Raw genomic sequence first — 56107 nt, forward strand, 5'->3', positions numbered from 1 at the left:
TCGTCGGTCTCGAACGGCACGTCGATGAACTTCGCGCCGAGCGATTCGATCTGCTCGCGCACGGCCGGACGCACGTCCGACGCTTCAATGACCGCACCCAGACGCTTGGCCGTCGCGATGGCCTGCAAGCCCGCAACGCCAGCGCCCAGTACGACGAGACGTGCAGCCTTCACGGTACCGGCAGCCGTCATGAGCATCGGCATGAAGCGTTGATAGAGGTTCGCGGCGAGCATCACGGCCTTGTAACCGGCAATGTTGGCCTGCGAGGAGAGCACGTCCATGCTCTGCGCACGCGTGGTGCGCGGCGCGGCTTCGAGCGCGAAGGCGGTCACGCCGGCGGCGGCCATGCGTGCGTTGTTCTCGGCATCGAACGGATTGAGCATGCCCACGACGACACTGCCGCGCGGAATCTGGGCGAGTTCTTCGGGGGAAGGGGCGCGAACCTTGAGGACGAGTTCTGCACCCAGCGCGTCGGCAGCGCTGCCGAGCGTGGCGCCGGCGGCTTCGAAGGCGGCGTCGGGCACGCTGGCGGCGTCTCCGGCGCCACGGCCGATCACGATCTGGTGTCCTGACGCGACCAGCTTCTTCACCGTCTCGGGCGTGGCCGCGACACGGGATTCGCCGGCAAGCGTTTCGGCGGGAATGCCGATTTTCATTGCGTATCTCCTTGGGTTTGTGAACTGATCTCATCAGAGGCCGAACCCATGCGCCCAAAACCGTGGGCCAAGGAGCCGCAGCGTCTGCGCTGCCGGGGCAGACGCACTACCTGTTTCGCCGCTGATGACATTAGTCCTGCACAAACCACTGCATTCGAACTACTGCACAAACCGGTGATGCGGTACTGCAACTGCACATTGCACTTTGCTGGTGCTGGAAGCTTACCCGAAGATTACAAACGCGCCTATTGCACGAAATGACATATGAATATGAACAATCGGTCATGAATGAGCCCCGATCGTCGGTCATCGACGCCGACCGACCGGTCGGTCGTGAAAGTTGTCCGTCTTCAGCGCCAAACCCCGTCAGACGGTAAAATGTCGCTTTTATCGGGGTCACCTCCCCCGCGTCCCGCAAGGATGAGCCATGAATGCACGCTGGAAGCCCAACGTGACGGTTGCAGCGGTCGTCGAACGTGACGGCCGTTTTCTGTTTGTCGAAGAGCAAAAGCGCGCAGGTCTGCTGATCAACCAACCGGCCGGTCATCTGGAGCCGGGCGAGTCGATCGTCGACGCCGTACGCCGCGAAGTGCTTGAAGAGACGGCACACACGTTCGAGCCGCAGCATCTGCTTGGCATCTATCTCGCCCCGGGACCGGAAGACATCGTTTATCTGCGCTTCACCTTCACCGGTGCGCTGGGCGAGTTCGACGCTTCGCGCACGCTCGACGAGGGCATCGTCGGCACCCTCTGGCTCACGCCGGATGAGGTCCGTGCACAGCGAACGCGGCACCGCTCGCCCATTCTCGAGCGCTGCATGGACGATTACCTGCGAGGGGTGCGGTACGACCTCGACATTCTTCAGACCCACCCGGCGCTGACCGGCGGGCAAGGCAACACATGAGTCAAAAACGCGTAGTGGTGGGCATGTCGGGCGGCGTGGATTCGTCGGTCACGGCATGGCTGCTCAAACAACAAGGCTACGACGTCGTCGGTCTGTTCATGAAGAACTGGGAAGACGATGACGACAGCGAATACTGTTCGACCCGGCAGGACTGGATCGACGTTGTGTCGGTCGCCGATCTGATCGGCATCGACGTCGAAGCGGTGAACTTCGCCGCCGAGTACAAGGACCGTGTCTTTGCGGAGTTCCTGCGCGAATACTCGGCCGGACGCACGCCGAACCCGGACGTGCTCTGCAACGCCGAGATCAAGTTCAAGGCGTTCCTCGATCACGCGGTGGCGCTTGGCGGCGAGACCATCGCCACCGGTCACTACGCCCGCGTGCGTGAGCGCGACGGGCGCTTCGAGTTGCTCAAGGCGTTCGATCACACGAAGGATCAGAGCTACTTCCTGCATCGACTCAATCAGCAGCAGCTCTCGCGCACGATGTTCCCGCTCGGCGAAATGCCGAAGACGAAGGTCCGTGAAATTGCGGCGCAAATCGGTCTGCCCAATGCGAAGAAGAAGGATTCGACCGGGATCTGCTTCATCGGCGAACGACCGTTCCGCGACTTCCTCAACCGCTATCTGCCGACCAAACCGGGCCCCATGAAGACGCCGGACGGCGCGATCGTGGGCGAGCACGTCGGACTGGCTTTCTACACGCTGGGTCAGCGCAAGGGTATCGGTCTGGGGGGCAGTCGCGACGGCTCCGGCGAGCCGTGGTTCGTTGCCCGCAAGGACATGGCCAGCAACACGCTCTACGTTGTTCAAGGACACGACCACCCGTGGCTGCTCTCGGGCACGCTCGACGCCGAAGACCTTTCGTGGGTCGCGGGCGAGCCGCCGGCCGAGGGGACGCGTTGCGGCGCGAAAACCCGTTACCGTCAGGCCGACGCCGCCTGCGAAGTCGTGCATGCGAATGCCGATGGCCTCACGCTGTCGTTCTCGGACGCCCAGTGGGCCGTCACGCCAGGCCAGTCGGCCGTGCTGTACGACGGTGAGGTCTGTCTGGGCGGCGGCATCATCGCGTCCACGACGCCCGCCGTCGCGGGTGCGAGCGGTGCCGCTGGCGCCACCGACACGCAAGCCGCTGCCAAGGCGGCTGCCTCGAAACACATCATCCTCAATACGCATTGAAGCCGCCGGCGCTCGCCGGGGGGACACCCGGCAGCGTGCCGGCGAGTGTCCCCCCCGCAAAAGCCTAGGAGGTTTCATGTTTTCGCGCCGATTTCTGGCTCTCTGGATCGCCGTGGCGTTGCTCGTCGCAACGCTTGTGCTGGTACTGGTCGACGGATGGAATCCGCTTTGGCCGATACCGTTCGCTGCGTTGGTCGTCCTCGGGGTCTGGGACGTCGTGCAGCAGCGTCACGCCGTGCTGCGCAACTACCCGCTGTGGGGGCACTTCCGCTTCCTGTTCGAGTTCATCCGCCCGGAAATCCGCCAGTATTTCGTCGAGGACGATACCTCCGAGACACCGTTCTCCCGCGCGCAGCGCAGCATCGTCTATCAGCGGGCCAAGGGTGACGTGGACAGCCGTCCGTTCGGCACCGAGCTGGACGTCAAGGCCACCGGCTACGAATGGATCGCCCATTCGCTCGCGCCCACCGTGCTGAAGGACCACGACTTCCGGATCACCATCGGACCGGATCGTGCGCAGCCGTATTCGGCATCGATCTTCAACATCTCTGCCATGAGCTTCGGCGCGTTGTCGGCCAACGCGATTCGCTCGCTCAATCGCGGGGCCAAACTCGGCAACTTCATCCACGACACCGGCGAAGGCTCGATCTCGCCGCATCACCGCGAACAGGGCGGGGATCTGATCTGGGAGGTGGCGTCGGGTTACTTCGGCTGTCGCAACGACGACGGTACGTTCAATGCGGAGAAGTTCGCCGCACAGGCCACCACGCCGCAAGTGAAGATGATCGAGGTGAAGCTCTCGCAGGGGGCGAAGCCGGGGCACGGCGGCGTGCTGCCCGCCGCGAAGATCACGCCGGAAATCTCCGCGACACGCGGGGTGCCGATGGGGCAGGACTGCATTTCGCCCTCCCGTCACAGCGAGTTCTCGACGCCGTTGGGACTGCTGCAATTCGTCGACAGACTGCGTACGCTCTCCGGTGGCAAGCCGACCGGCTTCAAGCTGTGCATCGGGCATCCGTGGGAATTCTTCGGCATCGTGAAGGCGATGCTCGACAGCGGCATCCTGCCCGACTTCATCGTGGTGGACGGCTCGGAAGGCGGCACCGGTGCCGCGCCGCTGGAGTTCACCGATCACGTGGGGGCGCCGTTGCAGGAAGGACTGCTGCTGGTACACAACACGCTCGTGGGGGCGGGGTTGCGCGACAAGATCCGCATCGGGGCGTCCGGCAAGATCGTCACGGCATTCGATATCGCGCGCACGCTCGCCATTGGCGCAGACTGGTGCAATTCGGCGCGCGGCTTCATGTTCGCGATCGGGTGCATTCAGTCGCAGAAGTGCCACACGGATCGGTGCCCGACAGGGGTAGCAACGCAAGACACGTTGCGTCAGCGCGCACTGGTCGTGCCGGACAAGGCGCAGCGCGTGCATCAGTTCCACTCCCATACGTTGCACGCGTTGCAAGAGCTGATTCAGGCGGCAGGGTTGTCGCATCCGTCGGATCTGCGGGCGCATCACATCGTCAAGCGGGTGTCTTCCAACGAGATTCGCCTCATGTCCGAGTCGCTCAAATACCTTGAGCCGGGCGATCTGCTGCGTGGACAGTTCCGTTACCAGTTGTACGAAAAGTACTGGCCGATGGCGCGCGCCGACAGTTTCTCTCCGGCCGCCGTCGCCTGATCGGAAGACGGTTTCACGACCGGGCTTTCGTCTGAATGTAAAACCCGACGCGATGTGGCGTCGGGTTTTTTTATATTTCCCGATAGTTTTCTTCCCAAATACCAAAAGAGCGGGCCGTGGCGACTCACATTAAGGTCTCCACCGGATGATGCTCGCGCGCGTACTCGCCTATCGTGTGGGCTTCGACTTTGTCATCCCGCCGACGGATTGTCGTCAGAGGAGGAGCCTATGAGTACGGTGCGATTTCTGATCAGCCGCCACGACGTCAAACTCAGTGTGAACGGTCTAGTGCATACGTTGCCTGCGGGCAGCATGACCGCGACCAGTTCTGACGCGACGATGGACGCCCCAGGGCCCGTGGTGTCTCACGATTTTCATGCCTGCGATTTGCAGGCGCTGTATCCGGACGTCGTCGATCTGCTCGATCGTCGTCCGCTGGGTGTCTTCCACCGTCAGGCGGCCCGTACGCTGGTTCTCGAACCCACGATGGTGGATGTGGCCATGACATTGCAGAACGTCGATCGCATGGCGATGCTGCGTTTCTTCTACGTCTACTGCCTGTGTCGCGACCAGCGCTACTTCTCGGCGATGTTGCGTCAGACGATTGCGGGCAGTCATTCGCTGTTCGATTTCGTCGAGGCGAATTTCCATCGGCCGTGGCCCGTCGGGCGGCTGGCCGAAGAGTTCGGCATGCCGCTACGCAAGTTTCGCTATCTCTTTCAGCAGACGTACGGCATGCCCGCCAAGCAGTGGCTGCTGGAGCGGCGGTTGCGGTTGGCGCGTGACTTGCTGCTGTCCACCCGTCACAAGGTGCTGGACATCGCGCTCGAATGTGGCTTTACCAATCACGCTCACTTCACCGACACCTTTCGCAAGCGCTTCGATTGCGCGCCGACGGAGATTCGTCTGGGCACGCCGCCGCAGCGTGGCGGGCGACGCGTTGCGATGCCGCGTGCGGATGCCTACGCCGCCATGCGCGCCGATCTCGTGGCCGGGCATGGTGCGATCACCGATGCGGGGGTGGTATGAACGTCGAGGAGATTCATCGGAGCATGGGCGAGGGCGTGCGCCGCATGTCGGACGAAGCGACGCAGGCCGTGCGCACGAAGAAGACGAACGATGCCAGGGACATGCTCGACGTGCAGTTCAAGTTGCAGCAGTTCTCGACGGCCATCGGTTTGCACAGTGCGACCATCAAGCTCATCAAGGATACGGTGATGGGCATCATCGCCAAGATCGCGTGATGGCCATGTCCTCGACGCCGTCGAATCCACCCGTTTCGTCGACTGCCAGCCGGCCGGAAGCGCCCCCGATGCCGTGGCTCGTCAACGCGGTTCGCCAGCAAATCGTGGAGCTGGCGCTTGCGGGTGCGCAGCACGGTATGGAAGCGGAAGCGAGAGCGATTCTCGCGGCGCTTCCGTCACTGGTGCCGCAGGACGACGCGCGTCAGTGTCTTCATGCAGCGCTTCTCATTGCACTTGGCGACACAGTGGCGGCGCGGTCGTGTCTTCAGGATCTCGTCGCACGTGGGCAGGCTGACGTTCCGACAGCCAATGTCTTGCGCCAGTGGCTTGACGCGACCGACGCGGGGCGGTCGCGGCGTCATGAGGTGGCATCTGCTGCGTCGCCCGTGTCGTCGGCCCCGTGGAACCCATTGCACCCTTCGAACGCATCAGTCTCAGTGCTCCCGTCGACTTCATCGGACCTATCGTCCGTATCACCCGCACCGCCCGCATCGTCTTCCTCTTCACCGTCCTCCCTCATTCCTTCGTCATGACGACTCCGCTCATTTCATCGACAGTCACGCACGCCGTGGCTGCGGCCCTCCCGTCAAAGATTCCGGCGCCTGCATGGAACGTGAATGGCGCGGATGCCGCCCGCTTCGAGCAGGCATTGGCGAGTGCGCCGTCGCTGCCCGAACATCACTTGGTCAGCGCTGCAAGCAAGCTGGCGGGCAATACGGAGCATCTCGTGCAACGGGTCGCACTGGATGAGCGGACGCTCGACGATCCCACGCACATGGTTGCCGCCCAGCGCGAAATTACCGAGCGAGTGCTGGCCCTTGAGTTTGTCGCCAAGACGGCCGGTGCCGTGACACAAGGGGTGAACAAGCTGGTCCATATGCAATGACGCGTCGGGGCCATATTGGAAATTGCATCGTGAACTGCCTTCGGGGACGCACGGGTGCCCGGGGCTGGCTCGTCTGCGTATTTCTGCTCGTACTCACGGGATGCAAGGTCGAATTGCATCGCGCCTTAAGCGAGACCGAAGCGAATCAGATGCTTGCGCTGCTGCTGGTCTCGGGGCTTCAGGCGGACAAGCGTGCCGACACCGCTGGCATCACCGTTCGCATCGAGCGGGGCGATTTCGTCCGTGGTGTGGAGGTGCTTCGTCAGCATGGACTGCCGCGTCAGAAGCGTGCGTCGGTCGAAGACGTCTTCCCGCCGGGGCAACTCGTCAGTTCGCCCGTGCAGGAGCAGGCGAAACTCATCTTCCTCAAGGAGCAGCGGCTCGAACGCATGCTGGCGGCGCTGGATGGTGTGATGGTCGCGGAGGTGTCGATTGCGCAGGTGCCCACGGACTCTGCTGGCCGCGCGACATTGCCTCCCGGAGTCGCTGTCTTCGTCAAATACAGTCCCGAAATCAATATGTCGCAGCGCATGACAGACATACGCAGCCTGGTGCACGACAGTGTGCCGGGCGTGTCACCCGAACGCATCAGCATCGTGTTGCAGCCTGCCGATTACCGGCTGCCGCGTGCGGCCATCGAAGCGGTCGACGGGGCATCGACGGATGGCGCGACAGTGGGCGTGATCACGAAAGCCAGGACGGGAGCCGGAACGGAAGCGATTCCGCAGGCAACGGATGCCCGGCGGTGGTATCCGGTCGCGGCATGGGCGGTGTTGGCCGTGGCCGTGGTTGCGCTCGGTACGGCTGCGGTGGTGAGCTGGCGGCGTCGGGAGGTCTGGGTGAGCTACCTTCGGCGACGCAGCGTGAGGGCATCGTGACCGGAGGCGCACTACGCGCACTCATGGCGCGACTGGTCTGGCAGCCCGGTGAGCAGATGGACGACGGGTGGTGGGATGTGCTGGGACTTTCGACGTGGAAAGTGCTTTATCGGCGCTATCCCGCTTGTCGACGGCAGGTCGACCGCCTCATCGTTGCGCGGCGCGGGTGGCCTGTGGCCCATCACGCTGTGCGCTGTGTGCCCCCGGAAAGCGATGCCACAAATGCCATGCTGCCCATCTTGCGCCTCGTGCCGAACCTGCGTCGTGTCGCACTCGCCTATGGGTTGCGTCGGCTAGGGTGTCCGGACTATTTGCTGCTGGGCACCTATCGCCGTGCGTTGTCGCCCTGGCTCGACGCATGGCAATGCGATCGCCTGTTGTTGATGCGACGCGACTGGCCGTCGAGCCCCGAGTTTTCGCCTGAGACGATTGCCACGGCAGCACTGGCTGTCACCGGTGCTTGTCTCGATGCCGTGTCCATCGTCACGATGTCGTCCAGCGATGAGGCTTTCACGGAGCAAGTGACGCATGCTGCATACCCGACACAGACGGCGGAAGCAACGCAGGCGGCATCAATGATGCTGGCAGCGGGGGCGGCGCAGACGACACAAGCGACGCAGCCGACACAGCCGACACAGCCGACACAAGCGGCGCAGACCACGTGGGTGACATGCTCGGTGCGGGAGGCATCAACGGCATCAACGGTATCGACCGCATCTGCGGCACACAGGGCTGCCCGAATTTTGCTGCCACCGCCGACCATTGTGTCGGCGTCGACGTCCGAAGCAGTTGCGGTAGACGACATCTGGCCGCGTCTTGCGGCGCTGGAGAGGATGCTATGTATGTCATCGACTACGCATTGACCCCCATCGAAACCATTGACGGTCCCGCGCCTGCGGGACTTGTGGTTTCCGGCGAGACACTGACGCAACTGCGCGAGCAGGCGAGTCAACGTGTTCGCTGGATGGAGGAGGCGCGCGCGGAGCGTGATGCCGCACGGGCATCGCTGGATCAGGCACGGCGCGACATCGATGAGCAACGCCTTGCGTGGCAGGAAGCGGCAAAGGCGCAGGCGCAAGCTCAGGCGGACACCCTGGTCGAAGCGGCACGGCAAGCGGCCGTGGCACAGGCGGTGGAGTGGCTCGTGGATGAGGCAACGATGGAGCGCGAGATCGTGCGTTCGCTGGAGCGTCGCGTTGCGGACGCGGTGACCGTCGCACTGTCGAACTTTGTCGACAAGCTCGATGCCGGGGAACGCTTCGCGCATCGCGTTGGCCAGACGTTACCCGGGCTGGTGCGCGAAGGGGCACTGGTCATGCGTGTGCCTCCGGCGCATCACAGCGCCATCGCCAATGCACTGCGAGACGCCGATATCGTGCTGCCTTGCTCCCCGGATGCGACATTGACCGGCCATCAGGCGCGTATCGAGAGCGAGTGGGTCACCGTCTGTCTCGATCTTGATGCGGATCTTGAAGCGGTCATCGACCGTTTGCGTGTCGGCCCGAGTCTGGAGGTGGCATATGGTTGAGCGACTGCCGTCGTCCATCGATTCGCGCGCGACGACACCTAGGGAGAATCCGGCGCTCGAACGTATTCTGGCCGACGAGTGGCAAGCGCTCGAAGCCGACGGTCAGTCGTCGAGAGCGGCATTCACCGATGTCCCCGGCCATGTCGCCCTGATCGAAGCCACCATCGCACAGAACGAGGAAGCGGCATTCGCGGAGTCGCAGGAGAACCTTAGCTTTGCGCTGGGCGTGCGCTTTCGCAGGACTGGCGAGCGCGACGTGCGCGATGACAGGCACCGTGCGCGGGCGCTGTTCGAGCAACAGATGCACCGGTTCGCGCGCGTGAACGGTGCGCAGTTCGAGCGGCTGCGCAGCCAACTGCGAGACTTGCCGTTCGTTCCCGATCCTCAGCAACTCATTCGACAGGCGCAGATGTCTGCCGGCCATGCCGCGCTGATCGTCGCCGCTTGGCTGGCCGACGGCGGACTGGACGCAGGAACGCGGGCGCGGTTACGGCGAACGCTCGACGAACTGACGACGTCGGAAGCGTGGAGTATCGAAGCGTTTGCGGCGCTTGAATGTGGCGATGGAAAAACACCGCCAATGGGGCTGATGCAGCAACTTAAGTCGCTCTTTCGTCAGTCACAGGGGGCGCAGAAAACGCTCACACAATGGTTCGACGAGTGCCGACGTCTGCCGCAACGTCATGCCAGATTGCGTGCGTTAATGCAGGCGCTCGGGTTGGAGCTGGGCGGGCAACCGATGGAGGGTGGCGTCGACACGCAACGTTTGTCCGCAGTCGTCGACGATTTGCGCCGGGTGGTGTTGTTTCTCACGCTGGAGTCCATCTGCGAGCAATCGGCCCATGCGGTACGCAATGCCGGAGTTCGTGCGTTCGAGACGGACACCATGATCTCGGAAACGTTGATGCTGCTGGATCAGCCGTGGGTCGGTGCCGATTGGCTGGCGCAACGTGCGGCGTATCTCGGGATCGTGACGGTCGACGCGCGGTACGCACTTGCACACGCCCTCACGCAACTGATCAAGTCCGCGCATGAGGGGTGTTTTCGCGATGAGACGCAACGAGAAACGCTGGACGAGGCGCTCGACGCCTGGCGCACCGGCATCGCGCAGGAAGGTGATGCAATGGACGATTGAGCGGGCGTGCTTAGCCGCATCGGGGCGGAATGCATTGGCGCATGAGGCATGCACCTTGAGATGACCTGTCGACGGGGCGACAACTGACGACTGTCGTCACCGCTATCCCATCGACCTGCAATCACATTCAGGTGCGTAAGTGCTCTCGACAGAGCTTGATACGGTCGTAGAAGTCGGTGAGCGCCTGTGCAAAAGGTTCGGCCTCGGCGGCAGCATCTTCCTTGACTTGCGCGTGAAGGATCAAGCGATTATCGCGTTCACGCAATTGGACATGTCCGGTGACCGCCCACTCTGCGGGCTCGATCAAAAACTGAAGCAACCGTTCGCTGTTGGCTCTGTGGAGTCGTGCAGCTTCGTCGGTCGCCACTACCGCGTGAATGCTGCACACCTGATTGTCCAGCGTCTCCACGATGATGCTCGGTGAGGCGTTGAATGTCAGTTCGATGGGCGAGTGATTGTCGACGGCGTCGATCTTGCTGGGGTCGCAGCCGATCAGTTTCAGGGCTTCGACGAGGGTTTGCGCTAGATCGTAACTGGGCATGATGAGCGTGGAGAGTGGAAGAGGTCGATGACGCGCCCCAGGCAGGCGTCAAAGGGCAAGGCAGAATGCGAGCCACGCGAGCGGGGGACGATGAAGAAGGGTCCCACGATCAGTCGGCCGGGACTTTGGTGGTGCGTACCGCGTTGTCGCTTCCGGGCACCTGCGCACCATGATGTCGGCTGCGTTCGGCGTGATGGCATGCATCGCGCTTTTGACGCGATTTCGAATCGGCGATTTCTTACGGCGCTTTTCCATACGATGTGCTGTAGCGGCGCGCGATGCTTTCAAGAATCGCCCCCGCTGCCATGACAGCTTGCTTTAAAGCGTTGGCCTGTGCATGTTGCGCAGGGGGAAGCGGTGCGCCAAGCACGGTTTCCAGTGCCTTGATGGCCGCGTCGAGTTGTGCGCCGACATCGCGCGATACGGTGCTGGGTGAGGCGGCAAGGGCGTCTTCAAGCCGGGTCAGATGCATCGTCATGTTGGGTCTCCGGTGTGAGTGGCAGATAGAAGAGACGGTCGTGTGCACCGATCGACACACCATCCGGATGGATCGCGACAACACGCGTGCCACCCGGCAATCGGACGCCTTGCGCGAGCCGAGTCCCGTCTTCGAGGGTGATCTGCGGCGCGCCGGGCGAGCCGCCGATGCTGACCAGCGGGGCGGAAAAGCCGGTCTCGCCCAATGTTGGGATGGAAGGCGGTAGCGGTTCGATGCGTAAAGGCATCGTGTTTCCCGCCAGATTCCATGCGTCGGCAATGCCCTTCAGCGCAGCCTGACGTCCAGCAGACAGCGCACCGGTGATTCGCCATCCGTTGCGGTCGCGCGAGATATCGACGCCACGTAACTGCCCGGCGTCTCGTAGCGTTTTCACCAGTCGCTCGAAACTACCGGCCGTTCCGTCAGCCACTCGCCAGCCGTGGGGCAAGGCGAGCGCATCCAGGGCATCGGAGGCCGCTCGCCATCGTGCGTCGGCGACGAGCGGGCCTCCCACGAGCAGTGCGCCGTCGGGGGCCACGTTCACCTGCGTCTGAGTGAAACCGTGCAATCGCAGCAGCGTCTCCACGGTCTGCACGGCGCTGGTGGGGCACCACGTCTCGTCGCTCAGTGCTTTGCCTAGCCACCGTGCTTCGGCGCGTAACCGGGCACGCGTGTTGTCGTCCAGGCATCCGCCCGACAGTCTCACCGCGTCTCCCGCCGTGTTCAGCACGACGCCGGGCGCAATGCGCGCGGCGAGTGTCCTGAGCGCATCCGGTCGCGGCGGTTGGGAAATGACGTTGGCTGTGCCGGTTCGCCACATCGCAATACCGGTCCCGGCGATGAGTAGCGACAGCCCGGAGATGGCCAGCCATGCCGCAGGCGCACGACGCCGGTGGCGTTCGCCAGATCGGCCTGTCGATGAATGACGCGCGGCGGCGTCCGTAGATGCTCCTTGCGCGGAATGTCTTGCCGGTCGCTTAGGGAGTGGCGCGGGCAGTTCGCGACTGCCGTCGCTCAACCAGATGCCGAGACCCGCCAGATCGATGACGCGATGCAGAGGAAGCTGAAGCGAGAGGGCGGGCAGGGGATGAGCTGCATTTTCCGTATCGATGGGTACGGCGTCGCCGGTGTCATCTGCGACGGTATCGGCATCGTCGGACCAGAGCGGTAGCCCATCCGCCCAGACGGGCATTCGTGTGACCAGTCGAACGCGGGTGTCGTCCACACTCAGTGTGACCTGCCCGTCGTGGTCGAGCGTCATCGCGATGTCGGCATCGTCGCTGCCGAGCGTGAGTGTGCCCGCGGGAAGCGGCATGGGACGCCCGGCGAGCGGGCCATCGAGGAGCGTCAGGGTCAGCATTTCAGGCGCTCGGCAATGCGGCCGCTGGCTCGGCCTTGATCAGGAACAGACGCATGACGCTATCGTTACGATTGCTGGTGGAACTGAATAAGCGCCCGATGAGCGGCAGATCGCCGAGCAACGGAATCTTGCGCTCGTGCTCGTGTTGCGCGTCCTGCACGAAGCCGCCGAGCAGCAGCGATTGCCCGGCCTGCAATGTGGCGTGCGTCGAGATCGAAGAATTGCGGATCGTTGGGACTTCGTTACGGACATTGCGGTCGCTGCGGACCTCGCCGCCGTCCTCGATGTTCAGCGTAAGCATCACTTGCTCGTGGCTGTCGTCCCGGCCCTCGTTGTTCTCGTTCGGCACGAGCCGTGGCGTGACCCGCAGCAAAGAGCCTGACGTCACACTTTCGAGCTTCGCGACTTTTTCCCCAGAGACTTTCGTATAGAACGTCACGCTGCGATCAAGCACAGCCTGCATATTGTCGAGCGTGACGATGGACGGCCGCGATAGCACGCGCGCTTTCGAGTTGCGTTCGAGTGCGCTCAGATTGAGCATGAATTTGTTGGTGTCACCCACTAGCGTGGTGAAGGTGCCGGGGTCGCCGTCGCCCGACTGGCTCGCCTGCCCGTTTAACGAGACCGCGCCGAAGCCGCCGAGCCGCGCGCTCCCCGACATGTCGATGCCCAGTTCCGCGACATCGCTGGCGTTCACATCAATGATTGCCACCGAGATATCGACCAGACGGGGACGCACGTCGAGTTGGGCGATGAGATCGCCATAGATCGGCAGATTGCGACGTCGCTCGCGCACGATGACGGCGTTGCGGCGAGGATCGGCAGAAAAACGGGGCGTGCCGTTTTGCGGAACGTTGGCGACGGCGATTTCGGCGGTGGTACCGCCGAGCGAACCCTGAGCGCTTACGCTCGACGAGGTGGCAACGAGCGGTCCCGCGCCAAGAATCAGATCTTTAAGTACGCTGACTACGCCCGGAACGACGACTTCCTGACCGCGATAAAAGTACCTCGTGTCGTCTGCTGTGGCGAATTTCAGGGGAAATATCTTGATGGTCTCTTCGCTCTCCTGGCGATCGCGGGCGTCGCGCTCGACGTATTCGGCCAGCATCGAGACGGTTTCGATGCAGGCGGGAACGCCAGCGATCTCGAGTGCGTGTGTCGCCGGAATCGCCCGCGCCACGCAGTGTCTCGGGTGAAGCACCCCGGCGTCGCGCAAATGCCCGAGCAGGTCGCCGGGGGAGGCATAACGCAGGGGCATCACTCGGCGCGTCGCCTCGCTTGCTTTATAGATGTTTAACGTCTGCCCGTTGAAGTACCACGAAAGCCGATAACGTTCCGAAAGTGCGTCCAGCGTAGTTTGCGCCGCACCGGCGGGCAGCGTACCGATGAATCGGTCGTTCACATGTGCGCTGACGACCGTCGGAATGCCGTGATGGGCACCGAAGTCGCGCAAGAGCTCCGCAAGCGGCGTGCCCGCACTCTGGAAAACGAACGGACCGCCACGCCAGACTGGCGTGGTGTGTGAATTGAGCCCGATTGCCGGGGCGGGTAACGCGGCAACCGCCTTCGTCGACACCCACGCGATCGCTATCAAGACAATGAGGGCGAAAGTCATCGTTGCCATGACGTTGCCCCTAATGCGTAATGGGCGACGAGTGAGGTCGTTATGCGAATGACCCATGATCAACCGCGTCGCAATGCGTGAAGGCGCCGGGCGGAGCCCGCTGCGCCGCTGGCGATGCCGATACCGTTCGAGGAGGGCGCTGCGGGCGCGTCGCTCGACCTGCCTCGCGCTTGCACGTCCTGTGACGACAGCATCTCGCAGGCGAGCAGTTGACGACGAAGCTGCGCCTCCACCTGCGCGGCCGGGATGTCGGTGTCGAATCGATGAATCCACCAGACGGTCTCGTTCGCGATGCACAAGCTGTCATCGCGCAACTCAGCCTGTCCGGCAATCACGAGCGAGATGCGTGTGAGCCACCGCAAGCGCGACGCCTCTTGTGGGGCATCGGTTGCTGTGGCCGCGAGCAGCGGTTGCGATGACGACGAATACCGGCTGGAAAGACTCACCGCAGTTGCCACGCAGTAGCCACCTGCGGCCGGGCATGTCCAGCCAGGGCTGCCGTCGAGGTCGAGCAGGGTGCGCGCACCTTGTACGTCGCATGGGGCAATCCAGTCGAGAGCGGCAAGCGCAAATGGCAAACGCATAGGTATCTGTCGGAGGTGGCGCACGAGGTCGCGGACCGTCTGGCAGCGCGAACAGGGACCGTCATTATCAAGCGCTGTGTCGTGGACACCATCCGGCGCAGACCTGAAGTCGCAGCCGAATCTTCAGAATTGCGGTGTTTTCCTATGTTGCGTATCAGGCGAAGGCACAAGATTCGCCCCGGCTTGCCCAAAGTCGAAAGAGAGTGAACAAAAATCCGCATGAATGCTAACGATTAACTGAACTGTCGAGGAGCTGCGAATGACGGGGTGTACGGGTGTCATCGTTGTCGAGGACCACGAATTACTGGCCGACGGACTTTGCCGTTTGATTGAAGACGACCTTGGGTGGAGTGTGCTGGCGAGGATCGCCAACGGGCTTGACGTTTATCGGGCCTGTGTCATGCACAGACCCACACTGATCGTGCTGGATCTGGGCCTGCCGGGCATGGACGGCATCGACGTGATCCGTCAGTGCCTTCAACGTTGGCCCGCATTGCGTATCGTCGTGCATTCCGCCAGCGACGACGGTGAGCGGGCACGGCAGTCGCTCGAGGCGGGCGCCGGCGCGTTCGTACTCAAAAGCAGTTCGCGCGACACGTTGATCAACGCGATGAGCGTGGTCATGCGAGGCGAACGCTTCGTCGATCCGGCAGTATTCGGCATCGTGCACGACCCGACGGGGACGCCGCCGACGCTGGACCCCGGCGCAGTCGAAGTGCCGGAAAAATTGCTGACATTGCGTGAGCGTCAGGTGTTGAAGCTCGTCGCGGAAGGGCAACGCAATCGTGACATCGCGCAACTGTTGTCGATCAGCGTGAAGACCGTCGAGACGCATCGCCTGAACATGATGCGAAAGCTCGACGCTCATAACGTCGCGGACATCGTGAGATGGGCGCATCGGTTGCGAATGATGATCTGATTCGCGTGGGTCGAGCACGCCGTCACCGTAGGCATCGGGCGAATTTCAGGTCTGCGCCGGATGGCGGACGCCGAGGCGAATGGGAGACCATCATCGCTTCTATTTTCCAAAAGCTCGTCGTATTTTGCGTATCGCAGAGGGGCATTTCTTGTGAAGCGCTGTTGCCACGCTTGCGACGAGTCCCGACGCCTGACCAACGATGGACACCCAAACCCAGCGCAAGCTCGAACATCTCTTCGAACTGCTGGCGTTACCGCCGCAGCGCGTGACGCCGCGTATGCGTGTGTCGCTCGCACCTTGCGTGCTGATGACCGAAGCGGATGCGCGTGGTGTGACGCTTGCGGTGGCGCTGATACGGCGCGTAGCCCGAGCGCATCGCTGGTTGCCTCTGTTGCTGCATACCTGCGCACCCGAGTGGAGTGGGGGAATTCCGGTGCGCGCCTGCGTAGCGCAAGGGCGTCCGATGTTGATCGCCACGCCGCCGATGAGCGCCAATTCGCAGGCCGTCGAGTGGGTCTCGTGCCTCACACGTATGCGACGTCTGCTTGAACGCATCGATGCGCAGGCGCAGCGGGAGGCACGTTCGTGACGTACTTGCTGACATGGCTGCGTGCTGCGGCAGGACGTCAGGACATTGTCCTTGCCGCGCTGCTGCTGGTGACGGTACTGATGATCATCATCCCGATGCCGCCATCGGTGATGGATCTGCTCATCGCTCTCAATCTCGGCGTATCGCTGCTGCTCCTGATGGTGGCGCTGTACATCAACGAGCCGCTCGATTTATCAGCCTTTCCTTCCGTTCTGCTGATGACCACGCTGTTCCGGCTCGGGCTCACGATCAGCACGAGCCGGTTGATTCTGCTCCATGCCGATGCGGGTGACATCGTCTACACCTTCGGCGATTTCGCGGCGGGCGGGAACATCGTTGTCGGCATGATCGTGTTTCTGATCATCACCATCGTCAATTTCATCGTCATTACAAAGGGCTCGGAACGCGTGGCCGAAGTGGGAGCGCGCTTCTCGCTCGACGGCATGCCGGGCAAGCAGATGAGCATCGACGGCGACCTGCGCGCGGGCACCATCGACGCTGCCGAGGCCAAACGCTTGCGCCGCATCGTGCAGAAAGAGAGTCAGTTCTACGGCGCGATGGATGGTGCGATGAAATTCGTGAAAGGGGATGCCATTGCAGGTCTGGTCATCATCGTGGTGAACCTGCTCGGCGGGATCGGAGTCGGCGTGTTCATGCGCGGGATGAGTGCGGGTGACGCTGCGGCGATCTACGCCATTCTGTCCATCGGCGACGGACTGGTGTCGCAGATCCCCGCGCTGCTGATCTCCGTGACGGCGGGGATCATCGTCACCCGTGTGCCGGGCGAGCAGCGTCGAAATCTCGCACGCGAACTCACCGATCAACTGGCGGCCCAGCCGCGCTCGCTCACGCTGGCGGCGGTCGTGCTCGTGCTGTTCGGTCTGATTCCCGGTTTCCCGATGCACTACTTCTTCTTGCTAGGGATGCTGGCAGGTGGCGCGGCGTGGTGGGTCAAGCGGATCTCGGGAGAGGGCGAAAGCACGAAAAATGCCGGTGAATCCGGGGCGGGGCACGCAAAAGCCGGACGTCCGGGGGCGCAGCCCTTACTGGTGAGCGTCGGCGCGGGGTTGGCGGAAGCGACCGGCGGCATCTCGGTAGTGAAGGAGCGGATCGACGCGTTACGGAATCAGAAATTCGAGCAGTTCGGTGTACCCATGCCGGAGGTGCAGGTCGTCATCGACGCTACGTTGCCAGCAGCCACCCTGGACGTTCAGTTGTATCACGAGAGTGTATTGACGATCGACGTCGCGCCGGATGCTGCATTGGCACATCACGACGCGACGCATCCGGTGCCGACGCTGCGGGGGCTTGCGGCCGGCTCACCTCGCGAGACACCGTTGACGTTTGGCGGGCATCCGCTGTTCTGGCTCGACGATGTGCAGCGTTCCGAGTGGTCGGCTCTCGGTGGCAAGGTGCTGGACGGCGCGGATCGGATCGCGCATTGCGTATCGCTCGTCATCGATGCTCACGCGGCGGATTTTCTCGGTGTTCAGGAAGCGCGATTCCTCATGGATGCGATGGAGGATCGCTACGGGGAACTCGTTAAGGAGTTGCAGCGGCAGTTGCCTATCAGTCGCACTGCGGAAGTCCTGCAGCGTCTGGTTGCCGAGGGGGTATCCATCCGTGACTTGCGCCGCGTGTTCGAAGCGCTGATCGAGTGGGCGCCGCGTGAGCGCGATCAGATCATGTTGACAGAGTATGTCCGGTTAAGTTTGCGTCGCCACATCACGCGGCGCTTTCGTCGAGGTACCGAGCACATTACCGGATGGAACGTCGGGCGGGGTATCGAGGACGTCGTGCGCGCGGCCGTGCGCCAGACGGCGTCCGGGTCGTATGCGGACCTGAATCCGGCGCAAACGGATGCGATTCTGAATGCCATCGATGGCGCCGTCGATGCGCACGACGGCACGCCCGCCGTGCTGTTTACCGCGATGGACGTGCGGCGGTTCGTCCGGAAATTGATCGAGCGAGAACGCGCCGAACTGGCAGTCCTGTCGTTCCAGGAGGTGGCTGACGAACCGCATGTGCGTGTGCTCGGCACCATCGATGTACAGGGAGCGTTCTGACATGCGCCGCCCTGATGCCCAGCGTATTGCCAATGGCCTGCGCCGTACGCTCGATGCTCAACGGAAATCATGTGACGAGATGCATCGAGGCGGGCGGCGCGAAGTGCGTTATGGCCGGATCGACAAGATCACCCCGAATGCCATGCGTGCGCGATTGCCCGGGGCAGCGCTCGGCGAGCAATGCCGGGTGATATCGCCGGCGCTGGATGCCGAGGTGATTGCGGTGGAGGGGCGGCACGTCTGGCTCGCCCCTTATGCCGAGCCGAATGGCGTGGCCAACGGTGCGCTGGTGCAAGCGCTGGGGACTGCGTCACGTGTTGCGGTCGGGGAGCATCTGATTGGCGCGGTCCTGGACGGTTTGGGCCGTCCCTTCAGTGCGGACGCTGCTTCGGGCGACGCCGAAGCAGCGGCCGAGAGCGCAGCCGCGGCGCCGTTCGACGTCGAATGGCGTGCGCTGGACGCGGATCCGCCATCGGCGATGCGCCGCGCAATAGTGTCTGCGTGTCTGCCCATCGGCATTCGCGCCATCGACGGCATGCTGACCTGCGGACGCGGGCAGCGTCTCGGGATTTTCGCCGCAGCGGGCGGGGGGAAGAGCACGTTGCTCGCGATGATGTGTCAGGGGGCGGCGGCGGATGTGATCGTGCTGGCGCTGATCGGAGAGCGTGGCCGCGAGGTGAGGGAGTTCATCGAGCAGGCGCTCACGCCGCAAGCTCGGGCACGGACGGTGTGCGTCGTGGCGACGTCGGATCGTCCTGCGCTGGAGCGAATGAAGGCGGCCTACACTGCGACGGCGATTGCCGAAGCGTTTCGTGACGAAGGCAAGAACGTGCTGCTGCTCATGGACTCGCTGACGCGCTTTGGCCGTGCCGTGCGAGACATTGGTATGGCAGCCGGCGAGCCGCTCGGCGCAACGAGTGGGCTGCCGCCAAGCTTTTACGCGCGTCTTCCGCGTTTGCTTGAGCGGGCGGGCACGGGCGAGCAGGGCAGCATCACGGCGTTCTACACGGTGCTCGTGGAGGGAGATAACCTCGACGAGCCGCTGGCCGACGAGGTGCGGTCGATTGTCGATGGCCATATCGTGCTGTCGCGGCGTCTCGCGCAGGAGAACCACTATCCCGCCATCGATGTATCGAGAAGCCTCTCGCGGGTCATGTCACAGGTGGCCCACGAGCAACACGTGGCATGCGCCGCGCGTGTGAGACGTGCGATGGCGCTGGCGGCCGACGTCGAACTGCTGGTACGCGTCGGCGAGTATCAGGCGGGTCATGATCCCGATACCGACGAAGCGCTCGCGCGGGCCCCCGATATCCGCGCCTTCCTGTGCCAAGAGCAGCACGACGTGGCGCCTTTCGACGACACCCTCTCATGGCTCGAACATCTCGCGAGTTGAAGGACCGCGATGGCATTGTCGCGTTGGCGATGCTTGCGCGCCGTCGCGAAGGCGCACTGCGTGCCGCGTTGGCCCGGCTGACGGCGGCGATGCACGACGCCGAAGCCGCACTCGCTGCTTGCGAGCAGGCGTGTGAGACGCGACGTCAGTCGTGGCTGAACGCGTTGTCGCAAGGCGGCGTCTATGACCCACGGGAGGCCGGGGGAGCGTCGCGCGCGGTGGAGGCGCAGCGGCTGTCGCTGACCGACGCCAAGGCCAGTCATCGCCGCGCGCAGGAACGGGCTGGGCAGGCGCGAGAGCAGGTGCGACAGCAGCAGGAGCGCCTGCAGGATAACGCACGAAAACAGGAGAAGTTGCGCGAGCTGCTAACGCTTTACCACTGTTGAATTGGCGACACGAGACGTTTCCCCAACCATTGCCGTCAGGAGGAATACACGATGAACACCATCCGCCGTAGTGGCCTTTCGCTCGATGCTTTCGTCAGTCAGGCCGACAGGTCGGCTTCAGGCCTGCCGCGCCGCAGAGACACGGCGACTGGCCGTTTCGAGCCGTGCGACGCGCGCGACGAGCGAGCCTTCACGCTGACGGGCGATCTGGCGGCACGCGTGACCGGACCGGCCGACGTGCTTCGGTGGCTACGGGTTTGGCATGCGAGACAGGATGCCTGTTGGGATGGCGCGAGTGTCCTGCGAGTCATCGTGCACGGCGGTGCGCTCAATGCGTTGGTCGTCGAAGCACGGCGAGGGAGGCAGGGCATCACCGTGAGCCTGCTGTGTATTGAGCTTGCGATGTACCGCCGTTTGCTGGCGCATCGGGGGGCATTGTCCAGAACGTTGACATCCCGTCTCGCGTTGCCAGTCACGATCGAAGTCGAGGCTCGCTATGTGCCATGAGAGCAATGTCTTGCCGCAAACGGATGGTGGATCGGCAGGCGTTGCTCTATCGCTCGACGATGTACTAGTGGGCCAGGGTTGTCTGACGTTTGCCGAAGGTGATATGGACGTGCGCGTCGGCTGGTTGCGTGCGGGGGACGAAGGACTGGTGGTAACGGCGCATGTTGACGAAGGCGTCATCGGGCAGGTGCGCTTCTGGTGCGATGCGCAGCAGTGGGCGGACTGGATCGCGCCCAGTCTGCCGATGCCGTCATGGGAGGCGTTACCGCACGAGTGGCGTGCTAGCGCGGCGTCGCTCACGCTGGCAACGGAGAGTACCGGCGACGTGCCGTCGGATTCTCTGCCGTCGTCCACTCCGCTCGACGCGTCATCGCCTGGGGATGAGCCTGAGTTGCATTGCACATCGCAGTCCGCTTCATCTTCTGTCTCATGCGCCATTTCGTGGCCCGATGCGGTGGCGATCGCACCTGAACGTGTCGAGACCCTCTGGCGCATGGGCATGGTGCTCAGACGTAACGGGCGGCAGTTGGCACTGCACTATCTCGACGGGGCCACGGCATGGTTGCTAACGCGCTGTGAGCGCGCCACGCCAGCGTACCGGCCGCTCGACCCGTGCGGCTTTCCCGAACGGCATTGCGTGATGGCAGCAGGGTGGGCAGCGTTGCCCGCATCGTTGTGCGATGGACTGCTTGACGGGGGGGCGGTGTTGCTCGACGTTGCCGCCGACGTGACTGCCGGCGAGTATTGGCTGATCGACGGCGACGACGCCATCGCCATGCGTGACGGACAACCTGCCGGGCGGCATGTCGTTTCCCTCGATCGGGCGACCGACGGGGTTCGCGACGCGGGCGCGCTGGAATGCACTCGACTCCTTGCGGTCATCGCGCAAAGGCAGATTCCCGTCCCGTGGCTGGCGGCATGGCGAAGCGGATATGAAACGGCACCACCGCCCACGACGCCGAGTGCGCTGACGCTCAACGGTATTGCCCTCTGGCGCGATGGCGCCCCCTGGAAAAGTGGTCGTCTGCTGCGTTTCGGAGACGGGCGCCTCGCCGTGCAGATCGAACCCGCGATTTTGGTGACGACGCCCAGCGCGCCCGACGCCATTTCGGGTCGTGACCCGATGGGCGTGGATTGCGCGACGTCCTAACATTTCCCGAGACATTTTGCGTGTCGTCGCGCGCTATCACACGTCATCCCACGTCATCGCACGTTACCGGGCGTCCATTGGAGTTTGTATGTCCCTGCTCGACCACCCGGTCCAGCTCATCGTATTGCTCACGCTGCTCTCGATCATGCCGTTGCTGGTGGTCCTGGGAACTGCGTTTCTGAAGCTGGCCGTCGTGTTCGCGCTGCTGCGCAATGCGTTGGGCACTCAGCAGATTCCACCCAATATCGCAATCTACGGCCTGTCTCTCGTGCTCACCTGTTTCATCATGGCGCCGGTCGCGTTCGATATCGAGGAGAACCTCGGCGCGCGTCCGGTGGCGCTATCTTCCAGAAGCTTCGTGGCCGACGTCGACGCCAGCGTGCTCAGTCCGTACCGCAAGTTTCTCACCCGTCACACCGATCCCCGGCAACGCGACTTCTTCACGGGCCTCGGCAGCGAAACATGGCCCGAGGCGCATCGTGACCGGCTTGGCGCAGACTCCCTCCTCGTGCTGATGCCGGCGTTCGCGCTGAGTCAACTCGCCGAAGCCTTCAAGATCGGCCTTCTGCTGTACTTGCCGTTCGTCGTGATCGATCTCGTCATCTCAAACATCCTGCTGGCGATGGGGATGATGATGGTCTCGCCCATGACTATCGCCTTGCCGTTCAAGCTGCTCATTTTCGTGATGATGAACGGCTGGGAGCAACTCGTGCGGCAGTTGATGCTGTCGTACGCATGACGGCGCGCAGGGCTGGCCGATGAGTGAAGCCATCGTCGTCAATCTCACGAGCGAAATGCTCTGGCTCACGCTGCTGATGTCGCTGCCAACCGTCGTCGTCGCCTCCGCCGTGGGGGTGCTTGTCTCACTCGTGCAGGCGCTCACGCAGGTGCAGGATCAGACCGTGCAGTTCCTCATCAAGCTGATCGCCGTGTCGGTCACGCTGGCCGCGACCTACGCATGGATGGGGCATGTGCTGCTTAACTACGCCGGCAATGCGTTCGCGCAGATCAGCCGGATGGGGTGAAGGCCATGCTGACGACCTCCGGTACTTTGCTCGCTCCGCTGTGGACCGATCTGTTCGGCTGGCTGCTGGCGTGGGGCGTGGCGATGCTGCGTCCACTCGGTATTGCGATGCTGCTGCCGGTGCTCTCCGTCGGCATGCTCGGCGCGGGTCTGTTGCGTAACGCACTCGTGCTGGCGCTGGCACTGCCTGTCGTCTCACTTGTGCACGCCACGTCGGAAATGCCGACGCAGTGGGGGGCGTGGGCATCGCTCATCTTGCGCGAGCTTTGCATCGGCGGGCTGCTCGGGTTCGTCGCGACGTTGCCGTTCTGGGCCGTCGACATGACAGGGTACGTGATCGATACGATGCGCGGCGCCTCGATGGCCAGCGTGCTGAACCCGCTCATGGGCGCGCAATCGTCGATCTTCGGTATCGCCCTCACCCAGATGCTCTGTGTGCTGTTCTTCGTGACGCCGGCGGCACACGCGGTACTCACGGCGCTCTACGACTCTTACGTTGTCCTGCCGGTCGGCAGTGGATGGCGTTGGGAGGCGGCGTCGCAGGCGTGGTTGCTGTCGCTGTGGCAGGCGATGCAGGTCATGTGCGTTGCTGTCGCGTTGCCTGCGATGGTCGTGATGGTGCTCGTCGACATGTCGATGGGCTTCGTGAATCGCGCCGCGCAGCAACTCAACGTGTTCTTCCTCGCCATGCCGGTCAAGAGCGCCATGGCGTTGCTCGTGACGGTGGCGAGTCTGCCGTTTGCCATCGCCGTGCCGCTTGCGCACTGGTATCGCCTGCCCGAAGTGTTTCGGACGTGGTCTGCGATGGTGCTACCAGCGTCGTGAGGCACGCATGAGCGAACAGAACCTGCCCCCGACGCCCAAGAAGATCGACGACGCGCGCAAGAAGGGACGCGTTGCCAAGAGCGCCGATCTTGCCGTCTGCATGCAACTCGGCGCGGTGCTCGCCTGGCTGATGTTCGAGGGGCCGGCGCTTCACGATGCGCTGCAAGCGCTTGTCTCGCGCATGCTGCTTGTACTGCGTGACCCCGTCGACGAAGCCGTGCAGGGCATGCTCGGCCCGTCGTTATTGATTTTCGTCCGCTTCACCGGTGGTCTCGGGATTCTGCTGATCGTGACCACATGGCTGGCGATGGTGCTGCAAGTCGGCGCGCTGGTCGCGCCCGAAGCGATCCGTCCCAAGTACGAGCGCATCGATCCCGTGGCCAAGGCGAAGCAGTTGTTTTCGATGCAGTCGCTTTTCGAATTCGGCAAGTCGTTGATCAAGGTCGCCGTGCTGGGCGTGGTGTTTTTCTATCTGATTCGGCAGTACACGCCATCGCTCGCCGTGCTGCCTCAATGTGGCCCGGCATGCGGGCTGGCACTCACGGCCAGGCTGTTGTTCTGGTTGATGGCGGTGCTGGTGGTGGCGTACGTGGTGTTCGGCGGTCTCGACTTTGCGTATCAGAAGTATCAGCTCCGCAAGCAGCTCATGATGTCTCACGATGAAATCAAGCGGGAGTCGAAGGAAGTCGAGGGCAATCGCGAGATCAAGAACAAGCGGCGCGATATCCACCGGGAGACGATCGAGAGCGGCAGTCTGTCAAGCAACGTCAAACGATCGACGGCGGTGGTGCGCAATCCGACCCGGCTTGCGATCTGCCTGCGCTATGTTCCCGGGGAGACGGCGGTGCCGCTGGTCATCGAGAAGGGGCGCAACGAGCGCGCCCGCACGATCGTGCGTATCGCCGAGCGCGAAGGGGTGCCGGTGGTCGAGCATGTGCCGGTGGCGCGTCGCTTGATGGAAGACGTCGAGATCGATGCCCCGATTCCCTCCGACCTGTTCGATGCCGTCGCCGCGATATTGCGTCTGGCGCTCGATCTTCCTTACGAGGTGCAGGCAACGTCAGAGACGGACGCCCCTCGGCATCCTGCGCCGGGAGACGTGGCATGAGCGCCCCGTCGATGCTGCCGTTGCACCGCGTGTGGCGGATCGTCGTCCTCGTGTCGGCAGCGCTGATGTTGAGCGGACTCCCGACGAGAGCCGCGGATCTTGGGCTGTTGCCCCATCATCCCCGCGTGGCTGACGCGCAGATCGCTGTGCCGGTCGTCAGCGCTTTGGCGCGTGGGGCGAGCGTGGAACTTCGGGCTACCCAGGGAGGCGATGCCACCCTCAGTGAGGGGGCCGGCGATTCATCACGTGACGGCAAACGCGCGTTGCCCGATGATCCGCGCGAGGCGGCCAGGCGTCTGGTGTCATCGTTTCGCGAGCAGGACATGGAGACGCCGGTGGCTATCGCGTCCGCAAGGTCGTTGCCTGACGGCGAGGTGAATTCGAGGGGGCGTGGTGCCTCGGACGGGGCTACGGGCGGGCTGATGGACGCACCGGGGAACGTATCCATATCGACGTCGGTAGCCGCGCAGTCCACAACCTTGCCGTCCGCCGAAAGTCAGCCCTCCGCAACGCTCCCCTTCGACACCCTCGTGCGACGCGCTGCGTATGCCAGCTCGGTCGACGCGGCGTTACTGCACGCGATTATCGACACTGAGTCGGGATACGACCCGCAGGCGGTGTCCGAGCGCGGCGCCATCGGGTTGATGCAGGTCCTGCCCCGCACCGGCCAGCGCTTCGGGGTGCGGCGTCTTGAGGATCCTGCCGAGAATGTGAGGGCGGGGGCGTCGTACGTGCGCTGGTTACTCTCGCGATTCGACGGTGACGTGAGCCTCGCGCTTGCGGCCTACAACGCGGGAGAGGGAGCCGTACTGCGCTATGGGCGTCAGGTGCCGCCGTATCCGGAGACGCAGAAGTATGTCCGCAAGGTCATGGCGGGCTATTCGCGGCTACGTGAGGCGGGCGTGCCAGAGGGCGCTGTCGTGGCTGGCGTGGCAGGTACGCCGCATGCGCACGGTATGCCCGGTGCCGCCGGAGGGCCTGCCAACACGGCTCGGGCGTATGCACCTGCCTCAACGTCGTCCCGATCGCCCCTTGCTACGGCGGTACGTGGTGACGGGGTCGCTGGCATGACGTCGGCGAAGGACGGGGATGGTATCCGCGGCACGGCTGACGGCGCCGTCACCAGCGCTGGCAAAAAGGCGGACAACCGCACGGAAAGCGTCAAAACCCCCAGCACCGCAGACCAGAAGGCCGACCGCGCATGGCGTTTACTACGGGGTTTGGGGGCGTTGATTACACGCAGCCCTTCCGCAGACGCCGCGAGGCCCGCCGGGCATGCCGCCCGGGACCGCGATCAGCCGGCGGTCGTCATGCCGTCGCGCGTGCGCGAGCGAACGACTGGCGCCGCGCTGGGGGCAGCCGGGCGGGACGCTAGGGCGTCCGCGCTTCCGGGGTAATCAGAGGGCCGTGGCGGTGACTGGTGCAGGCGCTGCGTTGGTCGGAACGGTATCCGCGACCGAAGGGCGGGCGGACATGCGCTCGAAATGGCGGGCGAGGTTGGGGTGCGTGTCGCGCCAGTCGATCTCCGGATAGCGGAAATCGAGGTAACCCAGCGAGCAGACCACGGCCACGTCGGCCAGCGTCAGGCGGTTGCCCGCGCACCACTGACGTTCATCGAGCCCGCGTGCCATGGCGCGCAGGCTTTCCCGGATCTTGCCCAACTGACGGTCGATGAACTTCTGGGAGCGCGATGCCTCGTCGTGGTACATGCATTCGACGCGAATCTGCACGGCGGCGTCCGTCACGCCGTCGGCCAGGGCCTCCCAGCAGCGCACTTCGGCGCGTTCGCGGCCAGACGGGGGGATGAGCTTGCCGACCGGGGAAAGCGTGTCGAGATACTCGCAGATCACCCGGGAGTCGAACACGGCTTCGCCGTCTTCCATCACCAGACACGGCACTTTGCCGATCGGGTTCGACTCCTGAATGCGGGTGTCGTCCGCCCAGACGTTCTCGAGCTCGAGCTTGTAATCGAGCTTTTTCTCCGCCAGCACGATGCGGACTTTACGAACGTAGGGACTGGCGAGGGCACCGATCAACTTCATGTGAATCCTTGATAAATCGCTGTAGCGCGGGGGAGAGTATAACGTGCGGGATGGCCGGGGCCGGGGAATGGTAAAATACTGGCCTTTCCGAGTTGGCACATCGCCGGCTCCCCCGGTTTTCTTTTTCGGTGCCCAGTGCCATGTCCGACGAATTCTCCCCATTGACCGCGCTCTCCCCGCTCGACGGCCGTTACGCCAGCAAGACCGACGCCCTGCGTCCGTGGCTGTCCGAGGCGGCATTCATGCGCAACCGCGTGAAAGTCGAAATCCACTGGCTGATCGCCCTGTCCAAAGCCGGTTTCGCCGAGATCGCCCCGTTCTCGGGCGCGGCGGAGACGTTCCTGCTGAATCTGGCCGCCAACTTCTCGAACGCCGATGCCCAGCGCATCAAGGACATCGAGAAGGTCACGAACCACGACGTGAAGGCTGTCGAGTACTGGCTCAAGGAGAAGGTGCAGGGCCAGGCCGAGCTGGAGACGGCTAGCGAGTTCATTCACTTCGCCTGCACGTCGGAAGACATCAACAACACGTCGCACGGCATGATGCTCAAGGGCGCGCGCGACGAAGTGATCGTGCCGGCGCTCGAATCGCTCGTCACCAAGCTCAGCGAACTGGCGCGTGAACACGCCGCCCAGCCGATGCTCTCGCGCACGCACGGTCAACCGGCCTCGCCGACCACGCTCGGTAAGGAAATCGCCAACGTGGCGGTGCGTCTGGCACGTGCGCTCGAGCGCATTCGTCGCGTCGAGTTGCTCGCCAAGATGAACGGCGCCGTCGGTAACTACAACGCTCACCTGTCGGCATACCCGGAATACGACTGGGAAAACTTCTCCAAGACGGTCATCGAGCAGCGCCTGGGCCTGACGTTCAATCCGTACACCATCCAGATCGAGCCGCACGACTACATGGCCGAACTGTTCGATGCCGTGGCCCGCGCCAACACGATCCTGCTGGATCTGAACCGCGACGTCTGGGGTTACATCTCGGTCGGCTACTTCAAGCAGAAGACGAAGGCCGGCGAAATCGGTTCGTCGACCATGCCGCACAAGGTCAACCCGATCGACTTCGAAAATTCGGAAGGCAACCTCGGTCTGGCTAACGCCGTGCTGCGTCATCTGGCCGACAAGCTGCCGGTCTCGCGCTGGCAGCGTGACCTCACGGATTCGACCGTGCTGCGCAACATCGGCGTGGCGTTCGGCTACAGCCTGCTCGCGTACGACTCGTGCCTGCGCGGTCTGGGCAAGCTCGAAGTGAACCCGCAGCGTCTGGACGAAGACCTGGACAACACGTGGGAAGTGCTGGCCGAGCCGGTGCAGACCGTGATGCGTCGCTTCGGTGTGCCGAATCCGTACGAGCAACTCAAGGAGCTCACGCGCGGCAAGGGCATCACGCGCGAAGCGCTGCAAGCCTTCATCAAGCAACTGGCCATTCCGGAAGACGCCAAGGCGCGCCTGCTGGAAATGACGCCGGCCAATTACGTGGGTATTGCCGAGTCGCTGGCCAAGCGCGTCTAAGTCGCACCACGACAGCACCACGCGCTTTATCTGACGTAACGAAACGGGCCGCTTCTGCGGCCCGTTTTGCATGGTTCGTCCCCTTGCGCATCGGTACGTCCCCGCCCCCTCGATTTCCCCCGCTTTTCTCCCGTTACATCTCCGTACGTGGTGCCTATGGACGGCTTCGGTCCCGCTTCGGTCCCGCTTCTGTCCTTATGACAACTGTGTCATACGGGTACGCAAGTTGGTGTGTATCATAGCCCCACAAACCATAAGGAGAACCCCACAAATGAAGTTGACTCTCGCAGTTGCAGCGCTTGCTGCTACCGCAGCTATCGTCGTGCCGGCCGTCGCGCAAGCCCAGTTCGCCAAAGCCGACGACGCCGTGGAGTATCGTCAGTCGGCCCTTTTCCTGCTGGGTAACCACTTCGGCCGGATCGGTGCTGTCGTGAAGGGCGATGCACCGTTCAACAAGGACGACGTCGCGAAGAACGCCGAGCTTGTCGCCACACTCTCGAAGCTGCCGTGGCCGGCTTTCGAAGGCGGTCAGACGAACGGCAAGAGCAAAGCCAAGCCGGAAGTCTTCTCCGACAAGGCGAAGTTCAGGGACGCGGCCAACAAGATGGAGACGGCCGTCGCGCAGCTCAACACCGTGGCCAAGGGCGGCGACCTCGCGTCAATCAAGACCGCTTTCGGCGAAGCTGCGCAAACCTGCAAGAGCTGCCACGACAACTTCCGCGCGAAGTAAGCCGTCTGGCCGTTCCTATGGAAAAGCCGGTCGTTTTCGAGCGACCGGCTTTTTCTTTTGCCGCGACGATCTTGCCCCGCAGGGTCAGTAGGACGGCAATGCCGCGACGGCCGGGGTCAGATTCACGATCCGATACACCAGCGCCGAAGCCAGCACGATCAGCACTAGCGCGCCGACGCGTACGCGCCAGTCGTCGCGTGCGGGAAGCACCGGCCCGGCGAGTTTCTTGTCGCCGAGGATCATCGGCTTGATCAGGTCCTTCTTGCGGGCAACGCGGTAATACGCGATCGCCAGCACATGCAGCGCCACGAGCGCGATCAGCACCCATTGATTGCGCAGATGCCAGCCGGTGAGCATATCGCTGGTGTCCTTGTCGATGAACTTGACGAGGGGACCGTCGTTGAAAATGTCGTCGTTCGAGAACAGACCCAGTCCGACCTGAATGCCGAAGAAGAGCAGCATGGCGACGACTGACAAGCCGCCGAGCGGCGTATGGCCCGCAAAACGCCCCTCGGTGCCCGAACCGTCGCGGCCATCGCGCAACGACCGGAAGAACGTACGCGGACCGGTGACGAACGCCGAGAAACGGGCATAACGCGGACCGGCCACACCCCACACGAGACGGAAGATCAGCAGCGCGAGCACCGCGTATCCGCACCAGAAGTGGTAGATCATCGCGTTGCCGCCGGTCTTGGCCGTCACGTAGGCCGCTACCGCCAGTACGACAAACGACCAGTGGAACAGACGAGTGGGCAAGTCCCAGATGCGGATCGGCTTCATTGGCGTGAAATTTCGTAAATAGCGAATTTCGCGAGATTACCGCAAGCCCGTGACGCCTGCACGTTCGGGCGGCAACGGGCCATGTTGGGGGATTTCCCGCACCGCGTAACGGGCGTTCGCTGTCAGGCTGACGGACATTCTCCATGCACGTCCCGCCTGCGCCTGCGCACGTGGCCGCCCGCTCATGAATTCGCTTCCTGCCGACAGCCCGGTCGCGGCCTCCGCTTCCCAATCCCTCCCTCGTTTGCCTTGCCTGGTGCGCTTGAGCGCAACCGTCATGTCGATGACGTGTGCGGGCAACCTGCTGATTCGCCTGTTCGGTGTGGCGACGCTCGCCCCCGGTGTCGGGGCGCAGACCAACGCTCACGAGTGGATGACTTGGCTTTGGTACGGCTTTCGCTACGACCTGTTGCTCGTGAGTTGGGGGATGGCAGTGTGGCTGCTGCCGCTGGCGATCCTGCGCGTGAAGTATGCGTCGACGCCGCTGACCCGCACCGCTTTCACTGTGAGCGTAACTGCGTGGTTCGTGATCCTGAATGCATTAGCGCTGGCGGAGCACTACTACCTGCGCCACTTCGGGGAACCGTTCGGCGCGAACTTTTTCAGTGTGCTCGACGGTGATACCGCCACGGCGACAGACGCCACAACGCACCTCCTGCCCATCGCTATGGCGTTGACGAGTGCCGCATGTCTCGGGGTGGCCCAAGCGTGGGGCACTTTCCGGTATGTATTGGTCCCCGAGCGTGAAGCGACGTGGCGTGATGCCATCGTGCAGGTGCTCGTCGTCTCGATAGTGCTGATCGTGGGATGGGGACGACCTTCGGCGCGTCTCGTGGATCCGGCAGGGATCAGCGTGGCACGGGATCCGGTGCTGGACGACCTGCTCGTCAACACGCCCGTGCGGCTGATCCTCGTACTCAGGCAGGTGTGGGAGCCGTCGCGGGAAGACTTGTCACCGAAGCAAGCGGGGCAGGCGGCGCAACGGGCATTGCGCGCGCATGGATTTGCCGATGCCGCGTCGCTCGTCAAGGCATTGCGGGGCGATGAAAGCGATGAGAGCGACGAGAGTGGCAAGCACGATAAACCCGATGGGCACGATGATTCGGTAGATGACCCGGATGCCACCCGTCCAGCCGATGCCGAACCGACTCATGCGCCTGACGAAGACCCGACGGCGGTGCTGCTGCGCGCGCCGTGGCATCGTACCCCGCCCAACGACAGGCTCGCAGCTCATCCTCCGCACGTGGTGTTCGGTCTCATGGCCGGGTGGGGTGGCTATGGCCTTTCGCTCGATGCTGACGGTTTTCCGATCGCCGGCGCGATGCGCAGACATCTGGACGCCGGATGGTGGTTCCGGCACGCCGTGGCGGCCCGCGCCGACACGTTTTCCACGATCGAGCACTTGCTCGTCAACAGTGGCAGCGCGTCGTCGCTGCTGACTGGCGAGAACCGTCCGGTCGCGTTCGAATCGGCGTCGGCACGACCGTTCCAGCAGCACGGCTATCGAACCGTGTTCGTCTATGGCGGCGCTCGCACGTGGCACAGCATCGAGCGGGTCATGCGCAGGCAGGGATTCGACGACGTCGTCACACAGGCTGACATCGTCGCCCGATATCCGCGGGCCGACACGGGAGGCGATGGGGTGTACGACGGCTATCTCTGGCGCTATGTCCATGACCTGCTGGAGGAGGCGGACGCCAAGGGACAACCGCTCTTCGTTTTCGCGCTGACGACCAGCAATCGCGAGCCCTTCAACGTGCCTGATGATGCCGCCACCGGCCCGTTCGATCTGACGAAGGGATGGCGGGAGTCACCTGCCGACGCCGCCGAGCGTGAGACGCGTCAGCGCGGTGTGCGTGCCTATCGGTACGCGATGGACGCGCTGGGCGATTTCATCGACCGACTCAAGTACTCGCCGATGAGCTCACACACGATTCTGGCGGCGACCGGCGATCATCTCGCGCCGCAATGGCACGATCAGGACAACGCGTTCCTGTCGCCCTTCGAGCAGTACCACGTCCCGATCTATCTGCGCGTGCCACCGGCCTATGCGCCGAGTGGGCGCTTGCGGCTCGACGATTTCGTCGGTCACCGCGATATCTTTCCGACGCTGTATCGGCTGGCACTTTCGGACGCGGCCTACGTCGGATTCGGCGAACCGCTGTTCGGGGCGGTGCCGCAGACGCGTCGCTATGCCGTGGCGCAACAGCGCTATCTGTTTTCGACGGCGGGCGCGCGGGATCTGCGCAGCGGGGTGACCTACGCGCACGCTGATGAGGGCGACCCGGCACTGCTTAGGCAGCAAGCGGTCGACGCGAACACGTCGCTGGCATTGGCTGACTGGTATGGCGAGATGCAGCGGCGCGAGACATCGGTGGCTGGCGGGAAATGATGGCGCGTGACGTGACGATGCATGACGTCGAAGCGCTTGTTCCTAGCGTCGCCGCCCACGCCTGAGCACGACCGTAAGACGAAAAAAAAACCGCCGGACATGCCGGCGGTTTTTCGGATGACGCACTGAAATCGCGCGTCGCCCCGGTCAGACGAATACGTCAGACACGTGCACCGAAGTTGGGGTCGTTGCGATCGACACTTTCTTCGCCATCCTTGCCGTTGTGCTTGATGAGGTCTTCGCGCTTCACGCCGAACCACATCGCGAGCGCCGCAGCCACGAACACCGACGAGTAAATACCGAACAGAATACCCACGGTCAGTGCCAGTGCGAAGTAGTGCAGCGTCTGGCCGCCGAAGAAGAACATCGACAGCACCATCATTTCCGTACTGGCGTGGGTGATGATGGTCCGCGACATCGTCGTCGTAATCGCGTGATCGATGACTTCCTGCACCGTCGCCTTGCGCATCTTGCGGAAGGTCTCGCGAATCCGGTCGAAGATAACGACCGATTCGTTCACCGAGTAGCCGAGCACCGCGAGCACGCCCGCCAGCACCGCCAGCGAGAACTCCCACTGGAAGTAGGCGAAGAAGCCGAGAATGATCACCACGTCGTGCAAGTTGGCGATCACGCCGGCCACGGCGAATTTCCATTCGAAGCGGAACGACAGATAAATGATGATGCCCACGACCACGAAGGTCAGGGCCAGCAGACCGTCGGTGAAGAGTTCGTGCCCAATCTGCGGGCCGACGAATTCCACGCGACGCAGCGACACATCGGGGGCGTCGGCCTTGAGCGCGGTCATCACGGCGTCGCTTTGCTGCGCGCTGGTGACCTGCTTGCCGTCCGAACCGTTCTGGATCGGCAGGCGGATCATGACGTCGCGCGAGGTGCCGAAACTCTGCACCTGCACGTCGCGATACCCCAGCTTGCCGACTTCACCACGAATCTTCTCGAGATCGGCCGCCTGCGTGTAGGCCACTTCCATGACCGTGCCGCCGGTGAACTCGATCGACAGGTGCAGGCCCCGCGTGAGCAGGAAGAACACCGCCGCCACGAAGGTGAGCGCCGAGATCACGTTGAAGATCAGGGCGTGCCGCATGAACGGCACGTCTTTCTTGATGCGGAAAAATTCCATGACTGTTTCCTCTCGCGCCTGCGGTTATTGCTCGCCTGCGTCGGGTGCGTTCGTCGCACCGTCCGGGCGCCAGACCTGACCAATCGCCAGCGACTTGAGCTTGCGACGGCCGCCGTACCACAGGTTGACCAGACCGCGCGAGAAGAACACGGCGGAGAACATCGAGGTCAGGATACCCAGGCAGTGCACCACGGCAAACGCGCGCACCGGGCCCGAACCGAAGGCCAGCAGCGCCAGACCGGCGATGAGCGTGGTCACGTTCGAGTCCAGAATCGTCGCCCATGCATGTTCGAAGCCCAGCGAAATCGCCTTCTGGGCCGATGCGCCCGCCCGCAGTTCTTCGCGGATACGTTCGTTGATCAGCACGTTGGCGTCGATGGCCATACCGAGCGTAAGCGCGATAGCGGCGATACCCGGCAGCGTGAGCGTGGCCTGCATCACCGAGAGCGCAGCCACCAGCAGCAGCAGGTTGAACATCAGTGCGATGACCGAGAACACGCCGAACAGCATGTAATACGCCATCATGAACACGGCGATGGCGAGGAAGCCATACATCACCGAGTCGACACCCTTATGGATGTTGTCGGCACCGAGGCTCGGGCCGATCGTACGTTCTTCGATGATCTCCATCGGCGCGGCGAGCGAACCGGCGCGCAGCAGCAGCGCCAGATCGTTCGCGCCCTGTGCCGAACCCATGCCGGTGATCTGGAAGCTCTGGCCCAGTTCGCTGCGGATGTTCGCCACCGTCAGCACTTCGCCCTTGCCCTTCTCGAACAGCACGATCGCCATCGGCTTGCCGATGTTGTCGCGCGAGACGTCGCGCAGCACGCGCCCGCCTGCGGCGTCGAGCTTGATGTTCACCGACGGTTGCTGGTGGTCGTCGAAACCTGCCGACGCGCTGGTGATGCGGTCGCCGCTGAAGATCACCTGACGCTTGAGCATGACCGGCGCACCGTTGCCATGCAGGAACAGTTCGTCCTGCGGCGGGACCGGCGTTTCCGCCGTGATCAGACGCGGGGCGTCCGGATCGGCCAGACGCGCTTCGAGCGTTGCCGTGCGGCCGATGATGTCCTTGGCCTTGGCGGTGTCCTGCACGCCGGGCAACTGCACCACGATGCGGTCCGGACCTTCCTGCTGAATCACCGGTTCGGCCACGCCGAGTTCGTTCACCCGGTTATGCAGCGTGACGATGTTCTGCTTGACGGCGTTGTCCTGCACCGCACGGCGTGCGGCTTCCGTGAACGCACCCACGACCTTGAACGTGCCGTTCGGGCCGGCTTGCGTCGTGTAGGCGAGGTCGGGCAGACCGTCGCTCAGCGCGCCGCGTGCGCGCTCGGCGTCTGCCTGCGTGCTGAAGGCGGCTTCGATGCCGTTGTCCGTGCGCGTCAGGCCGTTGTGGCGGATGTTCTTGTCACGCAGCAGCGTGCGGGCATCGGCGGCTGCCGCGTCCAGACGCTTGGTGATCGCACCGGCCATGTCGACTTGCAGCAGGAAGTGCACACCGCCGCGCAGGTCGAGGCCGAGATACATCGGCAGCGCGTGGATCTTCGAGAGCCATTCCGGCGAGGCCGACAACAGGTTGAGCGCCACGACGAAGGTCGGGTCGGTCGCGTCGGCGTTCAGCGTCGACTGGAGCAGGTCTTTGGCGCGCAGCTGCGTGTCGGTGTCCGCGAAGCGAATCCGCACGCTCGGGTTGTTGCCCGTGCTGTCGAACACCGCGCCGTTGTAGGCGATGTTCTGTGCCTTGAGCGCGTCTTCAGCGCGCGAAAGCGTCGAGGGATCGACCTTGACGGTCGCCTTGACGCTGGAAATCTGTACCGCCGGCGTTTCACCGAACAGGTTCGGCAGCGTGTAGAGCACCCCGATGGCAAGAGCCACCAGAATGACGATGTATTTCCAGAGAGGATAGCGATTCATAGCAGCGGGCTAGGGTGATGCCTCATGGCAAACCGTGCTTCAGACCGTCTTGCACGGCGACACCGACGTGTGGACCGGTGTCGCCATGCACTGCGGCCGCCGGTAAGGGCGGCCGCAAGCGGTTGTGCGAAGGATCAGAGCGCCTTGATGGTGCCCTTCGGCAGCAACGTGGTGATTGCGCCCTTCTGCACATTGATCTCGACGTTGTCGGCGATTTCAACGGTCACGAAGGTCTCACCGACCTTCGAGATACGACCGGCCAGACCGCCCGAGGTCACGACTTCGTCGCCCTTGGTCAGTGCGGCCAGCATGTTGCGGGTCTCTTTCTGACGCTTCATCTGCGGACGGATCATGATGAAGTACAGCACCACGAACATCAGCACGAGCGGCAGGAAGCTCATCAGGCTGCTGGTCGGGCTGGCGGCGCCTGCCGTCTGAGCGTACGCTTCGGAAATCAGCACGTTCGGTTCTCCTTATGTAAGACGTGTAGAAGCCGCGTGTGCCGGACTTCCGGACACGCGCGGCGTGTGTTTCGGTGCGAGGATGCAGGATCCAAGCCCGGCATTTTACCACTGCCCGACCCCGTTCCCGGGGGATTCGGTGCCCGAGTCGATTGTCCTCGGACCCCGGCCGTCACTGCACGCCGCGCGAGCGATCGGCCTTGAACCTGGCGACGAACGCGTCGAACTGGTGCGCTTCGATGGCATCCCGGATTTCCTGCATCAGCGTGAGATAGTAATGCAGGTTATGGATGGTGTTGAGCCGCGCTCCCAGAATCTCCCCGGCTCGCTGCAAATGGTGCAGATAGGCGCGCGAGAAGTTTCGACAGGTGTAACAGCCGCAAGTTTCGTCCAGCGGGCGCGTATCGCTCTTGTGCGATGCGTTGCGGATCTTCAGATCGCCGAAGCGCGTGAACAGCCAGCCGTTGCGGGCGTTGCGCGTGGGCATCACGCAGTCGAACATGTCGACGCCGGCGGCCACACCGGCCACGAGATCCTCCGGCGTGCCCACGCCCATCAGGTAATGCGGTTTGTTCGCAGGCAGACGCGGCGCCACATGCTCCAGCACGCGCATCATGTCTTCCTTCGGCTCGCCGACCGACAGCCCGCCGATGGCGTAACCGTGGAAGTCCAGCTCCGAGAGTCCGGCGAGCGATTCGTCGCGCAAATGTTCGTACATGCCGCCTTGAACGATGCCGAACAGCGCGTTCGGGTTCTCGAGGCGGTTGAATTCGTCGATGGAGCGCTTGGCCCAGCGCAGCGACATGCGCATCGACTGACCCGCTTCCGATTCCGTGGCCGGACGGCCGTCGATCTCGTAAGGCGTGCATTCGTCGAACTGCATGACGATGTCCGAGTTGAGCACGCGCTGGATCTGCATCGAGATTTCCGGCGAGAGGAACAGGCGGTCGCCGTTCACCGGCGACGCGAACTTCACACCTTCTTCGCTGATCTTGCGCAGATCACCGAGGCTGAACACCTGAAAACCACCCGAATCCGTGAGAATGGGCCGATCCCAGCCCATGAAGCGGTGCAGGCCGCCATGTGCGGCAATCGTCTCCAGACCCGGGCGCAGCCAAAGGTGGAAGGTATTGCCGAGGATGATCTGGGCGTTGTTCTCGACCAGTTCGACCGGCGACATCGCCTTGACCGAGCCGTAAGTGCCCACGGGCATGAAGATGGGCGTCTCGACCACGCCGTGGTTGAGCGTGACGCGCCCCCGGCGGGCTTGCCCGTCGGTGGTGATGAGTTCGAACTTGAGCATGTATAGTGCGCCCCGGCACCACCGGCAAAACAAGCCGGCGCCCGCTCGGGACGTGAAAAAAGTGGCCCGCGCCCCATGCGCGGCCAAGGCGGTATTGTACTTGGTCACACGGCCGTGGATCCCGCGGCCGTACGGATTCAGGCAGCGGCCTTCGGGGCGTCCTGAATTTCGACGCGCGACAGGATCATCGCGTCGCCGTAGCTGAAGAAGCGGTAGCGCTGTTCGATGGCGTGACGATACGCCGCGCGGATCGTCTCCATGCCCGAAAACGCGGAGACGAGCATGAGCAGCGTGGACTTCGGCAGGTGGAAGTTGGTGATCAGACGATCGACGAGCTGGAAGCGATAGCCCGGGGTGATGAAGATGTCCGTCTCGGCACTGCCGGGACGCAGCGTGCCCGGCTCGCCCCCGGCGGCACGCGTGGCCTGCGCGCCGGACTCCAGGGCGCGCATCGACGTCGTGCCCACGGCGATCACCCGTCCGCCGCGCGCGCGCGTGGCGGCGATGGCGTCGACCAGTGACGGCGTGATTTCGTACCACTCCGAGTGCATCTTGTGCTCGCCGATGTTGTCCACGCGCACCGGCTGGAACGTGCCTGCGCCGACGTGCAGCGTGAGCGTGGCACGTTGTACGCCGAGCGCGTCGAGCCGGGCGAAGAGGCCGTCGTCGAAGTGCAGTCCGGCCGTCGGGGCCGCCACGGCGCCCGGGTTACGGGCGTAGACGGTCTGGTAGCGGGTCTCGTCGGCGGCGTCGGCATCGTGTTCGATGTACGGCGGCAGCGGCAGACGCCCGTAGGTCTCGAGCAGCGTGTAGCAGTCGTCCGGGAAGTGCAGCGTATAGAACTGATCGACGCGCTCGCCGACGGTCACGTCGAAGGCATCTGCCAGACGCAGCGCGGTGCCGGGCGGCGGGCTCTTGCTGGCGCGGATCTGGGCGAGCGCGGTGCGTGCGTCGATCACGCGCTCGACGAGCACCTCGATCTTGCCGCCGCTCGCCTTGTGGCCGAACAGGCGTGCCTTGATGACGCGCGTGTCGTTGAATACGAGCAGATCGCCGGGGGCGAGCATCGCGGGCAGATCGGCGAAGCGACGATCGTACAGATGGGGCGGCGTGACGCTGCCGTCGACCTCCAGCAGGCGGCTGGCGGTGCGCTCGGTGAGCGCGGTCTGCGCGATCAGTTCGGGCGGCAGGTCGAAATCGAAATCAGAAAGGGTATACATCAGCGTTTACAATGCTAAGGTCTGTCCAGACCCTGAAACCGACATTTTACTTGGTTCGTCCGATAGCCCGCCGGATCGCGATGTGATCCCTCGATGGCCAGACCGGCAAACCAGGCATCAACGCTTCCGACGCCCCCGACTCGCGACTGCATGACCGAACGCAGAATGCCCGCCACCGCGCCTGACGACGCCTCCGCCGACCTCGTGGATCTTGCCGACGCTGCAAGTCCGCCGGCGCACGCCGCTTCGCGTCCCGCAGACAAAAGCGCGAAGCGCGGCGCCAAACCGTCGGGCACGAAGGCTGAAAAGTCCGAAAAGCCGGGCAAGCCCGCCAAGAAGGAGAAGGACGCCAAGCCCGCCGCGAAGAAAGCCGCCGGCAGTGCGGACAAGCTCGCCAAGCTCGGCCTCAAGCGCGACATCGATCTGATCCTGCATCTGCCGATGCGCTACGAGGATGAGACCACGCTACGCAAGATCGGCGAAGTGCTGCCGAGCGAACTCGCGCAGGTAGAAGGGGTGGTGACGTCGAGTGACGTGGCCTACCGGCCGCGCCGCCAGTGGGTCGTGCGTATCGCCGACGAAGGCCACGAACTGGTCCTGCGGTTTCTGAATTTCTACGGCAGTCAGCAAAAGCAGCTTGCCGTCGGCACCCGCGTGCGCGTGCGTGGCGAAGTCCGCGGCGGCTTCTTCGGACTCGAGATGGTGCACCCCGCCTATCGGGTCGTGCAGGACGCTGCCGCGCCGCTACCCGAATCCCTGACACCGGTGTATCCGAGTGCGGCTGGTCTGTCGCAGGCCTATCTGCGAAAGGCGATTCACAACGCGATGGATCGCACACCGCTGCCCGAGCTTCTGCCGCCGGGGCTGCTGCAAGACGCCATCGGTCCGGATCATCCGCTCCCCGCCCTTGCCGACGCGGTCCGCCTGCTGCATGCCCCGCCACCGAACGTCTCGGAGACGGCGCTCATGGAGCGCTCGCATCCCGCGTGGCTGCGTATCAAATGCGAAGAATTGCTCGCCCAGCAGTTGTCGCTCAAACGGGCGCAGGCGGCGCGTCGTCGTCTGTCCGCCCCGGCCCTTGGCAAGCATGTGCCGGGAGGCTTGCTCGAACGCTTCGAAGCCGCGCTGCCTTTCCGGCTGACGGGGGCGCAGCAGCGCGTCTGGGCCGAAATTCGCGCCGATCTGACCGAGGCGCATCCGATGCAGCGTCTGCTGCAAGGGGACGTTGGCAGCGGCAAGACGATCATCGCGGCGCTCGCCGCCGCGCAAGCCATCGACGCGGGATTTCAGGCCGCCATCATGGCGCCCACGGAAATCCTCGCGGAGCAGCATCTGCGCAAACTCTCGGCGTGGCTCACACCGCTGGGCGTGGAGGTCGCGTGGCTCGCCGGCAGCATGAAGGCGAAGGAAAAGCGCGAAGCGCTGGCCCGCGTGGCCAGCGGCGAAGCGCAACTCGTGATCGGCACGCACGCCATCATTCAGGACACGGTGACGTTCGCGCGTCTGGGCATGGCCGTCGTCGACGAACAGCATCGCTTCGGCGTGGCGCAACGTCTCGCGCTGCGCAGCAAGATGCAGACGGCGGGCATGGGACCGAACGCCATGCCGCATCAGTTGATGATGAGCGCGACGCCGATTCCGCGCACGCTCGCCATGACGTACTACGCCGATCTCGACGTCTCCGTCATCGATGAATTGCCGCCGGGCCGCAGCCCTGTCGTGACGAAGCTGATCAGTGATACGCGGCGTCCGGAGGTGATCGACCGCGTGCGCGCGGCGGCGCTTGCCGGGCGGCAGGTCTACTGGGTGTGCCCGCTGATCGAAGAGAGCGAGGCGCTGCAATTGCAGACCGCTGTCGACACGCATGCGCAACTGGTGGCGGCGCTGCCGGACTTACGTGTCGGCCTCGTGCACGGACGTCTCTCGCCCGCCGAGAAGGCCGCCGTGATGGAAGACTTCACGCGCGGCGACACGCACTTGCTGGTGGCCACGACCGTCATCGAAGTCGGTGTGGATGTGCCTAACGCGTCGCTGATGGTGATCGAGCACGCCGAGCGCTTCGGCCTCGCGCAGTTGCACCAGTTGCGCGGGCGCGTCGGTCGCGGCTCGGCGGAATCGGTCTGTTTGCTGATGTATGCGTCGCCGCTGTCGATGGGCGCGAAGGCGCGCTTGCAGACCATGCGCGAGACGACCGACGGTTTCGTCATCGCCCGGCGCGATCTGGAAATTCGTGGCCCCGGGGAGTTCCTCGGGGCGCGTCAGTCGGGGGCGGCCATGCTGCGCTTCGTCGATCTGAATGAAGACGCGTGGCTGATTCCGGGCGCGCAGGAGGCGGCTGAGGTGCTGCTCAAATCGCATCCCGGCGCTGTGGCCGCACATCTGGAGCGCTGGCTCGGGGCGCGTGAAGACTATCTGAAGGCTTGATGACGGTTTGAAGCACGCATGATCCTCGCGGCGTCGGCGTCGGCGTCGGCGTCGGCGTCGACGACATTGACGACATTGACGGCATCGACGGCATCGACGGCAGCGGCGGGGGGGAGGGTGACGGCAGGTGTGTGACGCGATGGGCGTCGCCCGAAATCGGTGAAAACGGGCATTTGCCGTCCGATTGTGCTATAAAAAACAAAATCTATCGATTGCGGTAATTCGATTAATTTACACAGGTTAGGACGACATGACCCTCACGGAACTCAAGTACATCGTGGCGGTGGCGCGTGAACGCCATTTCGGTCGCGCGGCGGAAGCCTGTTTCGTCAGCCAGCCGACGCTCTCGGTGGCCATCAAGAAGCTCGAAGACGAGCTGAACGTACAGATTTTCGAGCGTGGCGCCGCCGAAGTGAGCGTGACGCCGCTCGGCGAGCAGATCGTGGCCCAGGCGCAGCGCGTGCTCGAACAGACCATCGCCATCAAGGAAATCGCCAAGCAGGGACGTGACCCGCTCGCCGGGCCCCTGCGTCTGGGCGTGATCTACACCATCGGGCCGTATCTGCTGCCGGCGCTCGTCAAGCAGATGATCGAGACCACGCCCCAGATGCCGCTGATGCTGCAAGAGAACTACACGCTCAAGCTCATCGAATTGCTCAAGCAGGGCGAGATCGACGCGGCCATCATGGCGTTGCCGTTCCCCGAGAGCGGGCTGATGGTGCGTCCGCTCTACGACGAGCCGTTCGTCGTGGCGTTGCCGCGCTCGCACCCCTGGGCCGGCCGTCCGCAAATCGACGCGGGCGATCTCAAGCAGGAGACGATGCTGCTGCTCGGCAGCGGGCATTGCTTCCGTGACCACGTGCTAGGTGTGTGTCCCGAACTGATGCGTTTCTCGCAGAACGCCGACGGCATTCAGAAGACGTTCGAAGGCTCCTCGCTGGAGACGATTCGCCACATGGTCGCGAGCGGCGTGGGTATTACCGTGTTGCCGAAGACGTCGGTGCCCGAAACGCAGTCGCCAGACAGTCTGCTGAGCTACGTGCCGTTCTCGGCGCCGGTGCCCGACCGTCGGGTCGTGCTGGCGTGGCGCAAGAGCTTCACGCGTCTGCCGGCTATCGAGGCGGTGGCGCAGGCCATTGCCCGATGTGATCTGCCGGGCGTGATTCCGCTCGATCTGCCGGCGACGTCCAACTGATGGATCACTGACCGACGGGTAGGTGGCTGGATCGTCCCGGCCCACACCCCTCACCACATCGCCGAAGTCTCCCGTTTCAGCCATACGCCGCTGCCTTGTGCCGCGGCGTATTGTTTTTGCCTATGATATATATAAAAACGATTAATTCGACCGTTTTAATATAAATAATTAATCTAGCGACATGCGCTCGGCACCCGACCCATCAAGGGGCGCAAGCCGCCGACCGCCGAGCAGTCCCCCAACAAAAGACGCATTCAAAGGTGCCCGCAATGACCCAACTCAAGGCCTATTTGCACGACATCGAAACCACGCTGGAACAAGTACTTGCCGAGTTCGCCCTGATGGGCGCCTGACTCGCAAGTCGCAAGAGATCGCCCGATCAGGAACCAGGAAACAGGAGAGCGTCACATGTCCGATACGAAGAAACTTACGACTGCCGCCGGTGCGCCGGTCACCGACAACCAGAACACCTTGACGGCCGGCCCGCGTGGCCCGGCGTTGCTGCAAGACATGTGGCTGATTGAAAAGCTTGCCCACTTCGACCGGGAAGTGATTCCGGAGCGTCGCGTGCACGCGAAGGGCTCGGGCGCCTTCGGCAAGCTGACCATCACGCACGACATTACGAAATACTCCCGCGCCCGCGTGTTCGAGGCCGTTGGTAAGGAAACGCCGGTGTTCCTGCGCTTCTCGACGGTGGCCGGTGAGCGCGGTGCGGCCGATGCCGAGCGCGATGTGCGTGGCTTCGCCCTGAAGTTCTACACCGATGAAGGCAACTGGGATCTCGTGGGTAATAACACGCCGGTGTTCTTCATCCGCGATCCGCTGAAGTTCCCGGACTTTATCCACACGCAAAAGCGTGACCCGAAGACCAACATGCGCAGCCCGACCGCTGCGTGGGATTTCTGGTCGCGTTCGCCGGAATCGCTGCATCAGGTCACCATCCTCATGAGCGATCGCGGCTTGCCGAAGAACTATCGCCAGCAGCACGGCTTCGGCTCGCATACGTTCAGCTTCATCAACGCGGCGAACGAACGCTTCTGGGTGAAGTTCCACTTCAAGTCGATGCAGGGTGTGGAGAACGTGACGAACGCCGAGGCGGCAGAGATCGTCGCCAATGATCGCGAAAGCCATCAGCGCGATCTGTTCGAATCGATCGAAGCCGGCAACTTCCCGCGCTGGCGCATGCAGGTGCAGGTCATGCCGGAGGCGGATGCCGCGAGCTATCGCTTCAATCCGTTCGACATCACGAAGGTGTGGCCGCATTCGGACTACCCGCTGATCGACGTGGGCGTGCTGGAGTTGAACCGTAACCCGGAGAACTACTTCGCGGATGTCGAGCAGGCCGCGTTCAATCCGGGCAACGTCGTGCCGGGTATCGCCTTCTCGCCGGATCGTCTGTTGCAAGGGCGTCTGTTCTCGTACGGCGATACGCAGCGTTATCGCCTTGGCGTGAATCACAGCGCCATTCCGGTCAACGCGCCGAAGTGCCCGTTCCATAACAGCTTCCATCGCGACGGTGCAATGCGCGTGGACGGCAATCTCGGCGGCACGCCGAACTACGAGCCGAACCGCTACGGTGCATTCGCTGAGCAACGGGAGTATCGCGACCCGCAGCAAGCCGTGGGTGCGGTGGCTGATCGCTTCGACCACCGTGAAGACGAGGACTACTACTCGCAACCGCGTGCGCTCTTCCGGTTGTTCGACGATGCGCAAAAGGCGCGTTTGTTCGGCAACATCGCAGCGTCGATGAACGGCGTGCCCGATGACGTTGCCGAGCGTCAGATCGGTCACTTCGCGAAGATCGATCCAGCGTATGCGCAAGGCGTGATCGCCGCACGCAAGGCGCTGGCGAAGTAAGGCGTGGCGGTTGCAGACGGCATTACTGCCGGCGTGACGGCAGACAGTGCTGGATGGTGTAAGAAGGTGCAGGAAAAGCAGTAAATGCAGGTCAGCGGGGGCGGCGAATGTCGTCCCCGCGCGAGTGCTTGTGTGACGCGTTGCGACGAAACGCCAGTACGCTCAGCCCGCCGGCCAGAAAGCGCGGATCGCGGCGATGCCGTAGGCCCCGGCATTGCGTGCGCTGTTCAGTGTCTCGGCACGCATGCCGCCGAGCGCAAACACCGGCAGCGAGGTTTGCGCGGCGAGCCTGGCGAATGCCGGCCAGCCGAGCGGCGTGGCATCGGGGTGCGTGGCGGTAGGGAGTACCGGCGAGAGCGTGACGAAGTCGAGTCCGAGGCGCGTTGCGTGCGAGAGTTGCGCGGCGTCGTGACAGGCGGCGCTGACGATTTTCCAACCATCAGGGCGCGCTTCGCAGGCCATCAGACGTTCGCTGGTCAGATGCCAGCCGTCCGCTTTCGGCACGGTATCGGCGATGGTGCTGTTGGTCGGTGCGAGCCACCGGTCGGCGACGTCGTGAGGCGGATTCAGGATGAGCTGCGCCCCTGCGGCGTGTGTCAGGGCCAATGCGCTTTCGGCCAGCGCGCGATAGCCGTCCGCATCGAGCGAGCGATTACGCAACTGAACGAGGCGGGTGCCCCGCGCGAGTGCCTGAGCGAGTTGCGAGGCGAACGCGGCGATCTGGGCACGTGAGGCGACATCGGGCGTCACCAGAAGCTGGCGGGGCAGCGCGGGCGAACGGGCGTGGCCGTCGTGCGCGTCGGTGTCGTGGGATTTCTCGCTCGCACGCGATGTTTCGGCGCGACCTGGGGGAATCGAAGGCAAGGAAGGCATCGAGGGCAAGGAACGCATCGAAGGGCGGTAAGCGCAAACCTGGCGCGAATCATGTGACGGCGCACACGCGCTGGCAGCGCGGATCCGGTGTGAGCGGCATGGGCGAAGTGTAACCGGAATGCGTCGACGAACGTCTTGAGGAAAGTACGGAGATCGGCCGCGCGGAACATTGTGGCGTCCACACTCTCCCACCCCATGTGCGTGCGACGTTGTTCTGTGTCACACGCAGCCCATATGGCGCCGATAGACTCGCGCGGTGCTCGCCGGGCATCGGTCAATCGGCAATTTTATTTCAGCGCGTCTTCGGATTTTTCGACAGACGGCACAGCAAACGGAGTCGGATCATGGCAAAGAAAAACCAGGCAGCCAACGTGGCAAGCGTGAACATCGGCATCAGCGACAAGGATCGCAAGCGTATCGTCGAAGGATTGAGCCATCTGCTGGCGGACACTTACACGTTGTACCTGAAGACGCACAACTTCCACTGGAACGTGACCGGCCCGATGTTCAACACGTTGCATCTGATGTTCGAAGGCCAGTACAACGAACTTGCGCTGGCCGTGGATCAGATCGCTGAGCGGATTCGCGCGCTGGGCTATCCGGCGCCGGGCACCTACAAGGAGTTCGCGAAGCTATCGTCGATTCCCGAAGCCGAGGGCGTGCCTGCGGCGGAAGAGATGATTCGTCAGCTGGTCGAAGGGCAAGAGGCCGTGACGCGCACCGCGCGCGGTATCTTCCCGATCGTCGACGCCGCCTCGGACGAGCCGACTGCCGACCTGCTCACGCAACGCATGCAACTGCACGAAAAGAACGCGTGGATGCTGCGTAGCCTGTTGGCCTGAGCGCCTCAGACCCCGGCCGACGCTCGTCGGCCGCGATTGACGCCCGTGCCCCGTGCACGGGCGTTTTGCATTGGCATTCGCCTGTCAAAACGTGCCAGCGCCTCCGAATTCTCACAACGCATGCCGTGAGTGCTATCACACGGGAGCGGTCTATAGAGAAAGGATGCACTCCTCGACCCAGTCCAGTACACTGGCCGGATGCCTTTCGACTGGCTCGCCCGCAATCTCCTCGTCAGCGTGTTTCTGCCACCGGCCAACGTGCTGGTGCTCGCGGGGCTTGCGTTCGTGCTTTGGCGGCGCTTTCCGCGTAGCGCCAAGACCTTGGCCGTGATCGCCGTGCTGGCCTTGTGGGTACAGGCGATGCCGTGGGTGGCACAGAAGCTTTCCCAGCCCCTCGAAGTCGGCACACCGGTCGACCCGAACACGCTCGACGCCGCACGTCAGGCGCCCGGCGCGGCGACGACGTTGCCGCAGGCGGTGGTGATCCTGGGCGGTGGCATGAGTGTCGGCGCATCGGAGTTCGGTCGCGAAAACGGGGCCGATCTCAGCGACGCCACGTTGGCCCGGGTGCGCTACGGGGCCTTCCTGGCGCGTCGGGCACAGTTGCCGATTCTTGTCTCTGGCGGCAGCCCGTCCGGTCGCGCAGCCGAGGGACCCGTCATGGCGCAGGTGATGTCGGACGAGTTCGGCTTACCGGTGCGCTGGGTCGAAGGACAATCATTGAACACGGCGCAAAACGCCATCTTCAGCGCGCGTATGTTGACGAACGTCGGCGTATCGCGCGTCTATCTGGTCACGAGCGCCTGGCATATGCGTCGGGCTCGCGACCAGTTCGAGCGAGCGGGGCTGACGGTGGTACCCGCACCGTGCTGCCGTGCGAACGTGCTCGAAGCGGACGCCGTGTCCGGCTGGTGGCCGACCATCGACGGCCTGCGCGTCACCCGTGCAGCGCTGCGTGAGTGGATGGCACTGGGCGTAGGACATTGAGCGGATCGCGCCGCCGCCTGCAAAACGTCACGAATTCCCGGCATCGTAGGCGGCTTGCGGAAGAAAGTAGGAACGTCAGATTTTTTGGGGACGTACGTGATCGCGCGCCCCCTGAGTTGCCAACCCTAATCGAGAGAGACGTATGAAGACGAAAGCTGTCCTGACCGTTGAAGACGTGCAGAAGATCAACGCGGCCGCCGTGGCGGAAGCCACCTCGAACGGCTGGAACGTGTGCATCACCATCGTCGACGACGGCGGTCATGCCCTGTCGCTGCATCGCATGGACGGCGCTGCCCCCAGCACGGCCATGATGTCGCTGGGCAAGGCGCAGACCTCGGCCGTCGCCCGTCGCGAGAGCGGTGCGTTCGAAGAGATGATCAACGGTGGGCGTTACGCATTCCTGAGCGCACCGAACACCGCCATGCTCGAAGGCGGCGTGCCTATCGTCGTGGACGGCAACGTCATTGGCGCGGTGGGCGTGTCGGGCGTGAAGTCGGCGCAGGACGCGCAGATTGCACGTGCCGGTATCGCTGCCGTTACCGGCGCCTGATATCGCGTAAGCCGGCCCAAAAGAAAAAACCCGCTCTTTCGAGCGGGTTAAAGGCTTGTCAGGCCGGCTGGCACAACCCGAGGCTTGGCAGGTTGCGCCACGAGGAGAACATCAATGAAACCCGAGTGGACGGACAAAAAAAGTGGCTTGGCTGGCGCGCAACGCAGGTAGAGAGGGGCTTGCCGTAACTACATGGGATCGCGTTGCGTTCGCTGGCTACTGCCAAACACCTCTTAGGCGAGGTGGTCCCCACAAAACTCGGTGAAGGTGGCGGCAAGGTCGTGGTCTTGCCACCGCCAAAATCCTTTACTGCATCAAACTCGACAACTTACTTCGTCAGGATCAGCTTGCCGTAGCGCGTAGCGCGCAGTTGGTAGGTCTGTCCGTTGTGCAGGATGTTCACGCATTGCGTGCCCTGCAACAGGTGATCGCTCGTCAGCAGGCGACCGGTGGTTGGGCTGGCCGGCTTTTCTGCCACCGGGCTGGCCACTTGCGAACGCGACACCGACAAGGTGCGGCGCGGTGCCGTGGCAGGCGTGGTCTGGCGGGCAGTGGTGTGGCTTGCGGTCATCTCGCTCATCCGTGTGGCTGACTGTGAGAAGAATCTTAAATGAGAATCATTCCCATTTATATTTGAATTTGACTATTGTGATTTGTTATTTGGTAGTTTCTATCTAAAATTACGTTGTCGGACGGGGGATGAGGCCGTCCGACAAATGACGCTCAAACGCTGGATCAGCCCAGCGCGCCTTGCTCAGCGAGTTCGCGAATACGGCGGACGGTGTCGATGTCCGCTTCGCGATAAGCCGATTTCACAAACTCGCTGTAGCGCGTGTCTGCGGTCGCGGCGTCTTCCGGCAACGTCGTACTGTACGTAAATCGTACGAAGTAATGCGTCGGATTGGGCTCTTCGATACGCATCGTAAGGGTGCCGCCTGCGTGGGCATCGGTCGCTGCCGTTTCGTAGCGCACCGCCTGCTGGGCGTCGAACACGACACGATCGAGCACGACGGTCTCACCGAAACGCAGTTCGCGGTTCAGGGTGTTCTCGGTGCGCTCGTGCATGACGCACTCGTCGAGCCCCAGCACGAAGGCCTCCGGCTGTTCGGCGCGCAGCACGAGGCCACGCCATAGTTGATCGCGCGTAAGTGCGAGAGTCAGCGGGTTCAGGAGGTCGTTGACCTCGATCAGGTGTTCGTACTGCAAGACTATTTCCCCTTGATTCCTTGGATGACGCCGAGTCGCGCGACGGCGAGACTTCAACGCGTGAGCGCGATGATTCCCACCGTGGCGCAATGCCGTGCCGGGGACTGCCGCATGCAATCCGTCAGCACGGCGTCGGGTGTCTATTCGACCAGCGAACTCTCGATGGCGACGGTGCCCGACAACACCTTGTGAATTGGGCACGCATTGGCGATTTCCAAGAGGCGCTGACGCTGTTCCTCCGACAAATCCCCGGCCAGTTCGATCTTGCGCGTGATTTGCGTCGTCCCGGCAGGCGGTTTGCCGTCCGGGTTCATCGCGAGTGTCACTTTCACGTCCTTGAGCGGCCATTCCTTGCGACGTGCGTACATATGCAGCGTGATTGATGTACAGGCTCCAAGGCTGGACAGCAACAGTGCCGACGGCGCCGGGCCGAGATCGCCGCCACCGAGTGACTCGGGTTCGTCGGCGATCCATTCGTGCTTGCCGTCCGACAGATGGGTGGTGTATCCGGCAGCGCCCAGGTGGGCGGTGACAATCGCTTCTGCGGCCATGGTGACTCCTGTAGGTCCTGACGGCGGCTTAATGGAGGCGGCCCGGTGAAACCGGGCCACAACGTACTCTGCGTGCTTTGAGTGTCATTGTGACCCAATTTCGCCGGGCCGGCGGGAATGGCGCGAGCCAGGTCATCCCCCGCTCGCGCGTCCCCGAAGACGTTACCTGAACGTGCCTGCGGATCAGGTCCGGGAGACGGAGGCCGGGATGTGTCCCATGCGTCCCGCCTGAAAGTCGAGGATCGCCTGACGAATCTCGCTCTCCGTGTTCATCACGAACGGGCCGTAGCGTGCCACCGGTTCGCCGATCGGCTTGCCGCCGATGAGCAGGAACGACAACGGCGTGTCGCTGTCGTTACGCACGGTGATGCCCTCGCCCTCGTTGCCGAACACGACCATCTGATGTGCTTTGGCGGCGGTGGCTTCAGCCCCGAAATGCCCTTCGCCTTCGACTACGTACGCGAACACGTTGAAGTCCGCCGGCACCGGGTGATCCAGCAGCGCCTGCGGTTGCAGCGTGAAGTGCTGATACAGGATCGGCGTATGCGTCTCGATGGCGGCCTGCTTGCCCAGCGCCTCACCGGCGATCACGCGTACGGAGACCTTGCCGTCGTCGCTGGTCGCCGTCGGAATTTCGGCGGCTGGCAGTTCCTGATAGCGCGGCGTCATCATCTTGTCCGTGCTCGGCAGGTTCACCCACAACTGGAAGCCGTGCATTTCGCCACCGCGTTGCTGAAACGCCTGCGAGGGCATTTCCGAGTGAATCACGCCGGCACCGGCCGTCATCCACTGCACGTCGCCCGGGGTGAGCTTGCCTGCGTGGCCCTGGGAGTCACGATGTTCCATTTCACCGGCGAGCAGATAGGTGACGGTCTCGAAGCCGCGGTGCGGATGGTCGGGGGCGCCCTTGGCGTCGCCGGGGGCCACTTGCATCGGCCCCATCTCGTCGAGCAGCAGGAACGGATCGAAGTCCATCATCATGCGCGTCGGAAACGGGCGGTTGACGTAGAAACCGGCGCCTTCCTGCGTTTGCGCTGCCGTGAAGACACGGGCGACCGGACGGGCGTAGGTGGTGCTCATGGGGAAATCTCCTGTGAGGATGCGCGTCGCACAAGGACTTGCGGCGTGTCGGCATCCGTTGTCATGTCCCCACTATATCGGGGGGAATGGCACCGGGAGTAGCCCGCAACACTGGAAGGATTGTTACCGGAATGGAACAGTCGACGAGAAGTCGGGGGGATTACGGAAGAAAGCGAAAGGAGGCGCAGGAGTTGGACCAAAGCTGAACCAAAGCGATGAGAAACGCGGGACGAAAAAAAGCGCGGTGACCAGCACCGCGCCCGAGCTTCTGCGATTCGTGGATTTACCGGCTTACTTGGCCGGCTCGGTCACGAAGCCGAGTTTGGTGACACCTGCCGTCTGCGCCTCGGAAAGCACCTTGGCGACGCTCTCGTAACGCACGTTCTTGTCGGCGAACAGATGCAGTTCCGGTTGCGGCTGCGCGTCGGCGGCCTGTGCCAGACGCGCCTTGAGCGTGTCGTCGTCGATCTGCTGCTTGTCCCAGAAGACACTGCCGTCCGCCTGGATCGACAGATCGACCTTGGCAGGTTTGGTGTCTTCCGGCTGGCTGCTCGCCTGCGGCAGGTCGAGCTTGACCGCGTGATTGAGCACCGGCAGCGTCACGATGAAGATGATCAGCAGCACCAGCATGACGTCGACGAGCGGCGTCATGTTGATCTCGCTCATCATCGCGTCATCGGCACCGTCGTCGCTGCTGTATGAACCCATAGCCATAGCGAACTCCTTCTCTTGCGCGGCGGCTTAGCTGGCGCTGGCCGACGTGGACTTGTTGCGCACCGGCGTGACGTTGTTGGCGAACTGCGTCGAGTGCACGCTGGCGCCCGTCAGGAAGTAACCGTGCAGGCTGTGTGCGAAGCGGTTGAGCTTCGAGACGATACCCTTGTTGGCACGCGTCAGGGCGTTGAAGCCGAGCACGGCCGGAATGGCGACGAACAGACCGAAGGCCGTCATGATCAGGGCTTCACCCACCGGGCCGGCCACCTTGTCGATGGTCGTCTGACCCGAGGCGCCGATGGCGAGCAGGGCGTGATAAATGCCCCACACCGTACCGAACAGACCGACGAACGGCGAGGTCGAACCGATCGAGGCGAGCATCGCGAGACCGCTTTGCAGACGCGAGACCGTATCGTCCACCGAGTTCTTCAGCGCGCGCGTGATCCAGTCGCTCACGTCCATCTTGTCGTGCAGATGCGGCTGGCTCTGACGGTGATGTTCGGCGGCGTCCTGACCGGCGAGTGCCAGTGCGAGGAACGGATTGTTCTGACCCGATTCGCCGAGCTTTTGCAGACCGGCAGAGAAGTTCTCCGAGTGCCAGAAGTCCGGTTCGGCCGTGCGCGTGAAGCGGGAGAGGCGGAAGACTTGCGTGCCCTTGATGATAATGACCGTCCAGGACAGCACCGACATCACCAGCAACACGATCGCGATGGCGCGGGTGACGAAATCGCCCTGCGACCAGACGTGGCTCAAACCATACTCTTGCATTTTTCGTTCCTCGGAAGATCCAGTTCGTAGATCGTTACGTTAATCGTTCAGATTGAAGTTAAACGGTTTGGTCGCGGCGGCTTCGACCGCGCGGCCATTCTGCATCGGGGGGGCACAGCGCATTGCCAGTGCGGCGGTGCGCGCTGCCTGATCGAGACGGGGGAAACCGCTCGACTTGACGACATTGGCGCTCGAGACCACCCCACGGGTGTCGATCACGAGGCGCAACGTGACGGTGCCTTCTTCGCCCACACGGCGCGACTGCGTCGGGTAGACCACACGCGGTTCGTCGCACTTCACGGCCAGCCCTTCGATCGGGCCGGACGGCGCGGGCGCCGGGGCCGGTGCGGGCGGCGCCGGCGGCGTGGGCGCCGCTTGCTGCACCGGTTCGGTCGTCGTCTGTTGCGGCGGCGCGACCGGTTCGGCCTTCTGCGTGATGGCGTTCTTCGGTTGCTCGCGCGGCTTGGGCGGCGGCGGCGCGACCTTCGGCTTGGGCGGTTCCGGCTGCGGTTTGGGCGGCGCGGGCTGCGGCGGCGTGGGGGCGGGCGTGAGCGGAATGATCGTCGCGGTGAAGGTCGTCGGCTCGATCGTTGCCTTTTCAGGCTCGTTGCGCAGGTGCGACAGACCGACCAGAGCGGCAATGTGAACGACAACGATCGCAGCGGCAATCGCGATGGCGCGCGGCGACGTCAGCGGGTCGCGGAATTGCGAGAGCGCAAGGCCAGGTGAGGTCACGGCGGGGGACACGGCGGTCGACATGGTAACGGCTAGGGTACGCTAAATTGCGGCGGTGAACAGTGAGTGAAGCGCGGTGCGCAAAGCCTCTGGGTTCGAGACAGGCCGGACGTACGATCAAAGGAAAACCGCGCCATGGGGCGCGGTCGGCGAACGCAGTGAGTCAGAAACCGTACTCGAACTCACCTTCGAAACAGGAAAAACGACAAACATAACGTCGAAATAAAGCCAATCAGGAGTTCCATCTGACACCTCCAGGGTGACAACGTCGCTGGCTGGCGCATGGCGCCGCAATGTCGCGGAACGCCTGGCTGGCTCCATTACCCCGTGGCTATCCGGATGACTGCCACGCTGGTGAAATTCCAAATCGTTCAAAACCGGTCATGCAGGACGAGCACACGTCTCGTCGTCGAACTGCAAGCGCTGAAACTGATGAAGCGGATCAAGCCGCCAGCGCGAGTTCCTGACGCACCACCACGACTTCCGTCGTCGTCTCGACGCGCACGGACTGGCAGCAGCCACCGCAAGAGCGGCCACAGCACGGCGTGGCACCGGTCACCATTTCCTGGACATATGGACCGCACTTGCCGCAGCACAGCGCAACGCCGAGATCGATCTGAAGATCTTCCATCGAGGTGGCACCGGCGTCGAGGCAAGCCTTGATCTGACGGTCGGAAACGGATTTACATACGCAGACGATCATGATGAAAACGTCAAAATGTAACACTAATGAGAATAATTATTATTTAAGTCGACGTCTTTTGCAAGCGGCATTGACCTATCCCATGGCACGCACAGGGATATACGGCAACCGTGTCAGGCGGAAATGATGGGAGGGTTTGAGGCGAATGCCAGGCGGGACGGGGCTTGCGGGGCCGGTTGGGGTGTGGCCCACGCAGGGCCTAGGGCGTGACTACCGGGGCCGACTGGGGTGCTTGAGTCGACTGATCGGCCACCTCACCGGCAGCCAGTGCCGTTGTCGCATCGATTTCGATCGTCTGCACGCGTGGCGCATCCACGATCAGGCGGTCCGCCATCGTCTGAAGGGCATCCGCGTTGGCGGTCGTGAACAACTGAAGACTGCCGCCGTCTCCCGATGCAGGGGGCGCGGCCAGATCGTCTACCTCAAGCCGTCGTTGAAGCTGGCGGGCGATGGCTGCACCGGTGTCGACGAGCGTGAGTGCGGTGCCGAAATGCCGCTCGATGGCAGGGATCAGGAACGGGTAGTGGGTACAGCCGAGCACCAGTGTATCCGCGCCTTGCGCGAGCATCGGCGCGATGTATTTATCCAGCAGCGCGATGACCTCGGGCGAATCGACATCGCCGCCTTCGATACGCTCGACCAGCCCATGGCCCGGCTGACACAGAAACCGCTGCCCCTGTGCGGTGTGACGCGCCAGCAGATCCGCGAAGCGGGCACTGCGCAGCGTGGCGGCCGTGGCGAGCACGCCGATCACGCCGCTGCGAGAGACGGCTGCCGCCGGCTTGATGCCCGGCTCGACGCCGACCACCGGCCATGAGTCGTCGGCGCGCAGGGTGGCCACGCCGTGGGCGGTGGCCGTATTGCAGGCGACGACGAATGCCTTGGCGCCGCGCTCGCGTAGCCATCGGCCGATCGCGAGGCTGCGTTGCTCGATGAACGCGTCGGGGCGTTCGCCATAGGGCGCGTATCGGGAGTCGGCGACGTAGATCAGCGACTCGTGCGGAAGCAGCGCGCGAACGGCCTGCAAGACCGAGAGGCCACCGAGGCCGGAATCGAAAACGCCAATCGGCGCGTTGGAGGGCATGGCAAATGAGAAAGGGCCGGCAAGTTGCCGGCCCCGAAATTCTAGCGCAAAGCCTGCCGTCCGAAGTCGATGTCCGTGCGGCGGCGCGCTTTTCTTATCTGGGTTTTGCGGGGTGTCGGGCTTATTCTTCGAACGACGCCATGCCCGACTGCTGGTAATTCTGGAGGCCGACCTTGCCGATGAGTTCGATCTGCGTTTCCAGCCAGTCGATGTGCTCTTCGGTGTCGTGCAGGATCTCGTTGAAGATCTCGCGGGAGACGAAGTCGCTCACGCTTTCGCAATGCGCCACGCCTTCCTTGCAGGTCTTCTGCGAGAGGTATTCGAGCTTCAGATCGCATTGCAGAATCTCTTCGGTGTTCTCACCGATGAGGAGCTTATGCAGATCTTGCAGGTTCGGCAGGCCGTCGAGCATGAAGATACGTTCGATCAGCTTGTCGGCGTGCTTCATCTCGCCGATGGACTCGTCGTACTCATGCTTGCCGAGTTTCGTCAGGCCCCAATGGTTGTACATGCGGGCGTGCAGAAAGTACTGGTTGATCGCCGTCAGCTCGTTGGTGAGCTGTGCGTTGAGGAGTTCGAGGACTTTCTTGTCGCCTTTCATTTCGGATCCCTGTTTTATGCAATTTGCAAGCGGTTGAAGATTAGCCTGAAAAGCTCGGAAAGCCAAGCCCTGCAAGGCTTTTCGTGAACCGAGGTGCGAATGGTAATGCGATCCATTCTCGCTTTGTCGCATGACATTTTTGCGAGCGGAATCGATGCCGGCTCGACATTCGCGGCACGAAAAAAAGCCCGGACCAGGCCGGGCTTTCCTTCGCGGGCCGATGGCGTGAAGCCGTCGACCCATGCGCGCGTGAGGTGCGTGCGCTGCGAATACCGATGAGACTTATTCCGCCGCGACCGGGATCTTGCCGATCTTGGCCTGCCATTCCTTCGGTCCGGTCTGGTGCACCGAGACGCCGGTTGCATCCACGGCCACCGTCACCGGCATGTCCTTGACGTCGAACTCGTAGATGGCTTCCATGCCGAGGTCGTCGAACGCCAGCACGCGCGCCGCACGAATCGCCTTGGACACGAGGTAAGCGGCGCCGCCTACGGCCATCAGGTACGCAGCCTTGTGCTTCTTGATGGCTTCGATGGCGGCCGGGCCGCGCTCCGACTTGCCGATCATCACGGCCAGACCCGTCTTGGACAGCATCATGTCGGTGAACTTGTCCATCCGCGTGGACGTGGTCGGACCTGCCGGGCCAACGACTTCGTCGCGCACCGGATCGACCGGGCCGACGTAGTAAATCGCGCGGCCCTTGAAGTCCACCGGCAGCGGCTCGCCCTTGGCGATCATGTCGGCAATGCGCTTGTGGGCGGCGTCGCGACCCGTGAGCATCTTGCCCGAGAGCAGCAGGGTCTGACCCGGCTTCCAGCTGGCAACTTCTTCCGGCGTGAGCGTGTCCAGATCGACGCGCTTGCTCGTCTCCGTGTTCGGCGCCCAGTGCACGTTCGGCCAGGCGTCGAGCGACGGCGCGGCGAGGAACGAGGGGCCCGAGCCGTCCAGCGTGAAGTGGGCGTGACGCGTTGCCGCGCAGTTCGGGATCATGGCGACCGGCTTGGACGCCGCGTGCGTCGGGTAGTCGAGGATCTTCACGTCGAGCACGGTGGCCAGGCCGCCGAGGCCTTGCGCGCCGATGCCGAGGGCGTTGACCTTCTCGAACAGCTCGATACGCAACTCTTCGTTCCAGTTCTGCGGGCCGCGCTTGATCACGTCATGGATGTCGATCGGGTCCATGAGCGATTCCTTCGCGAGGACCATCGCCTTTTCGGCCGTGCCGCCGATACCGATGCCGAGCATACCCGGCGGGCACCAGCCGGCGCCCATCGTCGGCACCGTCTTCACGACCCAGTCGACGATCGAGTCGGACGGGTTGAGCATCACGAACTTCGACTTGTTCTCCGAGCCGCCGCCCTTGGCTGCAACGGTGATGTCCACCTTGTCGCCTTCCACGATTTCGTAGTGGATGACGGCAGGCGTATTGTCCTTCGTGTTCTTGCGGCCGGCTTCCGGCGGCGCCACGATCGAGGCGCGCAGCACGTTGTCCGGGTGCATGTAAGCCTGACGCACGCCTTCGTTGATCATGTCGGTGAGGCTGCGCTTGGCGTCCCAGCGCACGTTCATGCCGACCTTGACGAACACCGTCACGATCCCGGTGTCCTGGCACAGCGGACGGCGGCCTTCGGCGCACATGCGGCTGTTGGTCAGGATCTGGGCGATGGCATCGCGGGCGGCGGGGCTTTCTTCGGCCTCGTAGGCGCGACCCAGTGCCTGGATGTAATCGTCCGGGTGGTAGTAGCTGATGTATTGCAGGGCACCGGCGACGCTCTGAATGACGTCGTCTTCTTTAATGACGG

At 63.4% G+C, this 56107-nt stretch carries 55 protein-coding genes and 1 pseudogene (1 of these 56 cut by a window edge); 31 read left to right on the plus strand and 25 right to left on the minus strand.

The window, feature by feature from the left end:
- A pseudogene (locus tag C5N93_RS02220) lies at positions 1 to 656 on the minus strand (NAD(P)(+) transhydrogenase (Re/Si-specific) subunit alpha); the annotation flags it as partial.
- Between the two features lie 427 nt (positions 657 to 1083).
- On the opposite strand from C5N93_RS02220, the gene C5N93_RS02225 reads away from it, so the two are divergent.
- The 10 genes from C5N93_RS02225 (at position 1084) to C5N93_RS02270 (ending at position 10087) form a co-directional block, all read left to right on the plus strand.
- Entirely contained in the window at positions 1084 to 1560 is a 477-nt protein-coding gene (locus C5N93_RS02225; protein ID WP_069341441.1) for an NUDIX hydrolase, read from the plus strand.
- Positions 1557 to 2738 carry a tRNA 2-thiouridine(34) synthase MnmA gene (gene mnmA, locus C5N93_RS02230; protein ID WP_242558097.1) on the plus strand — a complete coding sequence of 394 codons (1182 nt, stop codon included), beginning with the start codon at positions 1557 to 1559 and terminating at the stop codon, positions 2736 to 2738. Before C5N93_RS02225 ends, mnmA begins: the two co-directional genes overlap by 4 nt.
- A 76-nt stretch (positions 2739 to 2814) precedes the next feature.
- Complete coding sequence (locus C5N93_RS02235) at positions 2815 to 4416, plus strand: FMN-binding glutamate synthase family protein (RefSeq protein ID WP_069341439.1); 1602 nt, start codon at positions 2815 to 2817, stop codon at positions 4414 to 4416.
- A 228-nt stretch (positions 4417 to 4644) separates the two neighbouring features.
- Positions 4645 to 5445, plus strand: coding sequence for an AraC family transcriptional regulator (locus tag C5N93_RS02240; protein ID WP_242558098.1), 801 nt, complete (start codon positions 4645 to 4647; stop codon positions 5443 to 5445).
- Complete coding sequence (gene sctF / locus C5N93_RS02245; RefSeq protein WP_069341437.1) at positions 5442 to 5660, plus strand: type III secretion system needle filament subunit SctF; 219 nt, start codon at positions 5442 to 5444, stop codon at positions 5658 to 5660. Before C5N93_RS02240 ends, sctF begins: the two co-directional genes overlap by 4 nt.
- A 529-nt stretch (positions 5661 to 6189) precedes the next feature.
- Positions 6190 to 6546: a type III secretion system inner rod subunit SctI gene (gene sctI / locus C5N93_RS02250; protein ID WP_242558099.1), complete on the plus strand. Its 357-nt coding sequence runs from the start codon at positions 6190 to 6192 to the stop codon at positions 6544 to 6546.
- Between the two features lie 29 nt (positions 6547 to 6575).
- Positions 6576 to 7424: a type III secretion inner membrane ring lipoprotein SctJ gene (gene sctJ, locus C5N93_RS02255; RefSeq protein ID WP_242558100.1), complete on the plus strand. Its 849-nt coding sequence runs from the start codon at positions 6576 to 6578 to the stop codon at positions 7422 to 7424.
- Between the two features lie 23 nt (positions 7425 to 7447).
- A complete protein-coding gene (locus tag C5N93_RS02260; RefSeq protein ID WP_277990176.1) occupies positions 7448 to 8287 on the plus strand; it encodes a type III secretion system domain-containing protein in 840 nt (279 codons plus the stop codon).
- A complete protein-coding gene (locus C5N93_RS02265; RefSeq protein ID WP_242558101.1) occupies positions 8263 to 8952 on the plus strand; it encodes a hypothetical protein in 690 nt (229 codons plus the stop codon). The genes C5N93_RS02260 and C5N93_RS02265 overlap by 25 nt, the downstream gene beginning before the upstream one ends.
- Positions 8945 to 10087, plus strand: coding sequence for a TyeA family type III secretion system gatekeeper subunit (locus tag C5N93_RS02270; RefSeq protein WP_242558102.1), 1143 nt, complete (start codon positions 8945 to 8947; stop codon positions 10085 to 10087). Before C5N93_RS02265 ends, C5N93_RS02270 begins: the two co-directional genes overlap by 8 nt.
- Before the next feature lie 127 nt (positions 10088 to 10214).
- Here C5N93_RS02270 and C5N93_RS02275 read toward each other — a convergent pair whose 3' ends face one another.
- The 5 genes from C5N93_RS02275 to C5N93_RS02295 form a co-directional block, all read right to left on the minus strand.
- Positions 10215 to 10628, minus strand: coding sequence for a hypothetical protein (locus C5N93_RS02275; protein ID WP_242558103.1), 414 nt, complete (start codon positions 10626 to 10628; stop codon positions 10215 to 10217).
- A 238-nt stretch (positions 10629 to 10866) separates the two neighbouring features.
- A complete protein-coding gene (locus C5N93_RS02280) occupies positions 10867 to 11106 on the minus strand; it encodes an EscE/YscE/SsaE family type III secretion system needle protein co-chaperone (protein WP_242558104.1) in 240 nt (79 codons plus the stop codon).
- Positions 11081 to 12466 carry a type III secretion system inner membrane ring subunit SctD gene (gene sctD, locus C5N93_RS02285; protein ID WP_242558105.1) on the minus strand — a complete coding sequence of 462 codons (1386 nt, stop codon included), beginning with the start codon at positions 12464 to 12466 and terminating at the stop codon, positions 11081 to 11083. The genes C5N93_RS02280 and sctD overlap by 26 nt, the downstream gene beginning before the upstream one ends.
- Before the next feature lies 1 nt (position 12467).
- Positions 12468 to 14090, minus strand: a complete 1623-nt coding sequence (locus C5N93_RS02290; protein ID WP_242558106.1) for an EscC/YscC/HrcC family type III secretion system outer membrane ring protein — start codon at positions 14088 to 14090, stop codon at positions 12468 to 12470.
- 59 nt (positions 14091 to 14149) lie between these two features.
- Positions 14150 to 14674, minus strand: a complete 525-nt coding sequence (locus tag C5N93_RS02295) for a hypothetical protein (RefSeq protein ID WP_242558107.1) — start codon at positions 14672 to 14674, stop codon at positions 14150 to 14152.
- A gap of 259 nt (positions 14675 to 14933) precedes the next feature.
- Here C5N93_RS02295 and C5N93_RS02300 point away from each other — a divergent pair, with 259 nt between their 5' ends.
- From C5N93_RS02300 to C5N93_RS02355, 12 genes are all read left to right on the plus strand, one after another.
- Entirely contained in the window at positions 14934 to 15593 is a 660-nt protein-coding gene (locus C5N93_RS02300; protein ID WP_242558108.1) for a two component system response regulator, read from the plus strand.
- Between the two features lie 199 nt (positions 15594 to 15792).
- Positions 15793 to 16182 carry a hypothetical protein gene (locus tag C5N93_RS02305; protein ID WP_242558109.1) on the plus strand — a complete coding sequence of 130 codons (390 nt, stop codon included), beginning with the start codon at positions 15793 to 15795 and terminating at the stop codon, positions 16180 to 16182.
- Positions 16179 to 18248, plus strand: coding sequence for a type III secretion system export apparatus subunit SctV (gene sctV, locus C5N93_RS02310; protein ID WP_242558110.1), 2070 nt, complete (start codon positions 16179 to 16181; stop codon positions 18246 to 18248). The genes C5N93_RS02305 and sctV overlap by 4 nt, the downstream gene beginning before the upstream one ends.
- Before the next feature lies 1 nt (position 18249).
- Positions 18250 to 19641, plus strand: coding sequence for a FliI/YscN family ATPase (locus C5N93_RS02315; RefSeq protein ID WP_277990177.1), 1392 nt, complete (start codon positions 18250 to 18252; stop codon positions 19639 to 19641).
- Entirely contained in the window at positions 19617 to 20027 is a 411-nt protein-coding gene (locus tag C5N93_RS02320) for a hypothetical protein (RefSeq protein WP_242558111.1), read from the plus strand. Before C5N93_RS02315 ends, C5N93_RS02320 begins: the two co-directional genes overlap by 25 nt.
- Before the next feature lie 51 nt (positions 20028 to 20078).
- Complete coding sequence (locus tag C5N93_RS02325) at positions 20079 to 20534, plus strand: hypothetical protein (protein ID WP_242558112.1); 456 nt, start codon at positions 20079 to 20081, stop codon at positions 20532 to 20534.
- Between the two features lie 10 nt (positions 20535 to 20544).
- Positions 20545 to 21684 carry a hypothetical protein gene (locus tag C5N93_RS02330; protein WP_242558113.1) on the plus strand — a complete coding sequence of 380 codons (1140 nt, stop codon included), beginning with the start codon at positions 20545 to 20547 and terminating at the stop codon, positions 21682 to 21684.
- Between the two features lie 88 nt (positions 21685 to 21772).
- The gene (gene sctR / locus C5N93_RS02335; RefSeq protein ID WP_242558114.1) at positions 21773 to 22423 is read left to right on the plus strand and encodes a type III secretion system export apparatus subunit SctR; all 651 of its coding nucleotides are present in this window, start codon (positions 21773 to 21775) and stop codon (positions 22421 to 22423) included.
- Between the two features lie 19 nt (positions 22424 to 22442).
- Positions 22443 to 22709 (plus strand): type III secretion system export apparatus subunit SctS, encoded by a 267-nt coding sequence (sctS, locus tag C5N93_RS02340; RefSeq protein WP_069341429.1) that lies wholly within the window; start codon positions 22443 to 22445, stop codon positions 22707 to 22709.
- A 5-nt stretch (positions 22710 to 22714) separates the two neighbouring features.
- On the plus strand, positions 22715 to 23533 hold the full coding sequence (gene sctT / locus C5N93_RS02345) for a type III secretion system export apparatus subunit SctT (RefSeq protein WP_242558115.1): 819 nt from the start codon (positions 22715 to 22717) through the stop codon (positions 23531 to 23533).
- A 7-nt stretch (positions 23534 to 23540) separates the two neighbouring features.
- Complete coding sequence (locus C5N93_RS02350) at positions 23541 to 24641, plus strand: EscU/YscU/HrcU family type III secretion system export apparatus switch protein (RefSeq protein WP_242558116.1); 1101 nt, start codon at positions 23541 to 23543, stop codon at positions 24639 to 24641.
- Positions 24638 to 26038, plus strand: a complete 1401-nt coding sequence (locus C5N93_RS02355) for a lytic transglycosylase domain-containing protein (RefSeq protein ID WP_242558117.1) — start codon at positions 24638 to 24640, stop codon at positions 26036 to 26038. Before C5N93_RS02350 ends, C5N93_RS02355 begins: the two co-directional genes overlap by 4 nt.
- Here the strand turns inward: C5N93_RS02355 and C5N93_RS02360 are convergent, their stop codons facing one another.
- Positions 26039 to 26683, minus strand: coding sequence for a glutathione S-transferase N-terminal domain-containing protein (locus C5N93_RS02360; RefSeq protein WP_242558118.1), 645 nt, complete (start codon positions 26681 to 26683; stop codon positions 26039 to 26041).
- Between the two features lie 140 nt (positions 26684 to 26823).
- Here C5N93_RS02360 and purB point away from each other — a divergent pair, with 140 nt between their 5' ends.
- Both purB and C5N93_RS02370 read left to right on the plus strand, forming a co-directional pair.
- Positions 26824 to 28197 (plus strand): adenylosuccinate lyase, encoded by a 1374-nt coding sequence (gene purB / locus C5N93_RS02365; RefSeq protein ID WP_150722086.1) that lies wholly within the window; start codon positions 26824 to 26826, stop codon positions 28195 to 28197.
- A 271-nt stretch (positions 28198 to 28468) separates the two neighbouring features.
- Positions 28469 to 28927 (plus strand): cytochrome c, encoded by a 459-nt coding sequence (locus tag C5N93_RS02370; RefSeq protein WP_242558119.1) that lies wholly within the window; start codon positions 28469 to 28471, stop codon positions 28925 to 28927.
- A gap of 84 nt (positions 28928 to 29011) precedes the next feature.
- Here C5N93_RS02370 and C5N93_RS02375 read toward each other — a convergent pair whose 3' ends face one another.
- Complete coding sequence (locus C5N93_RS02375; RefSeq protein WP_242558120.1) at positions 29012 to 29707, minus strand: cytochrome b/b6 domain-containing protein; 696 nt, start codon at positions 29705 to 29707, stop codon at positions 29012 to 29014.
- Positions 29708 to 29891: 184 nt separating this feature from the next.
- Between C5N93_RS02375 and C5N93_RS02380 the strand changes: the two genes are divergently transcribed.
- On the plus strand, positions 29892 to 32099 hold the full coding sequence (locus tag C5N93_RS02380) for an LTA synthase family protein (RefSeq protein WP_242558121.1): 2208 nt from the start codon (positions 29892 to 29894) through the stop codon (positions 32097 to 32099).
- Between the two features lie 160 nt (positions 32100 to 32259).
- Here the strand turns inward: C5N93_RS02380 and secF are convergent, their stop codons facing one another.
- The 5 genes from secF to queA all read right to left on the minus strand — a co-directional run bounded on the left by secF (position 32260) and on the right by queA (position 38138).
- Positions 32260 to 33237, minus strand: a complete 978-nt coding sequence (gene secF / locus C5N93_RS02385) for a protein translocase subunit SecF (RefSeq protein ID WP_150722090.1) — start codon at positions 33235 to 33237, stop codon at positions 32260 to 32262.
- Between the two features lie 24 nt (positions 33238 to 33261).
- Positions 33262 to 35154 (minus strand): protein translocase subunit SecD, encoded by a 1893-nt coding sequence (gene secD / locus C5N93_RS02390; RefSeq protein ID WP_242558122.1) that lies wholly within the window; start codon positions 35152 to 35154, stop codon positions 33262 to 33264.
- A gap of 134 nt (positions 35155 to 35288) precedes the next feature.
- Complete coding sequence (gene yajC, locus C5N93_RS02395; RefSeq protein WP_240493473.1) at positions 35289 to 35555, minus strand: preprotein translocase subunit YajC; 267 nt, start codon at positions 35553 to 35555, stop codon at positions 35289 to 35291.
- Between the two features lie 232 nt (positions 35556 to 35787).
- Positions 35788 to 36918, minus strand: a complete 1131-nt coding sequence (tgt, locus tag C5N93_RS02400) for a tRNA guanosine(34) transglycosylase Tgt (protein ID WP_069341418.1) — start codon at positions 36916 to 36918, stop codon at positions 35788 to 35790.
- A 137-nt stretch (positions 36919 to 37055) separates the two neighbouring features.
- Positions 37056 to 38138, minus strand: a complete 1083-nt coding sequence (gene queA / locus C5N93_RS02405) for a tRNA preQ1(34) S-adenosylmethionine ribosyltransferase-isomerase QueA (protein ID WP_242558123.1) — start codon at positions 38136 to 38138, stop codon at positions 37056 to 37058.
- A 150-nt stretch (positions 38139 to 38288) separates the two neighbouring features.
- On the opposite strand from queA, the gene recG reads away from it, so the two are divergent.
- The 3 genes from recG to C5N93_RS02420 all read left to right on the plus strand — a co-directional run bounded on the left by recG (position 38289) and on the right by C5N93_RS02420 (position 43614).
- Positions 38289 to 40562, plus strand: coding sequence for an ATP-dependent DNA helicase RecG (gene recG, locus C5N93_RS02410; protein ID WP_242558124.1), 2274 nt, complete (start codon positions 38289 to 38291; stop codon positions 40560 to 40562).
- A gap of 250 nt (positions 40563 to 40812) precedes the next feature.
- A complete protein-coding gene (locus C5N93_RS02415) occupies positions 40813 to 41757 on the plus strand; it encodes a LysR substrate-binding domain-containing protein (RefSeq protein ID WP_150722095.1) in 945 nt (314 codons plus the stop codon).
- Between the two features lie 408 nt (positions 41758 to 42165).
- Complete coding sequence (locus C5N93_RS02420; RefSeq protein ID WP_242558125.1) at positions 42166 to 43614, plus strand: catalase; 1449 nt, start codon at positions 42166 to 42168, stop codon at positions 43612 to 43614.
- Positions 43615 to 43776: 162 nt separating this feature from the next.
- On the opposite strand, the gene C5N93_RS02425 is transcribed toward C5N93_RS02420, so the two are convergent.
- On the minus strand, positions 43777 to 44382 hold the full coding sequence (locus tag C5N93_RS02425; protein ID WP_242558159.1) for a thiamine phosphate synthase: 606 nt from the start codon (positions 44380 to 44382) through the stop codon (positions 43777 to 43779).
- 449 nt (positions 44383 to 44831) lie between these two features.
- Here C5N93_RS02425 and C5N93_RS02430 point away from each other — a divergent pair, with 449 nt between their 5' ends.
- The 3 genes from C5N93_RS02430 to C5N93_RS02440 all read left to right on the plus strand — a co-directional run bounded on the left by C5N93_RS02430 (position 44832) and on the right by C5N93_RS02440 (position 46866).
- The gene (locus C5N93_RS02430; RefSeq protein WP_069341413.1) at positions 44832 to 45329 is read left to right on the plus strand and encodes a Dps family protein; all 498 of its coding nucleotides are present in this window, start codon (positions 44832 to 44834) and stop codon (positions 45327 to 45329) included.
- Between the two features lie 198 nt (positions 45330 to 45527).
- The gene (locus C5N93_RS02435) at positions 45528 to 46316 is read left to right on the plus strand and encodes a YdcF family protein (protein WP_242558126.1); all 789 of its coding nucleotides are present in this window, start codon (positions 45528 to 45530) and stop codon (positions 46314 to 46316) included.
- A 142-nt stretch (positions 46317 to 46458) separates the two neighbouring features.
- On the plus strand, positions 46459 to 46866 hold the full coding sequence (locus C5N93_RS02440) for a heme-binding protein (RefSeq protein ID WP_150722099.1): 408 nt from the start codon (positions 46459 to 46461) through the stop codon (positions 46864 to 46866).
- A 328-nt stretch (positions 46867 to 47194) separates the two neighbouring features.
- Here the strand turns inward: C5N93_RS02440 and C5N93_RS02445 are convergent, their stop codons facing one another.
- The 11 genes from C5N93_RS02445 to C5N93_RS02495 all read right to left on the minus strand — a co-directional run.
- A complete protein-coding gene (locus C5N93_RS02445; protein WP_242558127.1) occupies positions 47195 to 47446 on the minus strand; it encodes a hemin uptake protein HemP in 252 nt (83 codons plus the stop codon).
- Between the two features lie 155 nt (positions 47447 to 47601).
- Positions 47602 to 48072 (minus strand): SRPBCC family protein, encoded by a 471-nt coding sequence (locus C5N93_RS02450; RefSeq protein WP_069341409.1) that lies wholly within the window; start codon positions 48070 to 48072, stop codon positions 47602 to 47604.
- A gap of 140 nt (positions 48073 to 48212) precedes the next feature.
- Positions 48213 to 48623 carry an OsmC family protein gene (locus tag C5N93_RS02455; RefSeq protein WP_069341408.1) on the minus strand — a complete coding sequence of 137 codons (411 nt, stop codon included), beginning with the start codon at positions 48621 to 48623 and terminating at the stop codon, positions 48213 to 48215.
- 183 nt (positions 48624 to 48806) lie between these two features.
- Entirely contained in the window at positions 48807 to 49703 is an 897-nt protein-coding gene (locus C5N93_RS02460; protein ID WP_242558128.1) for a pirin family protein, read from the minus strand.
- Between the two features lie 291 nt (positions 49704 to 49994).
- On the minus strand, positions 49995 to 50417 hold the full coding sequence (locus tag C5N93_RS02465) for a biopolymer transporter ExbD (RefSeq protein ID WP_069341406.1): 423 nt from the start codon (positions 50415 to 50417) through the stop codon (positions 49995 to 49997).
- A gap of 27 nt (positions 50418 to 50444) precedes the next feature.
- Positions 50445 to 51185, minus strand: a complete 741-nt coding sequence (locus tag C5N93_RS02470; protein ID WP_242558129.1) for a MotA/TolQ/ExbB proton channel family protein — start codon at positions 51183 to 51185, stop codon at positions 50445 to 50447.
- A gap of 39 nt (positions 51186 to 51224) precedes the next feature.
- Positions 51225 to 51944, minus strand: coding sequence for an energy transducer TonB (locus C5N93_RS02475; RefSeq protein ID WP_242558130.1), 720 nt, complete (start codon positions 51942 to 51944; stop codon positions 51225 to 51227).
- 418 nt (positions 51945 to 52362) lie between these two features.
- Positions 52363 to 52623 carry a (2Fe-2S)-binding protein gene (locus C5N93_RS02480; protein WP_069341404.1) on the minus strand — a complete coding sequence of 87 codons (261 nt, stop codon included), beginning with the start codon at positions 52621 to 52623 and terminating at the stop codon, positions 52363 to 52365.
- Between the two features lie 199 nt (positions 52624 to 52822).
- Complete coding sequence (murI, locus tag C5N93_RS02485; protein WP_242558131.1) at positions 52823 to 53707, minus strand: glutamate racemase; 885 nt, start codon at positions 53705 to 53707, stop codon at positions 52823 to 52825.
- A gap of 121 nt (positions 53708 to 53828) precedes the next feature.
- On the minus strand, positions 53829 to 54308 hold the full coding sequence (gene bfr / locus C5N93_RS02490) for a bacterioferritin (protein ID WP_069341403.1): 480 nt from the start codon (positions 54306 to 54308) through the stop codon (positions 53829 to 53831).
- Between the two features lie 282 nt (positions 54309 to 54590).
- Positions 54591 to 56107, minus strand: partial view of a fumarate hydratase gene (locus C5N93_RS02495; protein WP_069341402.1) — the 3' portion only. Its footprint extends 7 nt past the window's final position; the window shows 1517 of its 1524 coding nt (coding positions 8-1524); the start codon falls outside the window, past its right edge; its stop codon occupies positions 54591 to 54593.

The sequence above is a fragment of the Pandoraea sp. LA3 genome (genome assembly GCF_022696215.1).
In the GTDB taxonomy this organism is placed as follows: domain Bacteria; phylum Pseudomonadota; class Gammaproteobacteria; order Burkholderiales; family Burkholderiaceae; genus Pandoraea; species Pandoraea capi.

What these genes read in the sequence shown, in the direction of transcription:
- C5N93_RS02480 (WP_069341404.1), bottom strand. Translation starts at nt 52,623, where the DNA reads ATGATCGTCTGCGTATGTAAATCCGTTTCCGACCGTCAGATCAAGGCT.
- sctF (WP_069341437.1), top strand. Translation starts at nt 5,442, where the DNA reads ATGAACGTCGAGGAGATTCATCGGAGCATGGGCGAGGGCGTGCGCCGC.
- C5N93_RS02280 (WP_242558104.1), bottom strand. Translation starts at nt 11,106, where the DNA reads ATGACGATGCATCTGACCCGGCTTGAAGACGCCCTTGCCGCCTCACCC.
- murI (WP_242558131.1), bottom strand. Translation starts at nt 53,707, where the DNA reads ATGCCCTCCAACGCGCCGATTGGCGTTTTCGATTCCGGCCTCGGTGGC.
- C5N93_RS02305 (WP_242558109.1), top strand. Translation starts at nt 15,793, where the DNA reads ATGGACACCCAAACCCAGCGCAAGCTCGAACATCTCTTCGAACTGCTG.
- C5N93_RS02355 (WP_242558117.1), top strand. Translation starts at nt 24,638, where the DNA reads ATGAGCGCCCCGTCGATGCTGCCGTTGCACCGCGTGTGGCGGATCGTC.
- C5N93_RS02440 (WP_150722099.1), top strand. Translation starts at nt 46,459, where the DNA reads ATGAAGACGAAAGCTGTCCTGACCGTTGAAGACGTGCAGAAGATCAAC.
- C5N93_RS02265 (WP_242558101.1), top strand. Translation starts at nt 8,263, where the DNA reads ATGTATGTCATCGACTACGCATTGACCCCCATCGAAACCATTGACGGT.
- sctS (WP_069341429.1), top strand. Translation starts at nt 22,443, where the DNA reads ATGAGTGAAGCCATCGTCGTCAATCTCACGAGCGAAATGCTCTGGCTC.
- mnmA (WP_242558097.1), top strand. Translation starts at nt 1,557, where the DNA reads ATGAGTCAAAAACGCGTAGTGGTGGGCATGTCGGGCGGCGTGGATTCG.
- bfr (WP_069341403.1), bottom strand. Translation starts at nt 54,308, where the DNA reads ATGAAAGGCGACAAGAAAGTCCTCGAACTCCTCAACGCACAGCTCACC.
- C5N93_RS02360 (WP_242558118.1), bottom strand. Translation starts at nt 26,683, where the DNA reads ATGAAGTTGATCGGTGCCCTCGCCAGTCCCTACGTTCGTAAAGTCCGC.
- sctR (WP_242558114.1), top strand. Translation starts at nt 21,773, where the DNA reads ATGTCCCTGCTCGACCACCCGGTCCAGCTCATCGTATTGCTCACGCTG.
- C5N93_RS02415 (WP_150722095.1), top strand. Translation starts at nt 40,813, where the DNA reads ATGACCCTCACGGAACTCAAGTACATCGTGGCGGTGGCGCGTGAACGC.
- C5N93_RS02235 (WP_069341439.1), top strand. Translation starts at nt 2,815, where the DNA reads ATGTTTTCGCGCCGATTTCTGGCTCTCTGGATCGCCGTGGCGTTGCTC.
- C5N93_RS02300 (WP_242558108.1), top strand. Translation starts at nt 14,934, where the DNA reads ATGACGGGGTGTACGGGTGTCATCGTTGTCGAGGACCACGAATTACTG.
- tgt (WP_069341418.1), bottom strand. Translation starts at nt 36,918, where the DNA reads ATGCTCAAGTTCGAACTCATCACCACCGACGGGCAAGCCCGCCGGGGG.
- C5N93_RS02455 (WP_069341408.1), bottom strand. Translation starts at nt 48,623, where the DNA reads ATGGCCGCAGAAGCGATTGTCACCGCCCACCTGGGCGCTGCCGGATAC.
- C5N93_RS02430 (WP_069341413.1), top strand. Translation starts at nt 44,832, where the DNA reads ATGGCAAAGAAAAACCAGGCAGCCAACGTGGCAAGCGTGAACATCGGC.
- C5N93_RS02350 (WP_242558116.1), top strand. Translation starts at nt 23,541, where the DNA reads ATGAGCGAACAGAACCTGCCCCCGACGCCCAAGAAGATCGACGACGCG.
- C5N93_RS02290 (WP_242558106.1), bottom strand. Translation starts at nt 14,090, where the DNA reads ATGGCAACGATGACTTTCGCCCTCATTGTCTTGATAGCGATCGCGTGG.
- sctI (WP_242558099.1), top strand. Translation starts at nt 6,190, where the DNA reads ATGACGACTCCGCTCATTTCATCGACAGTCACGCACGCCGTGGCTGCG.
- secD (WP_242558122.1), bottom strand. Translation starts at nt 35,154, where the DNA reads ATGAATCGCTATCCTCTCTGGAAATACATCGTCATTCTGGTGGCTCTT.
- yajC (WP_240493473.1), bottom strand. Translation starts at nt 35,555, where the DNA reads ATGAGCTTCCTGCCGCTCGTGCTGATGTTCGTGGTGCTGTACTTCATC.
- C5N93_RS02225 (WP_069341441.1), top strand. Translation starts at nt 1,084, where the DNA reads ATGAATGCACGCTGGAAGCCCAACGTGACGGTTGCAGCGGTCGTCGAA.
- C5N93_RS02295 (WP_242558107.1), bottom strand. Translation starts at nt 14,674, where the DNA reads ATGCGTTTGCCATTTGCGCTTGCCGCTCTCGACTGGATTGCCCCATGC.
- C5N93_RS02320 (WP_242558111.1), top strand. Translation starts at nt 19,617, where the DNA reads ATGGCTCGAACATCTCGCGAGTTGAAGGACCGCGATGGCATTGTCGCG.
- C5N93_RS02445 (WP_242558127.1), bottom strand. Translation starts at nt 47,446, where the DNA reads ATGAGCGAGATGACCGCAAGCCACACCACTGCCCGCCAGACCACGCCT.
- C5N93_RS02420 (WP_242558125.1), top strand. Translation starts at nt 42,166, where the DNA reads ATGTCCGATACGAAGAAACTTACGACTGCCGCCGGTGCGCCGGTCACC.
- recG (WP_242558124.1), top strand. Translation starts at nt 38,289, where the DNA reads ATGACCGAACGCAGAATGCCCGCCACCGCGCCTGACGACGCCTCCGCC.
- C5N93_RS02375 (WP_242558120.1), bottom strand. Translation starts at nt 29,707, where the DNA reads ATGAAGCCGATCCGCATCTGGGACTTGCCCACTCGTCTGTTCCACTGG.
- C5N93_RS02315 (WP_277990177.1), top strand. Translation starts at nt 18,250, where the DNA reads ATGCGCCGCCCTGATGCCCAGCGTATTGCCAATGGCCTGCGCCGTACG.
- purB (WP_150722086.1), top strand. Translation starts at nt 26,824, where the DNA reads ATGTCCGACGAATTCTCCCCATTGACCGCGCTCTCCCCGCTCGACGGC.
- sctT (WP_242558115.1), top strand. Translation starts at nt 22,715, where the DNA reads ATGCTGACGACCTCCGGTACTTTGCTCGCTCCGCTGTGGACCGATCTG.
- C5N93_RS02275 (WP_242558103.1), bottom strand. Translation starts at nt 10,628, where the DNA reads ATGCCCAGTTACGATCTAGCGCAAACCCTCGTCGAAGCCCTGAAACTG.
- C5N93_RS02260 (WP_277990176.1), top strand. Translation starts at nt 7,448, where the DNA reads ATGGCGCGACTGGTCTGGCAGCCCGGTGAGCAGATGGACGACGGGTGG.
- C5N93_RS02465 (WP_069341406.1), bottom strand. Translation starts at nt 50,417, where the DNA reads ATGGCTATGGGTTCATACAGCAGCGACGACGGTGCCGATGACGCGATG.
- C5N93_RS02460 (WP_242558128.1), bottom strand. Translation starts at nt 49,703, where the DNA reads ATGAGCACCACCTACGCCCGTCCGGTCGCCCGTGTCTTCACGGCAGCG.
- C5N93_RS02475 (WP_242558130.1), bottom strand. Translation starts at nt 51,944, where the DNA reads ATGTCGACCGCCGTGTCCCCCGCCGTGACCTCACCTGGCCTTGCGCTC.
- C5N93_RS02435 (WP_242558126.1), top strand. Translation starts at nt 45,528, where the DNA reads ATGCCTTTCGACTGGCTCGCCCGCAATCTCCTCGTCAGCGTGTTTCTG.
- secF (WP_150722090.1), bottom strand. Translation starts at nt 33,237, where the DNA reads ATGGAATTTTTCCGCATCAAGAAAGACGTGCCGTTCATGCGGCACGCC.
- C5N93_RS02325 (WP_242558112.1), top strand. Translation starts at nt 20,079, where the DNA reads ATGAACACCATCCGCCGTAGTGGCCTTTCGCTCGATGCTTTCGTCAGT.
- C5N93_RS02370 (WP_242558119.1), top strand. Translation starts at nt 28,469, where the DNA reads ATGAAGTTGACTCTCGCAGTTGCAGCGCTTGCTGCTACCGCAGCTATC.
- C5N93_RS02270 (WP_242558102.1), top strand. Translation starts at nt 8,945, where the DNA reads ATGGTTGAGCGACTGCCGTCGTCCATCGATTCGCGCGCGACGACACCT.
- C5N93_RS02380 (WP_242558121.1), top strand. Translation starts at nt 29,892, where the DNA reads ATGAATTCGCTTCCTGCCGACAGCCCGGTCGCGGCCTCCGCTTCCCAA.
- sctD (WP_242558105.1), bottom strand. Translation starts at nt 12,466, where the DNA reads ATGCTGACCCTGACGCTCCTCGATGGCCCGCTCGCCGGGCGTCCCATG.
- C5N93_RS02240 (WP_242558098.1), top strand. Translation starts at nt 4,645, where the DNA reads ATGAGTACGGTGCGATTTCTGATCAGCCGCCACGACGTCAAACTCAGT.
- queA (WP_242558123.1), bottom strand. Translation starts at nt 38,138, where the DNA reads ATGTATACCCTTTCTGATTTCGATTTCGACCTGCCGCCCGAACTGATC.
- C5N93_RS02470 (WP_242558129.1), bottom strand. Translation starts at nt 51,185, where the DNA reads ATGCAAGAGTATGGTTTGAGCCACGTCTGGTCGCAGGGCGATTTCGTC.